Here is a 45,711-nt window from a genome sequence, read left to right on the forward strand (position 1 = left end):
TTTCACCGCCAGATTCGGTATATTTGAGTGCGTTTGACAGAATTTGATCCAATATAAAACCCAGCCACTTGCTGTCAGTACGGACTTCAACATCACTGCCTGAAAGAGTCAGCTTCTTTCTACCTGAAATAAACAGCTTCGAATGACGCTTAATGGCTTCACGAACAACCGAGCCAAGATTATGCTCTTGAATAAAGTAATCCTTTGCAAACGTATCAAGTCTCGAGAAATAAAGAGCCTGCATCACAAGCTGATCCACTCGGTCAAGTTCTTCATCGACTTTTTCAAAAATCGTCGTTGTTTCGTTTAAATCAGGATTCTTAATCAGCATTTTGCTAGCCACAAGCGGTGTTTTTACCTCGTGAACCCAGTACAAAATAAAATCATGATACTCTTCTTGCTTTTCTTCAAGTGCTCGAATTTTCTTTTGTTCCTCACGGTGTTTTTTGCGCATCAATTCGTTAAAAAAAGCTTGTTCGCTTGTGCGCGGCTTTGGCAAAAGTTCAATAATATTCTCTTCGATTTCTCCGTCTACTAGTTCCTTCATATCTTTCCAGTAGCGATACTTAAAACTGTATCCAAGCACTAAGTAAGCTGCTAAAAAATAAAAAAGACAAACATGTATAAATACACGATATTTCCAATTGTTAGCTTGCTGTTCGGATCAATGTAAATCAACAACCCAATGAAAAACATAACAATGAAAAAAAAATAAAATAAAGAAACGCTTATCACGGACATAACGCCAAAAGGTCATCACGCTCGCTCCTTTCTAGTCAGTGATTTCAAGCGGTACAAACCGAAATTCTTGAAAATCAAATAACCCTTGGTCGGTTAGTTTGTATTCCGGAATAACTGGAAGCGTAAGGAATGACAAGGTGAGGAACGGGTCAAAACCTTCTGCCGAACTGATTTGTTCAAATGCAGCTTGAAGCTTCGCAAGTTCCGCGGCTACTTCTTCATACGGGGCTTCACTCAAAAGCCCCCCCACAGGAAGCGAAAGCCCGCCCAGAACTTTTCCGTCAGCCACAACAGCAATACCACCGCCGCGTTTCGTTAATTCCTCAACCGCCAGAAAAATGTCCGCGTCGTTCATCCCAACTGCGACAATATTATGTGAATCGTGCGCGACTGATGTCGCAATCGCCCCGGTTTTGAGTCCAAATCCGGAAACGATTCCAAGTCCAACATTGCCGGTTCCTTTATGGCGCTCGATCACAACCATTTTCGCAAGGTCGGCTGCTTTATCTGGGATAAATAAACCGTTCACGCGCTTGATTTCTTTTTCGAGGCGCTCAGTGAACAAACTGTTCGGAAGCATTCCCATCACGCGGACGCGATCTCCTTTCGGCCGTAATTCCAAATCTTGCAGTTTAAGTGAATGTTTGATTTTTGGCGAGACAAAGTCCGGCTTATTTTTCGGAAAAGCGGCTTCATCGCGAACGCCTTGTTCGACAATGACTTGGCCGCGCTTCAAAACTTTCGTAATCGAAACATCTTCTAGGCTGTCAAGGAATAGAAGGTCTGCTTGATACCCGGCTGCAACAGCGCCGAGATAAAGCAGATTGTGGCAGTTCGCCGCATTTATCGTTGCCATTTGAATGGCCGTAATCGGTGAAAGCCCGTTTTCGATGGCAAGCTTCACATTAAAGTTGATCGAACCTTCTGAGACAAGATCAGGAATCAGTTTATCATCCGTACAGAAGCAAAAACGATGCGAGTTGTTGGCATTCACGGCCGGAAGCGTCGCAAGCAAGTCGCGCCCTACGGTTCCTTCGCGGAGCATCACAAACATTCCGGCACGTGCCCGGTCAAGCGCTTCTTCAGCCGTTGTGCTTTCATGATCGGTTCTGATTCCCGCTGCTAAATAGTTATTCAAGTTTTCGCGGTTTAAGCCCGCTCCATGTCCGTCAATCCTACCGCCATGAGACTTTGCATCAATGATTTTCTGTAAGATATCGGTGCTTCCGGCTGCAACTGAAGGAAAATCCATCACTTCCGCAAGGCCGATTACTTTTTCATGATGGTAGAGTTTACGAAGAGCTGCTGCATCAAGCGTTGCTCCATTATTTTCAAATGGTGTTGCAGGAACTGAAGAAGGCAGCATGACAAACATTTCAAGCGGCGATCCTTCCGCTTCTTCAAGCATATATTCCACTCCACTTGCACCGGCGACATTCGCAATTTCATGCGGATCAGTAACGATTGTTGTTACTCCGTTCGGAAGCAGCACCCGTGCCAGTTCGCTTGGTGGCACCATCGCACTTTCAACGTGAACATGAGCATCAATGAAACCTGGGACGATATAACTTCCTTTCGCATCAATCACTTCCGCTGCTGAACGGAACTCCCCGATGCCAGCAATATAACCATTTTTGACAGCAATGTCGGCTTCGATAATTTCAGCTGTAAAAACATTGACGATCCGACCATTTTTGATGATTAAATCAGCCGGATCTTTATGACTTAACACATTGATACGTTCACGCAAACTTTGAACCGTTTCCACATTTTCCACTCCTTTCAATTATGCCTTTTCTTCAAAGAATCCTTCGTCGCTAAGATAACTTTCAGCTTGCTCAAGCGATTTAAAGACAGCTTCGACATTATCAAAATCGTAAACAATCCAGACTTTGTTTTCGTAAACGAGCTTGAGTATATTCTTATCTTGATCTTGATAGAATCGTGCTTCGCCTTCTGCAAACCCAGCTTCATCTGTATTCATGAAGTCGATGGCCTTTTGAATCAATTCCGTTAGCTCCTCTTCTGAAGCTTCATAGATATTCACATAGCCTTCCTTATCAAGCTCTGTTTCGCCTTCCAAATACGGTGCATAAATAAAGCCGTTACCATTCGGATGAAGATGTTTGACAAGAATAGTTTTCTCACGCTGGCTTTCTGGATAATGATAATTCACTCGGTTTAGCGAAATGGGTTTTGCAGTCAGTTCTGTAAAGCGGTCAATAATTTCTTTTTTTTTCTTCAAATGTAAGCACTCGTTTTCTCTTCCTTCTTTAATAATCTTTCCGATTAGCTAGTTCGCGCACCAGCTCCGGAAGCCAATTTTCCAACTTTTCAAAGACAAATCCAGCCTCTTTCGCCCGACTAGTATCCAAATAATACGATTTTTCGATATCAAACGGCGATTCATCTTCATCTTCTGTCACTTCTTCAATGATTGCAGATTTTCCGAGCGTATCTGAAAAAAGCTGCATCAGTTCCGCTAGGGAGATTGTGCCTTCAGATGCGGCGTTGATTGGTCCCGTAAGATCCGTCTCTGTGCCAATCCACTCTAAAAAGCGGGCGGCTTCAAAAGAACTGATAAAGCCAATCTCGGCATCCTCATTCACAAGTCCGATCTCTCGCCCTGCTTCGATTCGTTTAAGATGAAACTGGATGCGCTTGGTATAATCGTCTGGTCCGAGTACGATGGGAAAACGAACTGCTGCAACTGGAAACGGCGCTTTTTGGAAGAACACCGCTTCTGCGAGCTTTTTCCCTTGACCATAATCAAAATCGTCACGGTCGCCGAATACTGTTTCATAGTGCGTACAATCGAAATCGCTTTCGCCAAGCACTCGCCCTTTGTTGGGATAAACGGAAAGTGATGATGTGAAAATATAACGCGGCATGCTGTGTTTAAACGCTTGAATGGCATAAAGCGCATCTTGCGGTGAATAACCGATGTTGTCGTACACTAAATCAAAGCTTTCTTTTGATACAAGCTTGAATAAATCATCACGTTTGCTCCGATCAAGTACAATTCGGCGAACACGGTCGCCAAACGGATCGCTTGTTTTGCCGCGTGTTGCAATCGTCACATCATGACCGCTGTCTACGAGACGCTCAACAAGCCGCTTTCCAAAAAACCTTGTTCCCCCAAAAACCAATATTTTCACCGAGAAAACCCCCTCATTTTATGAAAACAGGAAGCAGAGTTTCGCTCGGGCAATCCCGCCGCAATCCGCTTCCCGTATTTTATTCAATCATATAGCCTTGACCTTTTTTTTGTTTTGATGAAATTGTTCAGCCCGATTTCAGAAAGCTTCTTCCGAATCCGAACGATATTAACCGTTAGCGTATTATCATCGACAAAGCTTTCATCTTCCCAAAGAACACGCATAATTCCATCTCGGCTCACGATCGTACCTTTTTGCTTCATCAGTTCATAAAGAATCAGAAATTCATTCTTCGTCAGTTCAATTTTTTCATCCAAATACGTCAGTGTATTCGTATCAATGTGCAAAAAGACGTTATGATGTTCAATTACATTGGGTTCTTCAAGCTCCGCATATGAATAGGTTCGGCGAAGAAGCGCATTGATCCGTGCCATTAAAACATCGAGATCAACCGGTTTTTCGATATAATAGTCCGCTCCCATGTTCATTCCCATAATTTGATCCATCCGCGAGTTGCGCGATGACAAGAAAATGATCGGAACATTGGATACTTCACGAATTTGGTTGCACCAGTAAAAGCCGTCAAAATAGGGTAAGTTTACATCCAAAATCACAAGTTGCGGTTCAAATTCCAAAAACTCATTTAAAATATTATTGAAGTCTTCGACGACTCCGATTTCAAAGCCCCATTTATTCAGGTGTTTTTGAATCGTATCGCGAATGACCACATCATCTTCTACGATATATACTTTTACCATTCCTGGACCTCCAAAATCTTACTTAGTTCTATTTTAGCTGATTATCACCATTTTTACTAGTGAGGACGGTGCCGTGATACGATGTTCGTATAGCTGTTCACCGTAATCCAGTAATAAAGCCCGTAAAACACACAATAAATTGACGTGACGATCACAAGCGGCAATTTCACTTCAACCTCAAAATTAAGCGAAAGACCTGCCATTGCAAACGCACTATGCGAAATACCGAATAACAGCGGCACGATAAACATTGGCGCAATTTGTCCCGCAACTACCCTTCGAAGTTCTTGATCGGATAAGCCAAGTTTGAATAAAGTATCAAACTGAGGCGCTTCCGAATAGCCATCTGTAACCTGTTTAAAGTAAATGATACTTCCCGTTGCCAAGAAGAAAACGATGCTGATAAAAACCCCTATAAAAAGAATAGTTCCAGTTAAAATTGAGACGATATGGTAGTTCGAGTAATAACTGGACATTTTGTCCGACCAGATGCTGACCTTTCCTTCGACAGCGAGCTGCAACTTATTGCCAAGCTCCTCCGAATGCTCCACTTCTGTCACATCATAAATAAACACATGCGCTGGTCGAAGTTCTCGTTTCAACTGCTCATAATAGCGCTCATTTACAACAAGCGTTGCATCAGCAAATCCGGTATTATAAAGCGGGTACTCACGAAAATCTCGAATTTGAATCGTTCCGATAATCCGCTTCTCATCTTCCGACAATAATTGAAAGACTTGCTTTTTTTAAGCGGTCACGGCGCTTTTCAGGCGCCCGAAAACTATCGCGTCCGACAAATACTGCTTCCCCATCTTCGAGTCCGCTGATCGCTTTATTTTTATGCCCTTCGATGCGGTTTAAGCGGCTAAACTCCCGCTCTGAAATAAAAGAAAACTGTGCGCCGTTGCTATAAAATTCATAGGGCATGCGCTTTGTCGGATTATGCACAGCCGCACTCACATAAGAACTTTCCGTTTGATAATTTAACGAATGACCGCTACTTCTGCGAATAATCCGCTCGACTTCATCTTGCTTTTCCGGAGTTAGATTTAAAAATTGATAGCTGCTTGGGTTTTCATTTTTGACATCATCAATCGTTCCAGAATAAAAACTGCTAAGTGCGCCGATAATGGTAAGTGTAGTTGCACTAAGCACCGCAATCATCGCAAGTGTATTGGCATTGCGTTTGACTCGAGAACGCATCGAAGTAATGGTTAACAAATTGGTGCCATAGTAATAAATGGCTTTTCGTTTATGGAAAAACCGTAAACCAAGTGGCATCGAAAACCGAATGACAAGCCATGTTCCGACAACTACACAGATTAAAATCAAACCGAAGCCACGAAAGAATCGCAACCACTGCCAGATCGCCGATGTTTCAATGTTTTCTAGTGCCAGATAATAGCCGAAACCAATTAGCCCAAATCCAAGTAGAGTCAAACAAACGGAACCTCGCGGCGTGTTTTTTTCCCTATCTCCTGTTTGAAAAAGCCGGAGCATGCTGTAGCGATAAACCATGCTGACTGCATAAAACGACGTGACCGCCATGACGATCGCAAATATCATAATCGTATCAAATACCGCTTTTCCTGAAAGAATAATAGCTGTATTAACACGCAAATCAACAATCCAAAATAACAACATGGAAAATAACTTCGAGAAAAAAATACCGGATAAAATACCGGTGATAAGCGATGCACAATACACCAATAGATTTTCAATCACAAGAATAACCGAAATTTGACTTTTTCTGAGGCCAAGGAGTAAATACAACCCAAGTTCACGCTTTCGCCGTTTCAAAAAATATCCGTTTGAGTAAAAAATGAAAAATCCCACAAAAAGAATTAAAATAAAGGCCGAAGATGAAAAAAGTGACGCCCCGATTACTTCCCATTTGATGAATATCTTACGAATCAGCGGATTATTTGCGAGCGACATAAAAGTGAAAAAAAATCAAGATGCTGACAGCTGTGCTGATAAAATAAAGCAAGTAGGATTGGAAGTTTTTTATCATATTGGTAAAAGCAATTTTAACGAGCGGCATCCGTATCACCGCCAAGTAGCGCTAAACAATCCAAAATCATTTGGAAAAACTGTTTGCGCGATTTGTTGCCTTTATGAATCTCTGTATAAATTTCACCGTCTTTAATGAATAATACGCGGTTCGAATAACTCGCAGCAAAAGCATCATGTGTCACCATCAAAATGGTAGCTTCGCGGCTCTCGCGAATGTGCTCTAAACTTCCAAGCAAATTTGTCGCCGCTTTGGAATCGAGTGCGCCGGTCGGTTCATCAGCAAAAATCAAATCTGGATTCGTAATAAGCGCGCGGCAGACACTTGTGCGCTGCTTTTGTCCGCCAGAAACTTCATTTGGAAACTTATCGCGCAAATCATAAATTCCAAACTCCCGCGAAATTTTTTTCAAACCGTTCTTCGATTTCCGCAACCGGCGTGCGGCTGAGCGAAAGCGGCATCGTAATATTATCCTTCAGCGACATCGTATCCAGCAAGTTATAATCTTGAAAAATAAAACCCAAACGATCTCTTCTAAAAACCGCAAGATCACGAGCTTTCATTTCAAATAAATCCACCCCGCTAATCTTCACTTCGCCTGAAGTTGGTTTATCAATTGATGACAAAACATTCAGCAAAGTGGATTTTCCTGCTCCAGAAGGCCCCATGACGCTAATAAATTCGCCGTGAGCCACTTCAAATGAAATATCATTAATTGCGGGGTAGAGATTAGACCTCGTCCCGTAAACTTTTCTGATTTTTTTTGCTTCTAAAACTGGCTCCATCTTGTGTGCTCCTGATAATTGATCTCGCTTATTGTACCAGTCTATCGTATCATAAAAAATGGTCTCTGGTCGTATTTTTCCATAAAAAAAGCACTTGAACATTGTCCAAGTGCTTTGATTCAACCTAAGCTTCCGTTTTCGTTTCGAGTTCCACCTCAATATTACCGCGTGTCGCTTTGGAATACGGACACATTTCATGTGCAAGCTGCATCAGCCGTTCCGCTTCCGCTTGCTCTGCACCGCGTATCAAGCCGCTGATTTTCGCTGAAAGCTTATAACCGCCATTTGTATCGTCATCGTTCATCGCAATTTCAACCGTAATTTCAGCCTTTGCCTCCGATTTATTCTTGCGTGCTACCGACTGAAAAGCACTGCCGAAGCAAGCCGCATAACCAAGCGAAAACAGCTCTTCCGGATTCGTCCCGTCGCCGCCTTCCCCTTTAAAAGAAACCGGCCGGCTGAGCTTAAACGTGAGTTCACTGTTATTAGAATGAACCGTGCCCGTGCGCCCGCCAACTCCTGTTGCACTTGTTGTAAAATATCGTTTTCCCATCACTTTCGCCTCCTCATTTCCCTCGTCTTTACCCGAAGCGAAACCGTTTAAAACGAAGCATTGACCGGTTTTTCTGTAGAAACCGTGCCGGAATCCACTTCTTTTTGCCCAAACTCATCTGTGCAAAATTCGATCAGCTTCAAAAGTTCAGCCAAATCAATGTTGCTGTCATAAGCCGTAATATCCCATGCCAACTCTTTTTTATCCTTGATCTTCGTATAAAGCATCAAACGCCCGTTACTCGCCAGTTTAAATTTTGAACGTACAACTTCCGCTTCAAAAACCGCGTGCCACGGTTGAAAATCGCCACGATAAGCAATGCCTTCCTTCCTCAGTTCAATCGTTGGCATCACATTTAACAACCGAAAAAAAGGCCGCAAAACAAACGCCGCAAGAAAAATGAGTAAAATCATTTCTTCCACTCCATTTACACCCTTAATCCGACTAAAAATCAAATAGATCAAAATGCTGCAAGCAAGCGCCATCAAAACACTCGAAACGACAAGACGTCGATTCACATAAAGCTTCACCGTTTCATCAGCGCAAATCTTTGTTAGAAAATCCATAGTATCTCCTCTCCCGTGCTGCTAATTTTATTTTACACCAAATGAAGCCCAATAAAAAGAGGGTTTGACCTTTTATCCTGTGAAGTGTTAAAATACGGCTAAGATTTCAAACCAAGGAGGAGACCAATCATTCAATCAATCATCCTTATCGGCTTCATGGCTTCCGGCAAAACGACCGTCGGTGAGATGCTTGCCGCAAAAACTGAGCTTCCTTTCATAGATATCGACAAAACGATCGAAAAAGAAGCTGGTATCCCGATTCGTACCATCTTTGAACGACATGGCGAGGCAGCGTTCCGCAAAATGGAACAAGAGCAACTAAGAGCGCTTCAAGATACTCGGGCGATCATTTCAACAGGCGGCGGTATCATCTTAGCAAGCGAAACCCGTGCCCATCTAAGCGCAAATCCTGCAGCCGTTGTCTATCTGAAAACCAGTCCGAGCACCTTTTTGAAGCGACTTGAAGGCGACAAAACGCGACCGCTCGTCCAAAAAAAAAAACGCCCGAAGAGATCGAAGCGATCTTTCGCGCGCGTGAATATTACTATGAAAAAACAGCGGATTTCTCCGTTTCAACCGATCAAAAAACACCTTTTGAAATTGCCAATGACATCATGCAAAAACTTTAAAACCGTAATTTCGCGGTAATACCTGTAGCTCAAACAAAAGTTAAGCTGAATCATTTTTTCGAGCAAGTGCGCAGCCGTAAGATTTGTGTACGACGCCCCTGATAAAACTTTAATTTCTCCTGTATAGTTGCGCTTGATAGCATCCAAGTGTCGTTTTGTTGCGGGCGTCAGCATGATAAAACCCAACATCTGAGTGATCGAGTACAGTTTCAAGCTCAGCGCCAGTAACCGGACGCCAGTCGCAGTACAGATATTGAACAGATAAATGCGCAAGCAAATCGCGCGTCCCGTAATCTTTTGCTTCTTTTCCCCATGTTTTATCCCCAGACGCTGTATAATTTACCACTACTAACAATGCTTTTTTCATCTTTTCTATCTCCTTCGCATGATTAAAAATAAGCTGATCCAGAGAAATTTCAAGTTCGCGGCTTAGTTGAATCACACAATCAAGCCCCGGCGAACTTTTCATTTTGAAATGGTTTGCCTCAAGACATGAAGCTTCTCAGCAAGTTCATGATGAGACATGTTCTGTACTTTTCGATAGTGCTGAATATGAGCACTAATATCAACCATACGAAAGCCCTCCTCGCCTTGTCGTAAAGGTTTTATCACTATTTTCCTCGCATCTTTTCGTTGCTAGACCTATTTTAAGAGCCGCAACAAAACGTTGCCTTTATAAAAAACTTCCAAGGTGCGTTTTCTGCAACCCTTTCCCCCTAGCAAATAAAAAAGTCTCCGCACATCTAAGTACCGAGACTTTTAAACATTCGTTAAACGACAGCATCCGCTTTTAAATCAAGCGCCACCACATTTTCAATATGCGTCGTCATCGGAAACATATCGACCGGTTGCACCTTTCCAACCTCATAACCGCCATCCGCAAGAATTCGCAAATCACGTGCAAGTGTGCTTGGCTCACAAGATACATAAACCACTCGTTTCGGTTTCATCTTTAAAATCGTGGCCAGCAAATGTTCATCACAACCCTTTCGCGGCGGATCGACGACAATTACATCCGCTTTGACTCCGTCTTTATACCAGCGCGGAATGACTTCTTCTGCTTTTCCCGTTTCAAACACTGCATTAGAAAGCCCGTTCAACTCTGCATTTCGTTTAGCGTCTTGGATTGCGGCATCCACAATCTCAACCCCATAAACCTGTTTCGCCTGCTTCGCAAGGCAAAGAGAAATCGAGCCGATTCCGCAATACGCATCAATTACCGTTTCCTCACCTGTAAGTTCCGCCGCATCAAGCGCTTTTTGATAGAGCACTTCTGTTTGCAACGGATTGACTTGATAAAAACTCTTTGCAGAAATGGCAAACTGAATCCCGTGAATCGTATCCGTAATCCGTTCTTTCCCATAAAGAAGTCGCGTCTCTGCGCCGAAAATAACATTTGTTTTCTGCGGATTGATATTCTGCACAACCGAGGTCAGCCCTGGAATCACCTTCACGAGCTGATCCGTAATTTCTTTAGCGAATGGGAGTTCTTTTGTCCGCGTGATGAGTACAAGCATTAATTCGCCAGAAGATTTGCCGACTCGCGTCATAATATGGCGTAAAACACCCTTATGCCGAAGTTCATCATAAGCCTCCACGCCGAACGCCTCAAACACTTCCCGCGCTGCCTGAATCGCTTTGTCGCTCACCTCATCTTGAATCAAACACGTATCCATATCAATAATATCGTGCGTCCGTTTTTGATAAAAACCAGCCGTCAGCTTCCCATTCACATAACCAACCGGAACTTGTGATTTATTGCGATAGCGAAACGGATTTTCCATCCCAATTACTGGCAAAACTTCCACATCAAGCTTCCCAATTCTCTGCATAACTTGCTCTACTTGCCGCTGTTTAAAGCCAAGCTGACCTTCATAAGAAAGATGCTGTAGCTGGCAGCCGCCGCATTTTGCGTAAACCTCACAAGGCGGCTCGACCCGATTTTTACTTTCTTCAAGCAGTGAAACCAATCGGCCGAATCCAAACTTTTTATTAAGCTTCACGACCTTCACAAGCGCTCGTTCACCGACAAGCGTGTTCGGAATAAAAAGCGGATAGCCGTCAATTTTAGCAACCCCGCTTCCATCATGCGTCAAATCTTCAATCACAACTTCAAGCTGCTGATTTTTCTGCAATTGACTCGTCTCCACCAAACTTCATCCTTCCGTCTCAAAATCCATCTTTTCATTATAACCTAAAATGCGTCAAAAAACAGGACTAGCTGTCCTGTTTCATTTTAAAATATATTCAATTCCGATCGGTTCTTCAATCTGCACACGTTTCTCATTCTTAAAAATCAACAACGAATTTTTTTTCGACTGTAAAATCATGGTAAAACATTTTAGGATGTGCTTTAACCGTCTTAAAACTTGTTGCAAAAGAATCATCAAGCGAAAGCTTCTTCAACGAAACATTCATGTTGAGTGCATCCACTGCTTGCCCCGCCAGTTCATCCGAAGTCTTTGCAGATAAGTCCAACTCGACCGCGACACTACTTCCTTTTTGAGTCACTGGAATAGTTCTATCTTCCGAGCGAATTTCACGGTTTCCAGATTTCACGTGGAAATTTGAAAACCCTTCATAACCGTGTTCAACCGGGAAAAGATAACGATCATTGTTTAAATAATCGGCAACCCGATCAGCGGCAACCAGCAGACGGTATTCTTTCATCCCGTTAAAACCAGGATTTTCTTCCACCATCGCTTGAAGAAGTTCCGGATTCACCACATCAACCGCCAGATCACCATTTTTCATAATCTTCACCGTCGTACCTGCTTCATCTGGTACAAAACTAATATCATCAGTAAGCGGAACTGCCGTTTTGGTTTCCACCCAAGCCTGATTACTCGAAATCAGCTCCGAACTGCTTGCCTTTTTCTCGAATTCATCAGCTTTTACGTGCCAAAAAACAAAAGTAATGAGAGGAATTAAGCAAAAAGCAAAAACCCCTGCAATCACAATTTTTTTCAGCGGAATGGATCTTTTCAAGACACTTCACACCTACTTTCTGCTTCAGAACTTTTACCATTATAAGTCTTTTCCTCGAATAATACAAATCTATGACAAAAAAGACAACTTTTTTACTAGAATGCAGTGCCGGAAGTCCCGTTCACACTGAGCCTTTTTTAAGCTAACAAATCAGACTCTTCTTTTCGATTCAAATCTGTTGCAGGGATCGAATCTACATCCGCAAAGAATTCAATATGTCGGTTCAAGTTTTCAAACGTCATCGGAGTTTCCCCACCAAGCTCGCCATCCAAATTAATCAGCATTTTTTCCTCGGAAGTCACAACAACCTTACGCGATTTGACATAAATCACATTTGGTTCCTTAATATGATCTCCACGAAGCGCAAGCGTTACAAGTCGAATAAATTCCGCCAAGTTTACTTTCTTCAAGATGATCAATGAAAACTTGCCATCATCTAGTTTTGCATCTGGAGCAATCTTTTCAAAACCGCCGATCGAATTTGTCAGTCCGAGCAAAAAACACATTGCTTCCCCTTCAAAAACGCCGTCATCATATTCAATCTTAACTTGCGTCGCTTTAATCGACGGAAGCATCTCAATCCCCTTCAAATAATATGCTAGCTGCCCGAGCATCGTTTTAAGTTTACTTGGCACATCATAGGTCAGTTCCGTAATTCGTCCGCCACCGCCGATATTGATAAAATACGTGCCGTTCGCTTTTCCAATATCCATCGCGACCGACTCACCGCTTGCAATAATCTCTGTCGCTTTGATCACATCACGCGGCACATGCAGCGCTCGCGCGAAATCATTCGTTGTCCCAGTTGGAATAATCCCCACTTTTGGCCGATATTCCTGTTCGGCAATTCCGTTGATCACTTCATTGATCGTTCCGTCCCCCCCGGCCGCAACCACAAGATCATAACGTTCCGAAACCGCGAGCCGCGCTTCACGTTCCGCGTCTCCCTCTTCAGGTGTTGTCGCATGCGCCGAAGTGACATAACCAGCATTTTCCAAGATCATTAGAACATCTGCTAAATTTTTCTTAATGATTTCCCGACCAGATGTCGGATTATAAATAACACGGGCTCTCTTCGCCATGTGCGTTCATCCTCTCCTACCAAAAAAGCAAATTGTGAACTATCTAACACAATTCACACTAACATTTCCATTATAGCAAAAAAACGTAGCTAAAAAAAAGAAAAAAGAGAGAGCACGAGCCCTCTCTTTTTCTAGTAAAAACGATAGAAAAAACAAATTAGCGTTTATTCATTTCTTCAAGCAAAATTTTGTTTACCATTGGCGGATTCGCTTGGCCTTTCGTCGCTTTCATGACTTGCCCGACAAGGAATCCAACAGCGCGATCTTTCCCGTTCTTAAAGTCTTCGATCGACTGCGCATTATTATCTAAAATCCCAGAAATAATCGTGTGCAGCTCGCCTTCATCTGAAATTTGAACAAGCCCTTTCGCCTTCACGACTTCCTCAGCATCGCCGCCATTAAGAGCTAACTCGCGGAAGACTTTCTTGGCAATTTTGGAAGAAATCGTGCCGTTTTCGATCAGCTTAATCATCCCTGCTAAGTTTGCCGGCGTAAGTCCCGTATCCGCCAAGTCTTTTTGCTCCGCATTCAAGTAAGCAGAAACTTCGCCCATCAACCAATTGGAAACTTGTTTTGCATCTGCCCCGAGCGCAATGGCCGCTTCAAAGAAATCAGACATTTCCTTCGTAAGCGTAAGCACCATCGCATCATATGCAGGAAGACCGAGATCAGCGACATAGCGCGCTTGACGTTTATCCGGAAGTTCAGGAATTTCTGCTCGAATCCGTTCCATCCATGCTTCATCAATGAAAAGATCGACAAGATCTGGTTCTGGGAAATAACGATAATCATCCGAACCTTCCTTGACGCGCATCAAACTAGTTTTACCCGTAGCTTCTTCAAACCGGCGCGTTTCTTGCTCAATAATTCCGCCAGCCATAAGCACCTCAGCTTGACGTTTCTCTTCATATTCAATTCCCTTGCGGACATTGTTAAACGAGTTCAAGTTTTTCAGTTCCGTTTTAACACCGAATTCTTCTTGCCCAACAGGACGAATGGAAATGTTGGCATCACAACGCATCGAGCCTTCTTCCATTTTCACATCCGAAACACCCGTGTATTGAATAATTGATTTTAGTTTTTCAAGATACGCATAAGCTTCTTCCGCCGAACGAATATCCGGTTCCGATACAATTTCAATCAAAGGCGTTCCTTGACGGTTAATATCAACAAGCGAATACCCGTGCGAAGTATGCGTATTTTTCCCAGCATCTTCCTCTAAATGAAGACGAGTAATCCCGATTTTTTTTTGTTTTACCGCCGACTTCAATCTCAATCCAGCCATGTTCCCCGATCGGCTTATCAAATTGCGAAATTTGGTAGGCCTTTGGATTATCTGGATAGAAATAGTTTTTACGGTCAAATTTTGTGTGGCGTGCAATTTCACAATTAATCGCCATCGCCGCTTTCATGCCAAACTCGACAGCCCGTTTATTCAGTACCGGGAGAACACCCGGCATCCCTAAATCAACTACTGTTGTATTCGTATTAGGTTCTGCTCCAAAGTGTGCGGGAGCAGAAGAGAAAATCTTAGATTCAGTTTTCAGTTCAACGTGGACCTCAAGTCCAATTACCGTTTCAAAATTCATGCTTCAACCGCTCCTTTATAATGATGGTTTTTCTTTGTGGAAGTTCGTTGCTTGCTCGAAAGCGTGTGCCACATTGTAGATGCGACCTTCTTCGAAATGATTTCCGATAATTTGAAGACCAACCGGAAGACCAGCGCTAAATCCACAAGGCACCGAAATCGCTGGAAGACCAGCTAAATTAATCGGAATCGTAAGCAAATCGTTTTGATACATCGTGATTGGATCGTTAATCATCCCATCAATATCAAATGCCGTTGTCGGCGTACTTGGACCGATAATCACATCAAAATCTTGGAAGACTTTTTCAAAGTCTTGTTTGATTAGCGTACGTGCTTGTTGCGCTTTTTTGTAATACGCATCATAGTAGCCCGAGCTTAGCGAATATGTTCCAAGCATAATCCGGCGTTTCACTTCATCACCAAAGCCTTCAGAACGCGTCATTTTATAAAGCTCATCAAGCGTTTGTGCTTTTTCAGAACGATAGCCGTAGCGAACGCCGTCAAAGCGCGCCAAGTTTGACGAAGCTTCACTTGATGCAAGAATATAATAGCTTGCTACACCGTATTCAGAATGCGGCAGCGAAACTTCTTCCACCGTTGCTCCGAGTTTTTTGAGGGTTTCAAGCGCTTCAAGCACCGCTTTTTTCACGCCTTCCTGAACCCCTTCACCGATATATTCTTTCGGAACCCCAACCCGAAGACCTTTGATATCGCCCGTTAATTGGCTAGCAAAATCTTCGACAGGGTGGTCAATCGAAGTCGAGTCATTTTCATCCACGCCCGAAATAGCTTGAAGCAGGTAAGCATTGTCTTCAACCGTACGCGTAATTGGACCAATTTGGTCAAGCGATGAAGCAAACGCAATCAGACCAAAACGCGAAATGCGACCGTATGTAGGTTTCATCCCGACAACTCCGCAAAATGCTGCCGGCTGACGAATCGAACCGCCCGTATCTGAGCCAAGCGAGAATAAAACTTCTGATGCCGCAACTGCTGCAGCACTTCCGCCTGAAGAACCACCTGGAACTTTCGTTAGATCCCAAGGGTTATGCGTTTTATGAAAATAAGAGGTTTCTGTTGAAGACCCCATCGCAAATTCATCCATGTTTAGTTTTCCGATATTAATCGCTTGCGCAGCCTTGAGTTTTTGAACAACCGTCGCATCGTAAATCGGATCAAAATTATAGAGAATTTTACTTGCAGCTGTTGTCCGCAAGTTGTTTGTCACAATATTATCCTTAAGCCCGATTGGAAGCCCTGCAAGCATATTGTTCGGATCAATGCCCGCATCGCCGAGTTCTTCTGCAACATCAAGCGCCATTTCCTTATTTAAAGTAATAAAAGCGCCGACTTTATCTTCTACAGCATCAATGCGGTCGAAAGATTCTTTCACCAAATCAAACGGGGAAATTTCTTTTTTCACAAGCATCTCATGCAGATTTTTCACTGAGTGTTCAAATAATCCCAAAATAAATTCCCTCCTAAATAAAGCTTACTCTTCAATAATGGTTGGTACCTTAAACATACCGTCTTGCGAATCAGGTGCATTACGAAGCACTTTTTCACGTTTTAATCCTGGGTGTGCCACATCTTCCCGTAAAACATTGGACACTTCAATCGCATGCGATGTCGGCTCCACATTTTTTGTATCAAGCTCGTTCAGCTTTTCAACCATCTCAATAATCTTATCAAGCTGTGACGCAAAAGCGCCTGCTTCGTCTTTTGAAACCTCAAGTTTTGCTAAATTCGCTACCTTTAAAACCGTTTCTTCAGATATGTTCGTCAAGAGACTTCCTCCTTCTGCGAGTTTTTCCACTAATGCTAAAATTATATCACAACTGCCAAACTCGCGCGACACAAATTATCAAGCCCACTTTTACGGCAAAAAGAACCACCTGGCGAGTGCTCTTTCCTCAAAGTTTTCCTCTAGAAAATCTGTCGAGCATGGCCCGGACATCTTCGGCATAGCCTTCTGCTTCGCTAACCACAGAAAGCCTTGCGCCGTCATGCGTAAACGTCTTTCCTGTCATTAATTTAATCTTGTACAATTCAAGATACGGCAATTCAGTCTCCCTTGCTACTTCAAACTCTGCCTGCGCGTCATAGTCCACTTTGCGAAAATCCACATCCACTATCCCCGCCTCGTCAATCTCTAGAATCAAGTAACATGCTCTAAGATCACGCCTAAGCTTCGGCCAATCATTATATGGCTGCCCGACCGAGCCTGGATTCAAAATCAGCTGATCGCGGCTGCTGTAGCGCATCGTTTGATGATGCACATGCGCATAAACCGCCAAATCAAGCTCATCGCCGCAATCAAATAGCTTATCAAATTGTGCTTGTTCGGCGCTCATCCTGAGCGCCCCACCATCATTCACTTCCGGCAAGTTATGCGAAATACCAATCTTGATCCCATTACGCTCAGCCATTTGATGAAGCGGCCAACTCCTTATTCGTTCAATGAAGCTCACTTCTAGTTGCGGCAAAAGATGCTCCACAAGTTTCGCGAAGAAAACATCCGTTGGGTTTTCCAAATCAACATCGCCATCAAGCACTTCTAAAAAGCAATCATCCCAGTTGCCGCGCACAACAACACTAGGTTTCAACGCTTCTAGCATGTGACATACATTTGCTGCGCCAGGGCCGGGAAGCAGCAAGTCGCCTAAGAACCAATATTCCGTTGCTGCTTGCTCGCGACTGTCTTCAATTACCGCTTGAAGCGCTGTTGCATTTCCATGAACATCAGCCAAAATCGCTATCCTATGTTTCATCTTGAAGCCCTTCTTTCCATCAGTTGATACTTTATTTTAGCATAAAAGAAAAACCGGTTCAGCAACCTAAGGAAGCCGCACCGGTTTTGTTCATCAATCATAAATATGCGCTTTCGCACTCTTATCGCTTGGATCACGCGTGATCAGAGCCGCTGGACCATCCGAAGTGGAAATGTTCACTTGGATATTCGCTCCGCTCGGCAAGTGTTTACCGACAAGGTCTGTCACATATTGTGTGAAGCCGATAATCTCAGCTTGACCATAAAATTGAAGTGGAATATCAATATCAAGTTCAGCCATTTCGCCATCTTCATAGCGTGCTCGACCTACAACTCCCGTAAAGTTTGGGTAGTAAGATTCGATATCCGCTTTGAAATTTAAGAAATTATCATTATCTGTTTTATAGTCGCTACTTGCTTCCGTAGAAGGGAGCACATAATTTTTTTTCTTTTACCGTCTTGAAGTTCGATAAGGTATCGCCGTTTGCTGTTGCATAGGCCATATAGTTTCCCGGTGCAACCGCATCACGTTGTCCTTGTTTATAAATCGAAATCATCACAGGAACATTTTCGAGACCTTTCGTTTTACGCACACGTTCAAGAATAGTTTGCGCCATTTCTTCTCCCTTGCGAAGCAGATCAGAATCGCTAATATCTTGTTCAAATGTGTCGCCGTATTGAATCTTTTGATAGTAATCAACCGAGTTCATCGCAAGCGCAATTGAAATACCGCCAAGCGAAACACTGTTTTTATCATTTTTCTTCAAATAATCTTGTTCCAGAATATGCGCTAAATAAATCGGATTACGATTTTCACCAAAACCGTTATCTTCTGGATTAAGTCCCTCTTTATTTTTGCTACTTTTTCTAGCAAGCCATGAGGTCAGGAGTTCCTTATCCAAATACTGCCCTTCTTGGAATAAGTAATCATCCGAAGAATATTCCTTTTGCGAAAGACGCATCAGTCCTGATTCAAGCTGATTAATATCATAACGCGAATAGATATTTGATACAACTAAACCACGTGATTTACTCGCTTTATACGGCAGAACCGTCTTATAATAATTGGACGAAATTTGGTTCTTCGTCATGATGCCCGTTTCGCTTTTCTTTTCTTCATCTTTTTGAACCACATTTTCATCCGAAGAAAGCTTCGGCGCACACCCTGAAAGGATGAGCAGTAAACTTGCTGCTACGACTATTAACTTCTTTTTCATTGATTATTTTTCACCCTCATCTGGTAAGTATTCCATAAGGTCGCTTTCCGACCAGACAGGGATACCGAGTTCTTCTGCTTTTGTAAGCTTCGACCCTGCATCGCTGCCCGCAACAACAATATCCGTTTTCTTGCTGACACTCCCTGAAACACTGCCGCCAAGGTTCGTAATAAGTTCCTTCGCCGCATCGCGTGTCATTTGTTCAAGCTTCCCTGTTAAAACAACCTTTTTCCCGGCAAAAACAAGTTCTTCTTCCGGTACGTCTTCAAGTCTTGGTCCTGTGTACGTCATGTTTACGCCCGCTCGCTCAAGCTCGCTTAGGAGCGCATGCACTTCTTCATTTTCAAAGTAAGTCACAATGCTGTCCGCCATTTTTTCGCCGATGTCTGCCGTTTCCGTCAAAGTTTCTTTATCTGCTTCTCGGAGCGCATCCATCGTATCAAAGCGTAACGCAAGCGTTCTAGCTGCTTTTTCCCCAACATGTCGAATACCGAGTCCGAAAAGGAGCCGTTCCAAGGAATTCTTTTTGCTCGTCTCGATCGAGGCTAGCAAATTTGAAACCGACTTTTCTCCCATTCGATCTAATTCTAACAGTTTTTCCTTCGAGAGGAAATATAAATCTGCTACATCATGAATCAATTCATGCGAAAATAGCTGTACCACTACCTTTTCCCCAAGTCCATCAATATTCATTGCGTTCCTTGAAACAAAGTGAATCAATTCTTCTTTAATTTGCGCAGGACATTTTGGATTGATGCAGCGCAGTGCCACTTCTTCTTCAAGCCGCACAAGTTCGCTTCCGCATGTCGGGCAAGTTTCCGGCATCTTAAACGGCACTTCTTTCCCCGTTCGTTTCTCAGGAATACTGCGAATCACTTCTGGAATAATATCGCCCGCTTTTTTTACAACTACCGTATCGCCAATCCGAATATCTCGTTCATGAATCAAATCTTCATTGTGGAGCGAAGCGCGGCTGACCGTCGTTCCTGCAACTCGAACTGGATCAAGCACCGCAGTCGGCGTAATTACGCCCGTCCGTCCAACATTGAGTTCAATATCCTCTAAAGTCGTTTCTACTTCTTCTGCCGGAAATTTGTATGCAATCGACCAGCGCGGCGTTTTGATCCGTGCGCCCATTTCCTTTTGCTGCTCGAGATCATTCAACTTAATGACAATCCCGTCAATATCATAATCGAGTTCCGGACGTTTCTCAGTCCACTCCTCGATATAAGCAAAAACCTCATCCATCGTCTTGCAGATTCGCCGTTCCGTATTCGTCCTGAGTCCAAGTTCTGCAAGTTTATCCAGCCCATCACTGTGCCGTGTAACACCCATATCGCCAAAATCAGCTACCGCATATAAGAAAATATCCAAGTTTCGCGAAGCCGCAATTTTCGTATCAAGCTGCCGCAGCGAACCCGCTGCGGCATTCCGTGGATTAGCAAACAGCGGCTGCCCTTCTTCCTCACGCGTTTCATTCAGTTTTACAAAAGAACGCTTCGGCATATAAGCTTCACCGCGCACTTCAATCGAAAACGGCTGTTTTAGCTTCATCGGAATCGACCGAATCGTTCTGAGGTTCGCTGTAATATCTTCCCCCGTCGAACCGTCCCCACGAGTTGCGCCTCGTTTGTAGCGCCCATTTTCATATTCCAGCGAAACCGCCAAACCATCAATCTTTAGTTCGCACATGTATTCACGATCTTCCCCGACTTTCTCGCGCACCCGCCGGTCAAAATCAAGCAAATCTTGTTCATTAAATGCATTCGCAAGGCTTAACATCGGTGTTTTATGCTCTACTTTTTCAAACCCTTCAAGCACAATTCCGCCAACACGCTGCGAAGGCGATTCCGGCGTCACCCAATCTGGATGCTTTTCTTCAAGCGCAAGCAGTTCCTGCATCAAAGCGTCATACTCCGAATCTTCTACACTTGGATTGTCCATCACATAATACTCGTAACTATATTCATCCAGTATTTGAATAATCTCTTCATACCGTTTTTTCTCATCCATATTTAGAGCCCACCATTTCCAACTTAAACTTTTTCGATTGGTGCAAATTCCGCCAAAAGACGTTTAATACCAGTCGGGCTTGGAAATGCAATATCCAGTTCCATATTGCTTCCCTCCCCTTTAACACTTACAACCGTGCCGACGCCCCATTTTTTATGCTGAGCCTTGTCGCCAACCGCCCAACCAAGCGCTGCTGCCCCCGTTGTTTCATAAGCAGGAACTGATTTCTTAGCAGGATTAGACCGCTTAAACGGTACTTCTCTTAATTTGTTTTCGTTCCCCGTCTCAATCAAATCTTGCGGGATTTCACCAATAAAGCGAGATTCTGCGTTTGCCGTACTACGCCCGAAAAGCATCCGCGAGTAAGCACTCGTTATGAACAGCTCTTCTTCCGCACGTGTAATCCCGACATAAGCGAGCCGACGTTCTTCTTCCATTTCGTCTTCTTCAAACAGTGCTCTCGAATGCGGAAAAATCCCTTCTTCCATCCCGACCAGAAAGACTACCGGGAATTCAAGCCCCTTTGCAGAGTGAAGTGTCATCAGCGTCACCGCGCCGTTTTGCTCCGCATCATTTTCATCAAGTCGATCGACATCTGCCACAAGCGCCAAATCTTCTAGAAAAGCAAGCAGCGATTTATCTTCACTTTCCTTTTCAAAGTTTTGCGTCACAGACATCAGTTCGTCAATATTCTCAAGCCGTGTTTGCGCTTCAATCGTGCGTTCATTTTTCAGCATCGTGCGGTATCCGGTTTTTTCAAGAATCTCTTCCACAAGCTCCGTTACTGTCAAATAGTCCTGCATCTTTGTGAGATTTTGAATCAAGTCATGAAATTCGATCAGCTGTTTTCTGATCTTCGCCGAAAGACCCGCAAGTTCAATCCGGTTCAGCACCTCAAAAAAAGTCAGATCATACGCTTCCGCCGTACGCGCTATCTTATCGAGCGAACCCGCTCCGACGCCGCGTTTTGGCACATTAATAATCCGCGTCAAGCTAATGTCGTCGCTATTATTTGAAATGAGACGCAAATACGCCAAAATATCTTTAATTTCTTTACGATCATAGAACTTCGTCCCGCCGACCATCGTATAGGCCATGCTTGACTTCATGAAAAATTCTTCCATCACGCGCGACTGAGCATTCGTTCGGTAAAGAATCGCAAAATCAGACAGCGGCCGTTTTTTTCTGCGTCACTTCTTCTTGGATTTTACTCACCACATATGAAGCTTCTTCCTTCTCCGTCAGCGCTTTATGATAAAAAATCTTTTTCCCTTCATCATTTTTTGTCCATAATTTCTTGACTTTGCGATTGGAATTATTTTCAATCACGCGATTGGCCGCTTCAAGAATTCGTTTCGTCGAACGATAATTTTCTTCGAGCATAATCGTTTTGGCATCTGGATAATCCTTTTCAAATGATAAGATATTTGAAATATCCGCACCGCGCCAACCATAAATTGATTGATCCGAATCTCCGACCACACAGATATTTTGTAGCCGTTTCGCAAGCATTTGAACAAGCAAATACTGCGCATGGTTTGTATCTTGATACTCATCCACATGAATATATTGAAATTTGCGTCCATAATAATCAAGCACTTCTGGAACCCGCTCAAACAGCTGGATCGTCACCATAATCAAATCATCAAAATCGAGCGCTTGATTTTTCTTCAGTTTTTTCTCATACGCTTCATAAACCTCAGCCACCATATTATCATAAAAACCGCTTGCTTCTTTCTTGTAGTCGCTTGCCGTCATCAGTTCATTTTTAGCATTGCTGATCGAAGCAAGAATACCGCGCGGCTCAAATTTCTTCGTATCGACATTCTTATCCTTCAAAATGCCTTTAATTACCGAAATTTGGTCTCCGCTGTCAAGAATCGTAAAATTGCGTTCATAACCGATTCGGTCAATATCGCGCCGCAAAATTCTTACGCACATTGAGTGAAACGTTGAGATCCAAATTGATTCCGCTTCCCCGCCAAGAAGCCCAATAACACGAGCTTTCATTTCCCGCGCGGCTTTATTCGTAAACGTAATCGCCAAAATATTGTACGGATTAACGCCTCGTTCCTTAATCAAATACGCGATCCGGTGCGTCAAGACACGCGTTTTTCCACTCCCCGCTCCCGCCATAATAAGAAGCGGGCCTTCCGTCGTCTCAACCGCTTGGCGCTGTTCCGGATTCAGTCCTGCTACTAATTCTTCACTATTTAAATGCATTTCTATTCCACCACCATACAAACATTTGTTCTTTATTTTATCATATCCGTGCCGTTTCACCTAACAATTTCTGCCGTTTTAAGTGCTTCTTCAAAATTCTCATAAATCAGATTGCCGACAACAATCGCATCCGCGTATTCATGCATTTCTGCCGCTTGTTCACGTGATTTAATTCCGCCCCCGTACCAGAGTTTTGTCTCCTTAAGCACCGCCTTGGCCTCCCGAACAAGCTCCGTGTCGCCGAAAGTTCCGCTATATTCGATGTACAAAACCGGCAACTTTAAAAAATGCTCCGCAAGTTCGGCATACGCCGTGATATCTTTCTTCTCAAGAGCCGCATTCGCCCTTGTCAATTTGGCAGCCTTCGCCTCCGCGTTCAGTATGACATATCCGAGCGGTGTGATCCGTTTAAACGGAACATGTGGAGAAAACTCCCTTAGCGCTTCGACAAACTTGCCGACGACCCATTTCGCATCCGGAGAATTCAGTACCATTGGAACCAAAAATTGATCCGCATACGGAAGCACCATCTCAGCATGACTAATTTCGAGAAACAGTTGCTTGTCCGTTTCCATTAACCGTTCGTAATAAAAGGCCGTATTTTCTGCTGTAACCTGATCCGTACCTCCGATAATAAAGCCGTCCGTAGAACTATGAAAGAGCGCCTCCACTTCCCGTTCCGAAAGCGGTTTAGCCGGATCAATCTTAAAAAAATGTGCCATCTTTGTACCCTTTCTTCTTACAGTCATTCAATAATTCATTATAGCATTTGTTTAGAAGCGGTTCACCCTTTCAAGCAATAATTTAACTTTTTTTTGTACTTTTTCAGAAAAATCTTTCCGTTCCGGCAAATTTTTGATATGATAAACATCACTTTAACAGCCTAAAGGAGGAATTTTATGGAAAAAAGAGAAAATTGGGGATCAAAACTCGGCTTTATATTAGCTTCTGCCGGTTCTGCGATTGGAATTGGAGCGATCTGGAAACTTCCATATGTCGCTGCAACCGCCGGAGGAGGCGCCTTTTTCATCCTCTTTTTAATCTTAACACTTTTCATTGTCACACCCATCTTAATCGCCGAATTCGTCATTGGGCGAAGTTCACAAGGCGATGCGATTACAGCATATAGCAAGCTTGCAAAAGGTAGCAAATGGAACCTGCTCGGCAAAATGGGGGTTGTCGGCGCAAGCATCTTATTTTCTTTTTACAGCGTTGTCGGCGGCTGGATCATTACCTATCTATACAAAGCCTTCACCTTTTCGCTCGATGGCCTATCCCAATCCGAGCTTCTGGCAGAATTCGGCAAAACAACCGCAGATCCAAACATTTCGCTACTGTCAACATTTGTCTTTATTCTATTAAACATTCTTGTAGTCAGCCGCGGAGTCGTAGCTGGCATTGAAAAAATGAGCAAATTTATGATGCCTGCGCTCTTCATCTTGTTTGTCGTTCTCATCATCCGATCGCTCACACTCGACGGAGCGCTTGAAGGCGTCATTTACTTTTTAAAACCAGATTTCGCCCATATCACAGGTAGCACGATTTTAATTACACTGGGACAAGCTTTCTTCTCGCTAAGCGTTGGTTTATCCGTCATGGTCACATACAGCTCCTATCTCGACCGATCCGTGAGCTTGCCTGGTTCCGCAATTTCAGTAGCACTGATGAACATGACCGTTTCCCTATTAGCGGGGCTGGCGATTTTCCCAGCCGTATTTGCACTAGATATCAAACCAGATGCAGGACCTGGCCTTTTATTCGTTATTTTACCGGCGATCTTCAATCAGCTTCCGTTCGGGGCAGTTTTCTTCATCATCTTTTTAATTCTGTTCCTGTTCGCCGCGCTAACCTCAAGCTTTTCAATGCTTGAAGCGACCGTTGCTCCGATTATGTCGCAAGGGATTTCTCGGAAAAAAGCGAGCTCTATGATTGGCTTGTTCATTATGCTCCTAGCCGTCCCGTCAGCACTGAGTTTCGGTGTTTTCTCTGACATTCACATCTTCGGCAAAACCTTTTTCGAGCTTGCCGACTTTCTTGTCTCTAACCTAATGCTTCCAATCGGTGCTTTCTTCATCGCCATTTTCGTTGGCTTCCGGTTACCGCGCAAACTACTAATCGAAGAATTCACAGCAAGCAGTCGTTTCGGTAAAAAAGTGTTTATCATTTGGCTGTTTCTAATCAAATACATTGCACCGATCGGAATCCTATTTGTCTTCCTATCCGCAATCGGATTGCTCAAATAACAAACAAGCGGCTGATCTAAACGATCAGCCGCTTGTTTAATGCGTGAACCTGTACCAAATCAAGTATATAAGCAATGAAACAAGGACAAAACAAATCCCCAAAAAAAGCTACACAACAGCCGTATCCGCGTGACGGTTCTATATATGATTTCGGCTCAGTGCCATATAATATTTGCAAACCCTTCACATTCTCATCAGAACTGTCTTCCGCAAAAAATGTTGCGACAGGAAGTAGCTTAAATTGATCGATAAAATCAGCAGCTTCGACTTGCGAACAAACTTTTTTATGAAAACCAATCAGTACAAAATCATACTCATCATCTAGATATAAAAAAGCCGTTTCATCAGGAAAACAAAATGTACTATCTGCCATTCCTTCTTGCAAAATAAGCTCTTTTAATTCTCGTTCATCAATCGGAAGTTTCAATCCAAAAACCTTATTTTCCGAACTGATAAAAAGCCCATCCGCTTTCTGAACAAGTTTTCCAAGCGAATCGATCAGTACTTTCAGCTGAAAAGTTCCGCTCCCATCTAAGTCGTGATAGCGTTCGATCCCACAAAATCCAAACTGAAATTCTTGCGGATCTTTGACAAAATTATTCTCATAAACACTAAACTCGTCGCCCAAAATATCCAAATACGAATAATCGAGAATCCCTTTTTCCATGATGCCTCCCCATTCTCAATGATTATGTATTACTTTCTTGTTACTAAATACGCCCACGCAAAATAAAAGCTAAAACGAACCACAAACCGAGACTAATAAAAATACTAATCACCCAGCCAGCCGGATTATGTTCAAGCGGCAGTGGCATATTCATTCCAAAAAATCCCGTAACAATCGTCGGAAGCGTGAGCAACAGCGAAAGCACCGTCAAAATTTTCATTGTGTCGTTCAAATTATTATTAAGCACATTGTTATATGAGCCTGTAAGTTGCTGTAAAATCTGCGAAGCAAGCACTGTCATTTCGACCAGCTGTTTTGCTTCGATGATTGCGTCGTCCAGTTGTTCCTTTTCCGATTCTGAAAAGCCCCGATAAAACGAATGCGCTTTAATTTGCTCAAGAAGCACGACATTTTGCTTAGAAGCAGAAACCAAGTAAACGATCCCTGTTTCAAGGTCCGAAAGTGCGAGCAGATTTTTCTTCGTCGTCTTGACCTTAAGTTTGCTGCTGACGAGCTTTCTTTCATAGTCAACATCCTCAACCAGCGGAAAAAATGCCTTCGCAATCAAAAACAAGCTGCTAAATAAGAATTCAAATAAAGTTGCATCCGGCTTATTATCCAAAAACTTCTTCATCCGCTCCACGACATAATCCGTCTTGTCACTACTCACCGTAATCAAATGATTATCCTTAATAATAAAAGTCATCGGAATCGTTTCATAATGATTATCGATTTTTTCTAAGTCTGGTACATGATAGATCAAGAAAAACGTTTGCGTCGCTTCATCATATTCGAGATGCGCCCGTTCATTTCTATCCAGCGCATAAGTCAGTACCTCATCACTAATTTCATATTCCTGATAAAGCGTTTCAAGCTCTTCAAGATTATCCGAATTTATATTCAGCCAGTCATATTTTGCATCATTAAAAAAGGCTTTTGTCACACTCAATCTCCCTCCTTTTTCCGATCTCTCACATCGTTCCTTTACACGTACTATACCAAAAACCGCCCACTTAAACACGAAAAAAACAGTATTTCGATTAAAAAGTTTCCTTCTCATCGAAACACTGCTCTAAAAAGTTGTATACTAATTATCAACTCCGCCTTGCCCGTTTCCCTGCCCAGAACGAAAATCCAGCTACAAACAAGACACCCGCACCAATCAGCGCGTAAAGCCAAGGCGAAATCCCGCTTTCCTCAAGCTCCACAGCTTGATCGTTAAAACGTTTTGCTTCATCCTTTGAAATCGTAAATTTCTTCGTAAACTTCCATGTTTTTCCGTTTGCTTTCCCCTCAAGCTTAAGCAGATAATTCCCCGGCTGAAACGCCTGATTTTCCTGACTAACCCCATAATTAAACAGTGAATTCGGCGCCATTTGCACATTCTCTTTTCTAAAAGTCTGCAGTGGTTTTTCGCCGCCTTCGCGGAATATTTGACCAGATAGCACTAAATTCCGCAAGATTTCAGGTTTATCATTTTGAACCCCTATAAAAATCGTATTACGACCATTTTTCTGCCCAGCCTTAACCGATTTTAGTTTCAAGTCCGGTTCAACCTTACGTTCATTTTCGCGCAGAACCACTCCAATTGTATAAGAAAACCGATTATGAATCTGCACACCCTCGTCTGAATCCTGCACCTTTCCAGAATCCGTTTCATCCACAAAATACAAACCGCCAAGAATCGTTCCCGAAAATGCCTTCTTCGGCAGCCTCACCGGTATCTCGATGCGCTTTGTTTCATTCCGAACGAGCGTTACTCTTTGACTTGGAACCGCAACAAGCGAGCTGAAAGGATGTTCCAAAGAAGCATCAAGTTTTGGATTATCATTCGCATATTCGATCACGCCGTTATCATTAGTCACCGCAGTATTCGCATAAACACCGATTTCCTTAGCAGTATCCGAATGATTACTGACCCGAACAGCGAGCATCACCGTTTCCTCCGGCTTAACAAGCAAATCAAAATACGTATTTCCCCGTTCCGCCTGATGCCCATCCAAAATCGCCTCCACCGAAAAATCCATCTCAGCAGCTGCAGCATCGTGAGCAAACCCGAGCCACGTCATACTCATTAAAATCACAAAACCTATGCCAAAAAGCCCTCTTCGAAACATCCTAATCCCCCCTTATTAATTCGGCGTATTTTCAAGACTCCAAGTCAGCGTTGTTTCATATTTAGCACCGACTTCTTTCGCCGTATCCATTGGCACAAACAAACTTACCCCTGTTTTAGCCGCATTAGCATCCGCACCGAACGCAACCGTCCATGTGCCCATTCCTTTGCCAGCAGCAGCCGTAGCCACAGTCGAAGAAGAAGTACCATTCGGATCAAGCGAAACAGCCTGCCCAGTCGGCGCATAGCTTGCCGCTGTTAATGATTTAGGCGTTCCTTGAACAAAACTGAGTACCGCATTATTTAACGTTTTAACCGTTCCAGAAGTCGTTGCAAACTGACCATTTTGCTTCACGCTCAGTTTCCATCCAACATTAGATCCACGTTTATCCGTCACTTGAACAAAGTTCGGTACATCAAGTTCAGTTGACGTACTCGTCGCAAGCACATGATCCAGTTTGGCATAATACGTTTTATCCTTGGATTCAATCACTTGACTGCCAAAATCAAAATTTGATACATAGTCAATACTAAGCGGTCCGCTCGTTCCCGGCTCATGAGGATTATTCGGATCTGCCGGATTCACCGGTCCAACTGGTACTGTCGGATCAAGCGGATTCACCGGTGATGTCACACCCGTATCCGCTTGAAATAATACCCCCGCATGCGAATTCATTGTCCCCGAAACAGCGGCATCCGCACTATAGCTAACCCCGCTAATTACTACAACCCCAGTCACCGATAAGAAAACACCCAATTTACTCCATTCCATATTTCTTCCCCTTCTTTCCTTTTTTTATACCTTCTTTATAAAGCTTCTCGGTTCTTACCTTTATGGTGCGTCGACGAGCGACCACATCACCTCCCCCGAGTAACTTTTGTTCGCTTCGATTTCCGGTCGCGGCTCAACCTTGATTCTGAGACCATGATCAGCATCCAAATTGATTTGATAAGGATCATCCGAATTCACCGTTTGCGAAGTAACAAGCAAACTATCTGGCGTAAGCTGATTCACACTTGACCCATTTTGATAATAAAAACTACCACTTAGAATCTTACTTCCGTTAGAAAGTGGTGTAACCTCACTGAGATAAAGCGACCATTTCTTCTTCACAACTCGTCCATCTGTAATTTGAATCGCCATATTTGACGTAACAGGCTGATAAGTCGTCGGTTTTGTCGGAACTGTTATCGTTCCGAAATCTATCGTTGTTGGAACAGACTCCAATCGTAAGGTTCCATTTTTTACCGCAAGATCCAAAAGTCCCGAAACCGATTGAATCGCATTCCCGTTGCCATCCAAGCCGCCAACAAGACTAGATGCTGTAATTTTACTCGGATAACCGCTGTCGAGAATTGTGCCCGTATATTGCCATTCTAGCTTGTCTCCCACTTGAAGTAGAGGGTCTGCCGTTAAAGTAGCTTGAAGCGATTGCCCGCTTGGACTTGATGCGTCCGTAACAATTTGCGGAGCAGCGAGCTGTTTCACATCACCCGAGGCCGTTATCTTAACAAGTTTTACATTAGAAATATTCGACAGGCCGACAGGAATCGAACTTTTTATCGTTTCCTTGTCCCACATCGAATAAGCGTTCATCAACATTGACGTCGAAGTTACTCGTATCGTTTGCCCAGAAACCGCATAACTTGCCGCCTCAAAAGTTCCTGAACTATTTTGCTTTTCAAACCTATGCGTTAGTTGAATAACAGGTACTGCATAAGGAACCATTTTTTGAACAGCTGAACTGGTCACAAGAACAGCCCCCGTCCGCGTACTCACTCCATAAATCTCTGCCGTCACAGAATTGCCGACCGCAAGCGCTGTTACCGGAACAGAAAACGTAGTTCCTGATACATTTTGGATAATACTCTGACCATTTACCGTCAAATGAATCTGATAAAGCCCAGCTGTTTGAGCTGTAAAACTCCCTGTAACGCTCTGGCTCCCTGGAACAAGCGTATCAAGCTGAGGCGGACTGATCGGCCATTTTACCAGCACTGCTGTACTTTTTGGACTTTCATAATAATCCGTCGTCGTTTTTGATGCCGCGTGTAAAATAGCCGTTGCTCTATCTCCGTATTCATAACTTTCATCTAAAGTAGTCTGAAAACTTCCGTCAGCCGCAACAGGAATATTCGTTTTCGTAATCGTTCCACCAGAACTTTTTTCAACAGTGACATCAGCCGTATACGTATAACCGCTATCAAGCGTCTGTCCTGCACTTCCGCTAACTGTTTTTCCAAGCTGCACCAAATTGTCATTCAGTTTAGGTGCAGCGAGGCTAAGCACCGGATAATTTCCAATACCAAGCGCAGAAGTTAATAGAACACCGCTTTTCGTATTTCCTGTCGTCAAATTAATCCCTTCCGTTACCGAGACGAAAGTCCCGCGAATGGCATAACTAGTCCCATTATAAGCAGCCGGAATCCGGATTCCTTTTTTATAAAGCACTCCGGCATCAAACGAAAGATTCACTTGCCAATAGTTTGTGAGCGCAAGCAGTAGCGTACTGCGCGGAAAAACGAACAAGAGCGTGTGCGTAGCTTCATCATAACTCTTTGTAACAGCCATTGTCGTCGTAAGGTTATCCGTTTGATTAAAGAGCACCGTCGAAGGATAAGTAACCGTCCCCGTTAAACTTGCAAGAAATGCATTTTGCTTCGTCGTACTCCCAGCAAGAGCATCCCCAATTTCTTTCGGAAGTTCAATAATCGCAACCGGTGTATCATTGAGCGATACAGCCACAAGCGGTGCATATCGATATGTAATCGTAACAACAGACTGGTTATAAGCACCGTTCGAAAAACTCCCTGTTACCTGACTGTCCCCAAGCGCAATTGCCGCCTCGCTTTCTTGCGGAATAATCTGAAGTCCAAGTAGTAAAATACTTCCGAAAACAAGTGCCAACAAGAATTCTCTCCCTTTCATTTACCTCCCCACCTTCTAAAGCTAATTCGTCTTTTCCCTAGTAAGAAAGTAATCAAACCCAAAGCTCTGAGCAACTTTTTAGGTCTTAATAACTAATTAGTAGATAAAAGTCTTACATAAATACAACAAAAAAAAGCCTTCAAAAGAAGACTCTTTTTAAAAAGCAGATCAAGAATTTTTCTGACAAACTCTATAGTGCTTTAATAATTAAACTGGCTACACAAATTATGACTCCAGCTAGCCCGATCCCTGTTCCAATTATACTTTTGGCGCGCATATTGATAAACGTCGTAAAAGCAAACCCGGCAATAAAAACCCAGTGCCAAAGCAGATTGAATTCAAGACCTGAACCATTCGTGATCATACTAATGATAATAAAAACAACAAAAAAAGGCCAGCATCGCGAGAACAGCCCATTGAAATCCCTTAAGCGGTCCGTTTTTCATTTAACTGTCACCTCGTTATTTTTCAGCTTCCTTCATTCGATCAAATACCACTTCATACATATCATTCCCGTAATTAAGCGATCGTTTCACACGTGAAATCGTTGCTGTGCTCGCTCCTGTTTCCGCTTCAATTACATTATACGTTTTACCCTCTGAAAGCATTCTAGCAACTTGGAAACGCTGCGCCATCGACTGAATTTCATTAACCGTACACACATCATCAAAAAAAGCATAGCATTCTTCGAGCGACTCAAGTTTCAAAATTCCTTGAAAAAAAGCATCCAAGCCTTCTCCGCGAATCTTTTCTATTTGCATACGAAAACCTCCGTTTTTCATGAACTCCTATACTTTCATATTTTAACGTACCAACGCATAAAACACAATCGTTTCGCAAAAAAGAGAGGTTCCAGTTCAAATTGAAACCTCTCTTTTCTCTATCTCATTCTGCTTTCATACCAATATCAATCCGGTAAAAAAAGTGTGGATTATCCAGTTTTTTCATTTCTTCATAGAGAGCTAGACGTGCCTCTTGCATCGAATCTGCAGCCGTTTCAAGCAGAAGAATCCGTCCGCCGGCAGAAACAAACTTCTGTTCTTTTGCCTCACTGCCCGTTTCAAGTTTTGTCCCTGCATGATAAACCTTAATATCGGAAGAAATCTGATCAAGCCCGGTAATTTCAAATCCCGTTTCATAATGATCCGGATAACCAGCACTCGCAAGCACAATCCCAAGATTAACCCCTTGCTCTTTAAAGCGGACATCCGGTTTTTCATTATTCAAAAGCGCCCAAATAAGATCCGCAAAGTTGCTCTCAAGCCGAGGCAGAACCACTTGCGTCTCTGGATCACCGAACCGCGCATTAAATTCAATCACCTTCGGCCCAGCGTCCGTTGCAATCAAGCCGGCATAAAGAATCCCGCGAAACGCCCGATCTTCCGCAACCATTCCTCGTGCGGCCTTCACAAGAATCGTTTCAATCGCTGTCTCAACAAGCGCATCTGCAATTTGCGGTACAGGCGAATAAGCACCCATTCCACCCGTATTCGGTCCCTTATCACCATCATAAGCCCGCTTGTGGTCTTGCGCAATCGCCATCGGATAAACCTCTTCCCCGTTCACAAAAGCCATCAGCGAAAACTCTTCTCCAACAAGGAACTCTTCAATCACGACTTTCTCAGAAGCTTCGCCAAACTTCGCATCAAGCATCATTTCCTTGAGCGCAAGCGTTGCTTCTTCGATTGTCATCGCAACCGCAACCCCTTTTCCAGCTGCAAGTCCATCCGCTTTAATCACAATAGGCGCGCCTTTTTCGTCAAGATAGGCTTTCGCTTCCGCATAATCCGTAAATGTTTTAGAAGTTGCCGTCGGAATCACATATTTTGCCATAAATGTTTTCGCAAAGTCTTTGCTGCCTTCGATCAGAGCAGCCCGCTTCGTCGGCCCAAACGCCTTAAGCCCAGCCGATTCAAACGCATCAACCACTCCCTCTAACAAAGGAATTTCCGGCCCAACAATCGTAAAGTCCACCGCGTTCTCCCTAGCAAATTGAATCAGCTCAGGAGCATTCGTTTCAGAAATCGCAACACATTCTACCCCGTCAAAAGCCATGCCTGCATTTCCCGGCGCCGCATAAACCGTTTCAACCTGATTTGCCTCGAGCAGTTTAGCAGCAATCGCGTGTTCCCTACCGCCGCCGCCGATAACTAAGACCTTCATCTGCCTCACACCTTCCTTAATGTTTAAAGTGCCGTATGTTCGTTTTGATCATTGCAATACCGTGCTTGTTTGCAGCCGCAACCGAATCCGCATCCTTAATCGAACCGCCCGGCTGAATAATCGCTGTAATTCCTCGTTCCGCAGCCAAACTGACCGTATCATCCATCGGAAAGAACGCATCACTTGCCATCACAGCTCCCTTTGCGGCCTCACCCGCTTGATCGAGCGCAATCAGTGCCGACCCAACTCGGTTCATTTGCCCAGCGCCAATCCCGAGCGTTTGCTTCTCATTTCCAACCACAATGGCATTGGACTTCACGTGTTTCACTACTTTCCATTGAAACAGCATTGCAGCAAGCTCTTCATCTGTCGGTTTGCGCTCCGTCATCACTTCAAACAAAGCCGGATCTTCGGCCGCCATATCACTATCTTGAAGTAGCAGCCCGCCTTTCACAGATGTCGTTTCCAAATACGCTGCTCCGCGTTCAATCGGAACTTCAAGCAAACGAATATTCTTCTTTTTTGAAAGCAGATCAAATGCTTCCTTCGAAAAACTTGGTGCCAGAATAATTTCAAGAAAAATTTGACTCATCATTTCAGCCGCTTCCAGATTCACTTCGCGATTGAGTGCAATAATTCCGCCAAAAATGGACGTTTCATCCGCTTCAAACGCACGTTTAAATGCTTCATCAATCGAAGCCCCAACACCAACCCCACAAGGATTCATGTGTTTCACTGCGACCGCCGCAGCCCCGTCAAATTCCGCAGCAATCTTAAGCGCCGCATCCGCATCGCGAATATTATTATAAGACAGCTCCTTACCGTGCAGCTGACGTGCTTTTGCAATACTGCTTTTCACAGCAAGCGGTTCCGTATAGAAAGCTGCATCCTGATGCGGATTTTCGCCATAACGAAGCGTTTCATCCAAGTTATAAGTCAACGTTAGCTTCTCAGGAAAGACTTCCCCCGAAACTTCCGTCAAATAACCGCCAATCAGTGCATCATAAGCCGCCGTGTGCCGAAATACCTTCGCCGCAAGCTTTTCGCGAGTTGCAAACTTCGTTTCACCATTTTCACGAAGTTCAGCCAAGATGCCCGCATAATCAGCCGCATCTACCGCAACCGTAACAGCCGCATAGTTTTTTGCCGCCGAACGCAGCATTGATGGACCACCAATATCAATATTTTCAATCGCATCCGCAAGCATTACACCCGGCTTTTCAATCGTCTCTTGAAACGGATACAAATTCACACAAACCAAATCAATCGGTTTAATCCCATGATCTTCAATTTGTTCTTGATGTTCCGTAAGATCGCGCCGATAAAGCAAACCGCCATGAATCATCGGATGAAGCGTTTTGACACGTCCATCAAGCATTTCCGGAAATGCCGTCACTTCCTCAATCCCGATTACCTTAACCCCGGCATCCGAAAGAGCTTGTTTGGTGCCGCCCGTCGAAATAATTTCAAAGCCGAGACCTTCAAGCTCCTTCGCAAACTCAACTACCCCCGTTTTATCTGAAACACTAATCAACGCTCTTTTCATCCGCTTCATTCGTCTCCTTTAAGCATCATTTTTTTCACAACCGCCGGATAAAACCGGTGCTCAAGTGCATGAATACGCTCCTCAAGTTGCGGAAGCGTTTCCCCGCTCAAAATTTTAAGCTCTTCTTGCGCAATCACTTGCCCCGTGTCCATTCCAGCATCGACATAATGCGCCGTAACCCCCGTTACAGAAACACCCGCACGAAGCGCCTGCCCGATAGCATCTTTCCCAGGAAAAAGCGGCAATAGCGAAGGATGTAGATTAACAATCCGATCCGAAAAAGCCGCGAGCATCGTATCTCCAAGAAGCCGCATATAACCCGCAAGCACAATAAAATCAACCTGAAACTTGCTCAGTTCATCCAGCAACAACTTTTCGTAAGAAGCTTTATCCGGAAAATCCCTTGCCGAGAAAACCACAGTGGGCAAAGCAAATTTGTTCGCCCGTTCGAGCACCTTTGCCCCCGGCTTATCACAAACAAGAACCGCAACCTGCTGCCGAATATCAGCATCCTGCATCAAAGCTTCGAAATTCGAACCACTTCCCGAAGCAAAAATAGCAATCCTCATTGCTTTGCTCCTTCGATCATCCGAACCGCAAGATCTTGCTTCTCGGTCACAGTACCTATCCGGTAAGCTTGCTCGCCCAGCCCGTCAAATGCTGCTAAAACCGCGTCTGCTTCTATTTCTGGCACAGCAAGAACAAGGCCGATTCCCATGTTGAAAATTTCATACATTTCGTCTTCCTTCAAGTTACCAATTTCGCGCATGTGGTCAAAAATTGGCAAAATCGGCCAGCTGCCTTTTACAATCTCGACCGCCAAATCGTCCGTAAGCATCCGCGGCAAATTTTCAACGAAACCTCCGCCCGTTACGTGTGAAATCCCGTGCACTTCATGTTTTTTCAAAACTTCAAGCACCGGCTTCACATAAATCCTTGTCGGCTCAAGCAGTACTTCCCCAAGCGTTTTTCCTAGCGGCTCCACAAAACTATCCAGCGTATACGCGTGATCCTTAAAATAAATCTTGCGTACAAGCGAAAAACCATTACTGTGAATCCCGCTTGAAGGAAGACCAATTAAAACATCGCCTGCCTGAACAGCACCCGCTTCAATCAATCGGTTTTTTTCAACTGCACCAACCGTAAATCCAGCAAGATCATAATCATCTGTCCCGTACATATCTGGCATCTCCGCTGTTTCACCGCCAATTAAAGCACATCCTGCCATCTCGCATCCGTCCGCAACCCCGCGTACAATCTGTTCCATTTTCTCTGGCTCCGTCTTGCCCGTCGCGATATAGTCAAGGAAAAACAGCGGTTCCGCGCCTTGCGCTAAAATGTCATTCACACACATTGCGACACAGTCGATTCCAATCGTATCGTGCTTATCCGCTTCAATCGCAAGAAGCAGCTTTGTACCGACTCCGTCCGTTCCAGAAACAAGTACAGGTTCCTTCAAGTTGAGCGAACTAAGATCAAACATTCCGCCAAACGATCCGAGTGCACCCATTACGCCAAGACGCTTCGTTTTTTCTACATGTTTTTCAATGCGCGAAACAACCTCATAGCCCGCTTCTACATCAACGCCAGCCTTACTGTAAGCATTTCCTGTCACGCCATTTCTCTCCTTTAGATACCGTTTTTTTGTGCGGCAAGACTTGCCAAATATTCCGCTTCATAATCATATAAGTCCGTCGGATAATCTCCATTAAAGTAAGCCATGCAAAGCCCGCCGTATGGCTCATCCGGATAAGGTTTTCCGATCGCTTCAACAAGACCATCTTCACTTAAATACCTTAGCGAATCCGCGCCGATAATCTTGCAAATCTCATCTACACTGTAATTCGCCGCAATGAGTTCATTTCGCGTTTGAATATCAATCCCGTAGAAACACGGGAAAGCAAGAGGAGGCGAAGCAATTCGAACATGAACCTCTGCTGCCCCAGCTTCCCTAAGCAAATTGACAATCCGTTTACTCGTTGTGCCGCGTACAATGGAGTCGTCGATCATCACAACCCGCTTTCCTTCAACAACCCCGCGCACCGCCGAAAGCTTCATCCGAACCCCTTGCTCACGCAGTTCTTGCGACGGTTGAATAAACGTTCGCGCCACATAACGATTCTTAATTAACCCAAGCTCGTAAGGAATACCTGATTCCTCCGCATAACCAATTGCCGCTGAAATGCTCGAATCTGGCACCCCAGTTACCACATCTGCATCAACAAACGCTTCACGTGCAAGCTGCTTTCCGCTGCGCTTACGCGCCGAATGCACATTAATACCCGCAATATTTGAATCCGGACGTGCAAAATAGATATATTCCATACTGCAAATCGAATGTTTGATATCCTTAGTAAACGAATCAATATGCAAACCATCATCATCAATCACAATCAGTTCACCCGGTTCAACATCACGTACAAATTCCGCGCCAACCGTTTCAAATGCACACGTTTCAGACGCGACCACATAACTGTCGCCAATCCGCCCAATCGAAAGCGGTCTAAACCCATTCGGATCAAGCGCTGCGATCATCGCATTTTCCGTAAGAAGCATGTAAGCAAAGCCGCCTTTAACCTTATTTAGCGCTACCTTCAAGTCCTTCAAAAAATCCCCTGTCCGACTGCGTTTAATTAAATGCGCGAGCACTTCCGTATCCGAGCTCGTTTGAAAAATCGCGCCTTCCTCTTCCAATTCTTTTCGAAGCGTCTTCGCATTGATCAAATTCCCATTATGCGCAAGCGCAAGCGACGAATCCGAAAAGTGGAATAAAAATGGCTGCACATTGCCAAGACTTTTCCCGCCGGCTGTTGCATAACGCACATGACCAATTGCGCCCGTTCCTTTTAAGCCTTCCAGTTCACCATGTTTAAACACATCTGCCAAAAGCCCGAGATTGCGATGACCATGCAAAACCTTGCCGTCTGTCGCCACAATTCCAGCACCTTCTTGACCGCGATGTTGCAAGCTGTGAAGCCCATAATACGTGATTTCAGCCGCTTGCGAGTGATTCCAAACCCCAAAAATGCCGCATTCTTCATTGAGACCTTTTATTTCAGCAAGCATGAAAGTGCCCCTTCCCAAATTTCGCGTAGTTCCGAAACAGCCAAATCAACTGCTTCATTTTCATGACGGATAATCAAACGTTCACTGTTCGTTACTTCTCCAATTTCGTATACAGCCATCCCCGCAAAAACTTCCGCAAATGCGGCGCTATGTTCTGGCTTTACAGAAACAATAAAGCGCGACTGCGATTCGCTGAACATCTCGACAAGCTCGAACGGAACATTTACTTCCGCGCCAAAGTTCCCTTTGAAAACTGATTCTGCGAGCGCTGCCGCAAAACCACCTTCAGATAGATCATGTGCACTTGCGACAAGCCCTTTGCGAATGGCTTCTAAAAGCTTAGCTTGCGTCGCCTGTTCGATTTCGAGGTCAAGCTTCGGCGCCCGTCCGCTAATTTTTCCTTCCACGATCTTTTGTAACTCAGAGCCGTTAAACTCAGGAGTCGTTTCGCCAATGATGAAAATTCGGTCGCCCACTGCCTTAAAGTGCTGCGTCGTAATCTCTTCCGGACGTTCAATCAAGCCGACCATTCCAATCACTGGAGTCGGATAAATCCCCGTGCCGTCTGTTTCATTGTACATTGATACATTTCCGGAAATAACTGGCGTATCAAGTGCGAGACAAGCTTTACTGATCCCATCCGCAGCTTTTTCAATTTCCCAGAAAATTTCCGGTTTCTCAGGATTACCAAAGTTCAGCCCGTCCGTAATCGCAAGCGGTTTTGCGCCGCTTGCCACAATATTCCGCGCCGCTTCCGCAACCGCAATTGCTCCGCCTTCTTCTGGATCAAGATAAAGATAGCGTGAGTTGCAGTCCGTTGTCATCGCGATCGACTTGTTCGTTCCACGCACACGCACAACCGCCGCATCAGAACCCGGCACAACCGCCGTACTCGTTCTCACCTGATAATCATACTGCTCGTAAATATGCTTCTTACTCGCTACAGTTGGAGCTGCGAGGATTTTTTTCCACATTTCCGAAAGATCCGCTACCTGCGGCATAAACGGTTTTTCATTTTGAAACGCTTGGTAACGCGCCGGTTCTGCCGAAGGTTTATGATAAACCGGTGCATCTTCCGCAAGCGCATCCACCGGTACATTCGCTACAACCTCACCATGATGAATAATCTTATAATTTTATCATCCGTCACATGTCCAATCGTGACCGCATGCAGACCATAACGTTCAAACAGTGCTTGAATCGTTTCCTCGTGGCCTTTTCTCACACATAAAAGCATCCGTTCTTGCGATTCTGAAAGTAGCATTTCATACGCGGACATATGCGTTTCGCGCTGCGGAACATCATCCATGATCAGCTCAAGACCAGCACCAGCCTTCGATGCCATTTCAGAACTCGAGCTGACAAGACCTGCCGCACCCATATCTTGAATTCCAACAAGAATATCCGAATGCTTTTCAATCACTTCAAGACAAGCTTCAAGGAGCAGTTTCTCCATGAACGGGTCGCCAACTTGAACGGCCGAGCGTTGCTGTTCGCCTTCCTCACTAAATTCGACAGAAGCAAATGTGGCACCATGAATCCCGTCACGGCCGGTTTTTGCCCCAACGTACATCACTGGGTTTCCAACACCAACCGCTTGACCTTTTTGAATATCTTCCTGCTTAATCAAGCCGACACACATCGCATTAACAAGCGGATTCTTGGCATAGCATTTTTCAAATTGCACTTCCCCGCCGACAGTTGGTATCCCGATCGAATTACCATAACCGGCAATCCCAGCAACCACTTCATTAACGAGGTACTTCGTATGCGGATTATCAAGCTCGCCGAAACGTAGCGAATTAAGCATCGCAATCGGACGCGCCCCCATCGAAAATACATCGCGGATAATCCCACCAACACCCGTTGCCGCGCCTTGGTAAGGTTCAACATAAGAAGGGTGATTATGACTTTCCACTTTAAAAGCAACCCCTAAACCGTCGCCAATATCAACAATCCCAGCACCTTCACCCGGACCTTGCAACACTTGTTTACCTTCTGTCGGGAACTTTCTTAATACCGGTTTCGAGTTTTTATAACTACAATGTTCCGACCACATCACCGAAAACAAGCCCGTCTCCGTATAATTCGGTTTTCTGCCAAGAATCGAAACAATTAATTCATATTCACTATCGATTAAGCCCATTTCTTGGTAAATTTTTTCAGATTCAATTTGATTCGCCGTAGGTTCATTTGCTAGCACTTTGATAAGCCTCCTTAAAAGACGTTAAAATCGATTGAAACAGTTTTAATCCGTCCGTTCCGCCGACAATTTCTTCAACAGCCCGTTCCGGATGCGGCATCATCCCGAGTACATTTCCCGCCGCATTAACAATCCCAGCAATACTTGCCACACTGCCATTTGGATTCTCACCCGCATAGCGGAATACAATTTGATGATTCGCTTCAAGCTCTTGAAGCGTTTTTTCATCACAATAATAATTTCCTTCTCCATGAGCAACCGGAATGTCAATCACTTCCGCGTCTTTATATTGATTCGTAAAAATTGTTTCCGCATTTTCAACACGAAGCGGTACCGTTTTACAAATAAAATGCAAATTATCATTCCGAATCAACGCTCCCGGCAAAAGCCCCGCTTCCGTCAAAATCTGAAAGCCATTACAAACCCCAAGAACCGGTTTTCCTTCACGCGCAAAGCGCATCACTTCTGGCATAATATTGGCGAACTTAGCAATAGCTCCCGTCCGTAAATAATCCCCATAAGAAAATCCGCCTGGAAGAAGCACCGCATCAAAACCTTCAAGCGACTCCTCGGCATGCCAAACATATTTCGCTTCTTCACCTAGTGCATCAGAAATGGCATGAAGCATATCAATATCACAATTTGAACCTGGAAACTGAATGACAGCAAATTTCATGAATTAAGCCTCCTCAATTTCATAGCGGTAATCTTCCATCACCGGATTCGTAAGCAACTTATCACAAAGTTCATCAAGCAGCTCATGAATATCCCGATCCGATTTCTCCACTTTAAGTTCCATGTATTTTCCAATTCGTACATCCTCAACTGCGCCGTAACCCATTGATTTTGCTGCATCTTTCACAGCCGTACCTTGCGGATCAAGTACGCTTTTCTTTAAAGTGACATAAATTTTGACGTTATACATGTTTTGTGACCTCCTCAAGTCGCGTTAATACTTCATCATAAACTGTAATTAAATTCCCAATATTCCGACGAAACACATCCTTATCCAGCTTTTCATTCGTCGTTTTGTCCCATAATCTGCAAGTATCCGGCGAAATCTCGTCCGAAAGTAAAATAGCCCCATCCTTCGTCCGGCCAAATTCAAGCTTAAAATCAACCAGTGTAATATTCGCTTTACTAAACAACTCTGTTAAAACATCACCGATTTTGCGAGCTTCTTGTTTCAGGGTTTCAATCTCAACAGCCGAAGCCGCCCCCAAAAAAAGAACATGATCATCATTAATAAACGGATCGCCGAGTGCATCATCCTTGTAATAAAACTCCACAATGGGCGTTTCAATCACTTCACCCTCAGAACGCCCGAGCCGCTTCGCGAGACTTCCCGCCAAGACATTGCGGACGACCACTTCAAGTGGAATAATCTCCACTTCCCGAACCAACTGTTCCGTCTCAGAAAGCTGCTTCACAAAATGACTTTTCACCCCATTTTCAGCCAAGTAACGAAAAATAAGCGAAGTGATCTCGTTATTGCGTATGCCTTTACCCGCAAAAACTTCTCGTCTTTCGCCATTTAGTGCCGTAGCATCATCCTTATATGCGACGCGCAAAATCCCTTCCTCTGCCGTCGTGTATAGTTGTTTCGCCTTACCTTCATAAATCAACTCACCCATCACGCTATGACTCTCCTTTTTTTTAAAGTAGCTTGCCCGCCGCGAGCGGCGGACTCGCCCTATTAAAGCCCTAAACGGTTAAAAATCATATCGACATTTTTCAAATGATAGTGATAATCGAAACAATCCGCAATTTCCGCTTCCGAAAGCAAAGCCGTAATCTTCGGTTCCGCTTCAACTAGCTGCCTAAACGGCGTATGCGTCTCCCAAGCCTCCATCGCCTTCGGTTGAACCGTATCATACGCTTCCTCGCGCGCCATCCCTTTATCAATCAGCGCCAAAAGAACACGTTGCGAATAAATCAAACCAAGCGTTGCATCCATATTGCGTTTCATATTATCTGGGAAAACCGATAAATTCTGAACAATCGTCCCAAAACGATTTAAAATGTAATCAAGCAGAATCGTTGCATCCGGTAAAATAATCCGTTCCGCTGAACTATGCGAAATATCGCGTTCATGCCACAGTGGCACATTTTCATACGCCGTCACCATATGTCCCCGGATCACCCGAGCAAGCCCCGTCACATTTTCAGAACCGATCGGATTTCTTTTATGCGGCATTGCAGAAGAACCTTTTTGGCCTTTCGCAAAAGCTTCCTCCACTTCCCGAACCTCACTTTTTTGAAGCCCACGCACCTCAACCGCAAATTTCTCCACCGAAGTCGCGACAAGCGCTAGCGTTGCGACATATTCCGCATGACGATCACGTTGAAGCGTCTGTGTTGAAATTGGAGCCGGCGTCGTTCCTAAGTGCTTACAAACATATTCTTCGACGAAAGGATCGATATTGGCATACGTTCCGACCGCCCCGGAAATCTTACCAAACTCAACGCCTTTCGCAGCATGATTAAAGCGTTCCAAGTTGCGTTTCATCTCTTCATGCCAAAGTGCAAGCTTAAGCCCAAACGTTGTCGGTTCCGCGTGCACACCATGCGTTCGGCCCATCATCACCGTATGCTTATGTTCCTTCGCGCGTTTCGCTAAAATTTCAATAAAACGCTCCAAATCTTTTCTGAGAATATCATTGGCTTGCTTAAGCAAATAAGAATTTGCAGTATCCACAACATCCGTCGACGTAAGCCCGTAATGTACCCATTTCCGTTCCTCACCAAGCGTCTCCGATACGGCACGCGTGAAGGCAACCACATCATGACGCGTTTCCAGTTCAATTTCTTTAATCCGGTCCACATCAAAGGTGGCTTTTTCACGAATTTTCGCGACATCTTCCTTAGGAATCACACCAAGCTCTGCCCAAGCTTCATCCGCTAAAATTTCCACTTCAAGCCAAGCTTTAAATCGATTTTCTTCCGTCCAAATACGACCCATTTCTTCCCTAGTATAACGTTCGATCATCTCGTTTAAGTCCTCCAATTAGTCCCAAATTTGTGTTTCACTGATATCTTCTAAAACGGCATCCGTATTATTCGTAAGTACCGTAATATGCCCCATCTTTCGATTTTCTTTCACTTCTTTTTTTCCATAATAGTGAACAAACCAGCGTGAATAGTCGCCCATTGCTTCATTAACACCCTTAACATGTTGTCCTAAAATATTGATCATTACAGCTGGTTTCAATAGTTCCGGCTTAAGTAGCGGAAGCCCTGCAATTGCGCGAATATGCTGCGTAAATTGCGAAATCGAACACGCTTCAATCGTATAATGACCCGAGTTATGCGGCCGCGGCGCCAGTTCATTCACATAAAGCGCCCCGGAACGCGTCACAAACATCTCAACCGCAAGAACCCCTTCAAGCTTCAAATACTCCGCAAGCTTTGTGGCAATCACATGCGCTTCCTCATCCGTATCCGCATCAATACCCGCAGGAACCACCGAAGTATGCAAAATATTATGATGGTGCACATTTTCACTTACAGGAAACGTCTCAATTTGTCCGCTATTATTTCGAGCTACAATCACTGAAATTTCCTTTTCAAACGGAATAAACGCTTCAAGCACACACGATCCGTATCGAAGAAGCGGCAAAGCGCTCTCAATATCACTTTCATCATTCAAGACAAACTGCCCTTTGCCGTCATACCCGCCTCGAGCCGTCTTAAGTACCGCAGGATACCCAATGCTTTTTATTTGTTCTAAAATATCCTCTTTATCAACCACGACTGCATACGGAGCGATATTTATATTACAAGATTCCAAATATGCCTTCTCGAGAATCCGGTCTTGCGTAATCGAAAGGAGTTCAGTTCCCTGAGGAATAACGACCAAGTTTTCGATAGCAGCTAGCGCGTCATAATCCACATTTTCAAATTCATACGTCACAACATCCGCATGCACCGCAAGTTCCTTTAACGCCGATCGATCATCATAATTAGCAACGATTTGTTCATCACTAACTTGCCCAGCTGGCGAATCGACCATCGGGTCCAGCACAACAATTCGATATCCCATCGCTTTAGCCGCAAGAGCCATCATTCTACCCAGCTGACCTCCGCCAATAATCCCAATAGTGCTGTTTGGAAGTAAATATTTTTTATTCAAGACGATCACTACTTTCTAGTACATTTTCTTCTAGTGTAGCACGTCTTTTCGCTAATCTGCTACTAATAGTTTCATTAGAAATTGATAAGATTTGAGCTGCTAGAAGTCCTGCATTTATGGCACCTGCTTCTCCAATGGCAACAGTTGCAACCGGAACCCCTCCAGGCATTTGCACAATCGACAAAAGTGAATCTAGTCCATTCAAGGCCTTTGATTTAATCGGAACTCCAATTACAGGAAGCGTAGTCTTCGCAGCAACCATCCCAGGAAGATGTGCAGCTCCGCCAGCACCCGCAATAATGACTTTAATTCCGCGATCTCTTGCAGTCTCAGCATATTGGAACATTAAATCCGGTGTACGGTGTGCCGAAACCACCTTTTTTTCATAGGCAATTTCTAATTCATCCAGTATCTCACACGCCTTTTGCATCGTGACCCAATCCGAAGTACTGCCCATAATAACGCCAATTTCAGCAGACATTCGCTGCTCAACTCCTCATCTATAAAAAGTAAATTTATTCTCAACAACTTCATTCTAACAATAGCTACATTAAATGTCAATTTAAAATCGAACGTTTTTAGTTATCAAAAACCGAACGTTCGTGTTTGAGTCATTTTTCTTTCATAAAAATAAAACGAGATCAGAAATTCAATCAAAATTTCTTAATCCCGTTTCACATTTATCTTATTGATGCTTTTTCATTTGCTGTCTGCGTACATGTTTTACCCAAAAGCCGCCATGAATTTGTTTAGGTTCTGATGAGACTATAAAAGCCTTCTCATCTATTGCAATTATTTCCTTATACAACTTCCGTTCATTTTTCCGCGGTGTCAGAATCTCAAGCATCATTCGTTCCCCATCCCGACCATTTGCAAGCCAGCTTGTCACGCCATATCCTTTATCTCGAATTTGATTGGGTAAATCAAGATTATATTCCTTCGTAATTACATTGACTGTAATATAACCTAGTGCAAGCCGCTCCTCAATCTTCATTCCAATAAAGAGGCCGACACCGTAACCAACCGCGTAAGCAAGCACGTTTGCAATATTGTTCAAGTTATTCAGTACTAGACTGAGAGCTACCACATATATGATCATCTCAAGAACACTTACAACTGCAGCTAAATAACGATACCCTTTCATCGTGAGTAAAAGGCGCACTGTCGAAATAGCTACATATAGAATATTAACTATAAAAATGGTAATAATAACTCCAAAAGTTCCTTCTAACATGAATGACACAACCTTTTTAAAAAAGTAAGAGCTAAACAATATCTCTACTTTCTATTCTACATGTACTTTTCCATTTTGTCTCCCTGATCAAACATTTTTAGATATAAAAAAAAAGAACTCAGATTAATTTCTGAGTTCTTTTTGGGTTTGCCCGGCAACGACCTACTCTCACAGGGGGAAGCCCCCAACTACCATCGGCGCGGAGAAGCTTAACTACCGTGTTCGGGATGGGAACGGGTGTGACCTTCTCGCCATAGCCACCAGACAAGTTTGACTGAAAGAACGTTGTTCTCTCAAAACTAGAGAAGAAAAGGGTTCAAAAAACCA

General features: G+C 44.0%; 36 protein-coding genes, 1 rRNA gene and 7 pseudogenes (1 of these 44 cut by a window edge). 2 read left to right on the forward strand and 42 right to left on the reverse strand.

All coding sequences use genetic code 11. The annotated features are described in order from the left end of the window. The 10 genes and pseudogenes from MFLO_RS09960 to MFLO_RS10000 form a co-directional block, all read right to left on the reverse strand. A pseudogene (locus MFLO_RS09960) lies at positions 1-757 on the reverse strand (sensor histidine kinase) (it extends 284 nt beyond the left edge of the window). Positions 758-772: 15 nt separating this feature from the next. Then, positions 773-2,509: an adenine deaminase gene (gene ade, locus MFLO_RS09965; protein WP_036097853.1), complete on the reverse strand. Its 1,737-nt coding sequence runs from the start codon at positions 2,507-2,509 to the stop codon at positions 773-775. A gap of 18 nt (positions 2,510-2,527) precedes the next feature. Further along, positions 2,528-2,986 (reverse strand): hypothetical protein, encoded by a 459-nt coding sequence (locus MFLO_RS09970; RefSeq protein ID WP_036097809.1) that lies wholly within the window; start codon positions 2,984-2,986, stop codon positions 2,528-2,530. A gap of 28 nt (positions 2,987-3,014) precedes the next feature. Further along, positions 3,015-3,899 (reverse strand): NAD-dependent epimerase/dehydratase family protein, encoded by an 885-nt coding sequence (locus MFLO_RS09975; protein ID WP_036097810.1) that lies wholly within the window; start codon positions 3,897-3,899, stop codon positions 3,015-3,017. Positions 3,900-3,978: 79 nt separating this feature from the next. Further along, positions 3,979-4,657, reverse strand: a pseudogene (locus MFLO_RS09980) (response regulator transcription factor). Positions 4,658-4,713: 56 nt separating this feature from the next. Then, positions 4,714-5,382, reverse strand: coding sequence for an FtsX-like permease family protein (locus MFLO_RS16465; RefSeq protein ID WP_241433619.1), 669 nt, complete (start codon positions 5,380-5,382; stop codon positions 4,714-4,716). Continuing rightward, complete coding sequence (locus tag MFLO_RS16470) at positions 5,369-6,457, reverse strand: FtsX-like permease family protein (RefSeq protein ID WP_241433620.1); 1,089 nt, start codon at positions 6,455-6,457, stop codon at positions 5,369-5,371. Before MFLO_RS16470 ends, MFLO_RS16465 begins: the two co-directional genes overlap by 14 nt. A gap of 230 nt (positions 6,458-6,687) precedes the next feature. Next, positions 6,688-7,456 (reverse strand): annotated as a pseudogene (locus MFLO_RS09990) (ABC transporter ATP-binding protein). 124 nt (positions 7,457-7,580) lie between these two features. Next, entirely contained in the window at positions 7,581-8,009 is a 429-nt protein-coding gene (locus MFLO_RS09995; RefSeq protein ID WP_036097811.1) for an Ohr family peroxiredoxin, read from the reverse strand. A 47-nt stretch (positions 8,010-8,056) separates the two neighbouring features. Next, on the reverse strand, positions 8,057-8,575 hold the full coding sequence (locus MFLO_RS10000; RefSeq protein ID WP_051993597.1) for a hypothetical protein: 519 nt from the start codon (positions 8,573-8,575) through the stop codon (positions 8,057-8,059). Positions 8,576-8,731: 156 nt separating this feature from the next. Here MFLO_RS10000 and MFLO_RS10005 point away from each other — a divergent pair, with 156 nt between their 5' ends. After that, the gene (locus MFLO_RS10005; protein ID WP_241433621.1) at positions 8,732-9,223 is read left to right on the forward strand and encodes a shikimate kinase; all 492 of its coding nucleotides are present in this window, start codon (positions 8,732-8,734) and stop codon (positions 9,221-9,223) included. 90 nt (positions 9,224-9,313) lie between these two features. Here the strand turns inward: MFLO_RS10005 and MFLO_RS10010 are convergent, their stop codons facing one another. The 12 genes and pseudogenes from MFLO_RS10010 to MFLO_RS10065 form a co-directional block, all read right to left on the reverse strand. Then, positions 9,314-9,673, reverse strand: a complete 360-nt coding sequence (locus MFLO_RS10010; protein WP_051993598.1) for a hypothetical protein — start codon at positions 9,671-9,673, stop codon at positions 9,314-9,316. A 301-nt stretch (positions 9,674-9,974) separates the two neighbouring features. Further along, entirely contained in the window at positions 9,975-11,354 is a 1,380-nt protein-coding gene (rlmD, locus tag MFLO_RS10015) for a 23S rRNA (uracil(1939)-C(5))-methyltransferase RlmD (RefSeq protein ID WP_036097856.1), read from the reverse strand. Between the two features lie 139 nt (positions 11,355-11,493). After that, complete coding sequence (locus MFLO_RS10020) at positions 11,494-12,192, reverse strand: hypothetical protein (RefSeq protein ID WP_036097812.1); 699 nt, start codon at positions 12,190-12,192, stop codon at positions 11,494-11,496. Positions 12,193-12,329: 137 nt separating this feature from the next. Continuing rightward, on the reverse strand, positions 12,330-13,274 hold the full coding sequence (locus tag MFLO_RS10025) for a diacylglycerol kinase (protein ID WP_036097813.1): 945 nt from the start codon (positions 13,272-13,274) through the stop codon (positions 12,330-12,332). 157 nt (positions 13,275-13,431) lie between these two features. Then, positions 13,432-14,863: pseudogene (gene gatB, locus MFLO_RS10030) on the reverse strand (Asp-tRNA(Asn)/Glu-tRNA(Gln) amidotransferase subunit GatB). A 15-nt stretch (positions 14,864-14,878) separates the two neighbouring features. After that, positions 14,879-16,330, reverse strand: coding sequence for an Asp-tRNA(Asn)/Glu-tRNA(Gln) amidotransferase subunit GatA (gene gatA, locus MFLO_RS10035; RefSeq protein ID WP_036097815.1), 1,452 nt, complete (start codon positions 16,328-16,330; stop codon positions 14,879-14,881). Positions 16,331-16,354: 24 nt separating this feature from the next. Next, positions 16,355-16,648, reverse strand: a complete 294-nt coding sequence (gatC, locus tag MFLO_RS10040; RefSeq protein WP_036097816.1) for an Asp-tRNA(Asn)/Glu-tRNA(Gln) amidotransferase subunit GatC — start codon at positions 16,646-16,648, stop codon at positions 16,355-16,357. Between the two features lie 127 nt (positions 16,649-16,775). Then, complete coding sequence (locus MFLO_RS10045) at positions 16,776-17,633, reverse strand: metallophosphoesterase family protein (RefSeq protein ID WP_036097817.1); 858 nt, start codon at positions 17,631-17,633, stop codon at positions 16,776-16,778. A 93-nt stretch (positions 17,634-17,726) separates the two neighbouring features. Then, positions 17,727-18,849 (reverse strand): annotated as a pseudogene (locus MFLO_RS10050) (CamS family sex pheromone protein). Between the two features lie 3 nt (positions 18,850-18,852). After that, positions 18,853-20,862, reverse strand: a complete 2,010-nt coding sequence (ligA, locus tag MFLO_RS10055; protein WP_036097818.1) for an NAD-dependent DNA ligase LigA — start codon at positions 20,860-20,862, stop codon at positions 18,853-18,855. 23 nt (positions 20,863-20,885) lie between these two features. Then, positions 20,886-23,085 (reverse strand): annotated as a pseudogene (pcrA, locus tag MFLO_RS10060) (DNA helicase PcrA). Positions 23,086-23,141: 56 nt separating this feature from the next. Beyond that, positions 23,142-23,807, reverse strand: a complete 666-nt coding sequence (locus MFLO_RS10065) for a geranylgeranylglyceryl/heptaprenylglyceryl phosphate synthase (RefSeq protein ID WP_036097819.1) — start codon at positions 23,805-23,807, stop codon at positions 23,142-23,144. A gap of 177 nt (positions 23,808-23,984) precedes the next feature. Here MFLO_RS10065 and MFLO_RS10070 point away from each other — a divergent pair, with 177 nt between their 5' ends. After that, the gene (locus MFLO_RS10070; RefSeq protein ID WP_036097820.1) at positions 23,985-25,328 is read left to right on the forward strand and encodes a sodium-dependent transporter; all 1,344 of its coding nucleotides are present in this window, start codon (positions 23,985-23,987) and stop codon (positions 25,326-25,328) included. A 16-nt stretch (positions 25,329-25,344) separates the two neighbouring features. Here MFLO_RS10070 and MFLO_RS10075 read toward each other — a convergent pair whose 3' ends face one another. From MFLO_RS10075 to rrf, 20 genes and pseudogenes are all read right to left on the reverse strand, one after another. Further along, positions 25,345-25,995 (reverse strand): hypothetical protein, encoded by a 651-nt coding sequence (locus MFLO_RS10075; protein ID WP_036097821.1) that lies wholly within the window; start codon positions 25,993-25,995, stop codon positions 25,345-25,347. A gap of 43 nt (positions 25,996-26,038) precedes the next feature. Beyond that, the gene (locus MFLO_RS10080; RefSeq protein ID WP_036097822.1) at positions 26,039-26,944 is read right to left on the reverse strand and encodes a magnesium transporter CorA family protein; all 906 of its coding nucleotides are present in this window, start codon (positions 26,942-26,944) and stop codon (positions 26,039-26,041) included. A 145-nt stretch (positions 26,945-27,089) separates the two neighbouring features. Further along, positions 27,090-28,112, reverse strand: coding sequence for a WxLIP family cell surface protein (locus MFLO_RS10085; protein ID WP_051993599.1), 1,023 nt, complete (start codon positions 28,110-28,112; stop codon positions 27,090-27,092). Positions 28,113-28,127: 15 nt separating this feature from the next. Continuing rightward, on the reverse strand, positions 28,128-28,883 hold the full coding sequence (locus MFLO_RS10090; protein ID WP_036097824.1) for a WxL domain-containing protein: 756 nt from the start codon (positions 28,881-28,883) through the stop codon (positions 28,128-28,130). Between the two features lie 60 nt (positions 28,884-28,943). Continuing rightward, positions 28,944-31,040, reverse strand: coding sequence for a WxL domain-containing protein (locus MFLO_RS10095; RefSeq protein ID WP_036097825.1), 2,097 nt, complete (start codon positions 31,038-31,040; stop codon positions 28,944-28,946). A 461-nt stretch (positions 31,041-31,501) separates the two neighbouring features. Continuing rightward, positions 31,502-31,801, reverse strand: coding sequence for a YerC/YecD family TrpR-related protein (locus MFLO_RS10105; RefSeq protein ID WP_036097826.1), 300 nt, complete (start codon positions 31,799-31,801; stop codon positions 31,502-31,504). A 124-nt stretch (positions 31,802-31,925) separates the two neighbouring features. After that, on the reverse strand, positions 31,926-33,203 hold the full coding sequence (gene purD / locus MFLO_RS10110) for a phosphoribosylamine--glycine ligase (protein ID WP_036097828.1): 1,278 nt from the start codon (positions 33,201-33,203) through the stop codon (positions 31,926-31,928). A 16-nt stretch (positions 33,204-33,219) separates the two neighbouring features. Then, positions 33,220-34,749 carry a bifunctional phosphoribosylaminoimidazolecarboxamide formyltransferase/IMP cyclohydrolase gene (purH, locus tag MFLO_RS10115; RefSeq protein ID WP_036097858.1) on the reverse strand — a complete coding sequence of 510 codons (1,530 nt, stop codon included), beginning with the start codon at positions 34,747-34,749 and terminating at the stop codon, positions 33,220-33,222. A gap of 5 nt (positions 34,750-34,754) precedes the next feature. Next, on the reverse strand, positions 34,755-35,318 hold the full coding sequence (purN, locus tag MFLO_RS10120) for a phosphoribosylglycinamide formyltransferase (RefSeq protein WP_036097830.1): 564 nt from the start codon (positions 35,316-35,318) through the stop codon (positions 34,755-34,757). Further along, positions 35,315-36,364 (reverse strand): phosphoribosylformylglycinamidine cyclo-ligase, encoded by a 1,050-nt coding sequence (purM, locus tag MFLO_RS10125; protein WP_036097831.1) that lies wholly within the window; start codon positions 36,362-36,364, stop codon positions 35,315-35,317. Before purM ends, purN begins: the two co-directional genes overlap by 4 nt. Positions 36,365-36,378: 14 nt before the next feature. Next, complete coding sequence (gene purF, locus MFLO_RS10130; RefSeq protein ID WP_036097833.1) at positions 36,379-37,815, reverse strand: amidophosphoribosyltransferase; 1,437 nt, start codon at positions 37,813-37,815, stop codon at positions 36,379-36,381. Beyond that, a pseudogene (gene purL / locus MFLO_RS10135) lies at positions 37,800-39,961 on the reverse strand (phosphoribosylformylglycinamidine synthase subunit PurL). The gene purF and the pseudogene purL overlap by 16 nt, the downstream one beginning before the upstream one ends. Before the next feature lie 43 nt (positions 39,962-40,004). Further along, positions 40,005-40,694 carry a phosphoribosylformylglycinamidine synthase subunit PurQ gene (purQ, locus tag MFLO_RS10140; protein ID WP_036097834.1) on the reverse strand — a complete coding sequence of 230 codons (690 nt, stop codon included), beginning with the start codon at positions 40,692-40,694 and terminating at the stop codon, positions 40,005-40,007. 3 nt (positions 40,695-40,697) lie between these two features. Continuing rightward, on the reverse strand, positions 40,698-40,943 hold the full coding sequence (gene purS / locus MFLO_RS10145; protein ID WP_036097837.1) for a phosphoribosylformylglycinamidine synthase subunit PurS: 246 nt from the start codon (positions 40,941-40,943) through the stop codon (positions 40,698-40,700). After that, complete coding sequence (gene purC, locus MFLO_RS10150) at positions 40,936-41,655, reverse strand: phosphoribosylaminoimidazolesuccinocarboxamide synthase (RefSeq protein ID WP_149023024.1); 720 nt, start codon at positions 41,653-41,655, stop codon at positions 40,936-40,938. Before purC ends, purS begins: the two co-directional genes overlap by 8 nt. A gap of 59 nt (positions 41,656-41,714) precedes the next feature. Continuing rightward, a complete protein-coding gene (purB, locus tag MFLO_RS10155) occupies positions 41,715-43,007 on the reverse strand; it encodes an adenylosuccinate lyase (RefSeq protein ID WP_036097840.1) in 1,293 nt (430 codons plus the stop codon). An 18-nt stretch (positions 43,008-43,025) separates the two neighbouring features. Further along, complete coding sequence (gene purK / locus MFLO_RS10160) at positions 43,026-44,150, reverse strand: 5-(carboxyamino)imidazole ribonucleotide synthase (RefSeq protein WP_036097842.1); 1,125 nt, start codon at positions 44,148-44,150, stop codon at positions 43,026-43,028. After that, a complete protein-coding gene (gene purE, locus MFLO_RS10165; RefSeq protein ID WP_036097844.1) occupies positions 44,143-44,631 on the reverse strand; it encodes a 5-(carboxyamino)imidazole ribonucleotide mutase in 489 nt (162 codons plus the stop codon). The genes purK and purE overlap by 8 nt, the downstream gene beginning before the upstream one ends. Before the next feature lie 204 nt (positions 44,632-44,835). Next, positions 44,836-45,384, reverse strand: coding sequence for a DUF2179 domain-containing protein (locus tag MFLO_RS10170; RefSeq protein WP_036097845.1), 549 nt, complete (start codon positions 45,382-45,384; stop codon positions 44,836-44,838). A gap of 149 nt (positions 45,385-45,533) precedes the next feature. Further along, a 5S ribosomal RNA gene (rrf, locus tag MFLO_RS10175) occupies positions 45,534-45,649 on the reverse strand. Positions 45,650-45,711 lie beyond the last annotated feature (62 nt).

Source organism: Listeria floridensis FSL S10-1187 (genome assembly GCF_000525875.1).
Lineage (GTDB): Bacteria > Bacillota > Bacilli > Lactobacillales > Listeriaceae > Listeria > Listeria floridensis.

Bases quoted from the DNA above. Each gene is read 5' to 3' on its own strand.
- purB (WP_036097840.1), bottom strand. From the start codon at position 43,007: ATGATCGAACGTTATACTAGGGAAGAAATGGGTCGTATTTGGACGGAA.
- MFLO_RS10105 (WP_036097826.1), bottom strand. From the start codon at position 31,801: ATGCAAATAGAAAAGATTCGCGGAGAAGGCTTGGATGCTTTTTTTCAA.
- MFLO_RS10170 (WP_036097845.1), bottom strand. From the start codon at position 45,384: ATGTTAGAAGGAACTTTTGGAGTTATTATTACCATTTTTATAGTTAAT.
- purE (WP_036097844.1), bottom strand. From the start codon at position 44,631: ATGTCTGCTGAAATTGGCGTTATTATGGGCAGTACTTCGGATTGGGTC.
- MFLO_RS10010 (WP_051993598.1), bottom strand. From the start codon at position 9,673: ATGAAAAGTTCGCCGGGGCTTGATTGTGTGATTCAACTAAGCCGCGAA.
- MFLO_RS09995 (WP_036097811.1), bottom strand. From the start codon at position 8,009: ATGGGAAAACGATATTTTACAACAAGTGCAACAGGAGTTGGCGGGCGC.
- purF (WP_036097833.1), bottom strand. From the start codon at position 37,815: ATGCTTGCTGAAATAAAAGGTCTCAATGAAGAATGCGGCATTTTTGGG.
- MFLO_RS10065 (WP_036097819.1), bottom strand. From the start codon at position 23,807: ATGGCACATTTTTTTAAGATTGATCCGGCTAAACCGCTTTCGGAACGG.
- MFLO_RS10070 (WP_036097820.1), top strand. From the start codon at position 23,985: ATGGAAAAAAGAGAAAATTGGGGATCAAAACTCGGCTTTATATTAGCT.
- MFLO_RS10025 (WP_036097813.1), bottom strand. From the start codon at position 13,274: ATGGCGAAGAGAGCCCGTGTTATTTATAATCCGACATCTGGTCGGGAA.
- MFLO_RS10085 (WP_051993599.1), bottom strand. From the start codon at position 28,112: ATGTTTCGAAGAGGGCTTTTTGGCATAGGTTTTGTGATTTTAATGAGT.
- purS (WP_036097837.1), bottom strand. From the start codon at position 40,943: ATGTATAACGTCAAAATTTATGTCACTTTAAAGAAAAGCGTACTTGAT.
- purN (WP_036097830.1), bottom strand. From the start codon at position 35,318: ATGAGGATTGCTATTTTTGCTTCGGGAAGTGGTTCGAATTTCGAAGCT.
- MFLO_RS10095 (WP_036097825.1), bottom strand. From the start codon at position 31,040: ATGAAAGGGAGAGAATTCTTGTTGGCACTTGTTTTCGGAAGTATTTTA.
- purD (WP_036097828.1), bottom strand. From the start codon at position 33,203: ATGAAGGTCTTAGTTATCGGCGGCGGCGGTAGGGAACACGCGATTGCT.
- MFLO_RS10075 (WP_036097821.1), bottom strand. From the start codon at position 25,995: ATGGAAAAAGGGATTCTCGATTATTCGTATTTGGATATTTTGGGCGAC.
- purQ (WP_036097834.1), bottom strand. From the start codon at position 40,694: ATGAAATTTGCTGTCATTCAGTTTCCAGGTTCAAATTGTGATATTGAT.
- MFLO_RS10005 (WP_241433621.1), top strand. From the start codon at position 8,732: ATGGCTTCCGGCAAAACGACCGTCGGTGAGATGCTTGCCGCAAAAACT.
- ligA (WP_036097818.1), bottom strand. From the start codon at position 20,862: ATGGATGAGAAAAAACGGTATGAAGAGATTATTCAAATACTGGATGAA.
- purH (WP_036097858.1), bottom strand. From the start codon at position 34,749: ATGAAAAGAGCGTTGATTAGTGTTTCAGATAAAACGGGGGTAGTTGAG.
- MFLO_RS10045 (WP_036097817.1), bottom strand. From the start codon at position 17,633: ATGAAACATAGGATAGCGATTTTGGCTGATGTTCATGGAAATGCAACA.
- MFLO_RS10000 (WP_051993597.1), bottom strand. From the start codon at position 8,575: ATGGATTTTCTAACAAAGATTTGCGCTGATGAAACGGTGAAGCTTTAT.
- MFLO_RS10090 (WP_036097824.1), bottom strand. From the start codon at position 28,883: ATGGAATGGAGTAAATTGGGTGTTTTCTTATCGGTGACTGGGGTTGTA.